This is a genomic window from Bacillus sp. JJ1609, assembly GCF_036967045.1.
Lineage (GTDB): Bacteria > Bacillota > Bacilli > Bacillales > Cytobacillaceae > Mesobacillus.
This window is the reverse complement of sequence record NZ_JBALSS010000037.1, coordinates 1-46075: the sequence shown is the minus strand read 5'-3', so window position 1 is coordinate 46075 and position 46075 is coordinate 1. Positions and strand designations below refer to the sequence as shown.

General features: G+C 38.2%; 50 protein-coding genes and 4 pseudogenes. 44 read left to right on the top strand and 10 right to left on the bottom strand.

Annotation, left to right across the window (positions count from 1 at the left end; genetic code table 11):
• Positions 1 to 219 precede the first annotated feature (219 nt).
• Positions 220 to 447: a hypothetical protein gene (locus tag V7654_RS21920; protein ID WP_335432967.1), complete on the top strand. Its 228-nt coding sequence runs from the start codon at positions 220 to 222 to the stop codon at positions 445 to 447.
• Positions 448 to 548: 101 nt separating this feature from the next.
• Entirely contained in the window at positions 549 to 1115 is a 567-nt protein-coding gene (locus tag V7654_RS21915) for a class I SAM-dependent methyltransferase (RefSeq protein WP_335432969.1), read from the top strand.
• 217 nt (positions 1116 to 1332) lie between these two features.
• Here the strand turns inward: V7654_RS21915 and V7654_RS21910 are convergent, their stop codons facing one another.
• Positions 1333 to 2172 carry a tyrosine-type recombinase/integrase gene (locus V7654_RS21910; protein ID WP_335432966.1) on the bottom strand — a complete coding sequence of 280 codons (840 nt, stop codon included), beginning with the start codon at positions 2170 to 2172 and terminating at the stop codon, positions 1333 to 1335.
• A gap of 133 nt (positions 2173 to 2305) precedes the next feature.
• On the opposite strand from V7654_RS21910, the gene V7654_RS21905 reads away from it, so the two are divergent.
• The 3 genes from V7654_RS21905 to V7654_RS23970 all read left to right on the top strand — a co-directional run bounded on the left by V7654_RS21905 (position 2306) and on the right by V7654_RS23970 (position 3432).
• The gene (locus V7654_RS21905; RefSeq protein WP_335432965.1) at positions 2306 to 2644 is read left to right on the top strand and encodes a hypothetical protein; all 339 of its coding nucleotides are present in this window, start codon (positions 2306 to 2308) and stop codon (positions 2642 to 2644) included.
• Positions 2645 to 2868: 224 nt separating this feature from the next.
• Positions 2869 to 3165, top strand: coding sequence for a zinc dependent phospholipase C family protein (locus V7654_RS23975; protein WP_438825335.1), 297 nt, complete (start codon positions 2869 to 2871; stop codon positions 3163 to 3165).
• Between the two features lie 9 nt (positions 3166 to 3174).
• Positions 3175 to 3432: a hypothetical protein gene (locus V7654_RS23970; protein WP_438825334.1), complete on the top strand. Its 258-nt coding sequence runs from the start codon at positions 3175 to 3177 to the stop codon at positions 3430 to 3432.
• Between the two features lie 229 nt (positions 3433 to 3661).
• Here V7654_RS23970 and V7654_RS21895 read toward each other — a convergent pair whose 3' ends face one another.
• A complete protein-coding gene (locus tag V7654_RS21895) occupies positions 3662 to 4054 on the bottom strand; it encodes a DoxX family protein (protein ID WP_335432964.1) in 393 nt (130 codons plus the stop codon).
• Positions 4055 to 4278: 224 nt separating this feature from the next.
• On the opposite strand from V7654_RS21895, the gene V7654_RS21890 reads away from it, so the two are divergent.
• The 15 genes and pseudogenes from V7654_RS21890 to V7654_RS21820 all read left to right on the top strand — a co-directional run bounded on the left by V7654_RS21890 (position 4279) and on the right by V7654_RS21820 (position 13023).
• Complete coding sequence (locus tag V7654_RS21890; RefSeq protein ID WP_335432963.1) at positions 4279 to 4572, top strand: antibiotic biosynthesis monooxygenase family protein; 294 nt, start codon at positions 4279 to 4281, stop codon at positions 4570 to 4572.
• Between the two features lie 192 nt (positions 4573 to 4764).
• Positions 4765 to 4974 carry a hypothetical protein gene (locus V7654_RS21885; RefSeq protein WP_335432962.1) on the top strand — a complete coding sequence of 70 codons (210 nt, stop codon included), beginning with the start codon at positions 4765 to 4767 and terminating at the stop codon, positions 4972 to 4974.
• 292 nt (positions 4975 to 5266) lie between these two features.
• Entirely contained in the window at positions 5267 to 6046 is a 780-nt protein-coding gene (locus tag V7654_RS21880; RefSeq protein WP_335432961.1) for a PAS domain S-box protein, read from the top strand.
• A 206-nt stretch (positions 6047 to 6252) separates the two neighbouring features.
• Positions 6253 to 6738 (top strand): YjdJ family protein, encoded by a 486-nt coding sequence (locus V7654_RS21875; protein ID WP_335432960.1) that lies wholly within the window; start codon positions 6253 to 6255, stop codon positions 6736 to 6738.
• A gap of 87 nt (positions 6739 to 6825) precedes the next feature.
• A complete protein-coding gene (locus tag V7654_RS21870; RefSeq protein WP_335432959.1) occupies positions 6826 to 7200 on the top strand; it encodes a hypothetical protein in 375 nt (124 codons plus the stop codon).
• 183 nt (positions 7201 to 7383) lie between these two features.
• Positions 7384 to 7629: a hypothetical protein gene (locus tag V7654_RS21865; protein WP_335432958.1), complete on the top strand. Its 246-nt coding sequence runs from the start codon at positions 7384 to 7386 to the stop codon at positions 7627 to 7629.
• An 86-nt stretch (positions 7630 to 7715) separates the two neighbouring features.
• On the top strand, positions 7716 to 8000 hold the full coding sequence (locus V7654_RS21860; protein ID WP_335432957.1) for a hypothetical protein: 285 nt from the start codon (positions 7716 to 7718) through the stop codon (positions 7998 to 8000).
• Between the two features lie 132 nt (positions 8001 to 8132).
• Positions 8133 to 8870 carry a class I SAM-dependent methyltransferase gene (locus tag V7654_RS21855; RefSeq protein ID WP_335432956.1) on the top strand — a complete coding sequence of 246 codons (738 nt, stop codon included), beginning with the start codon at positions 8133 to 8135 and terminating at the stop codon, positions 8868 to 8870.
• 333 nt (positions 8871 to 9203) lie between these two features.
• Positions 9204 to 10184 carry an NADPH:quinone reductase gene (locus V7654_RS21850; protein WP_335432955.1) on the top strand — a complete coding sequence of 327 codons (981 nt, stop codon included), beginning with the start codon at positions 9204 to 9206 and terminating at the stop codon, positions 10182 to 10184.
• A 227-nt stretch (positions 10185 to 10411) separates the two neighbouring features.
• Positions 10412 to 10618 (top strand): hypothetical protein, encoded by a 207-nt coding sequence (locus V7654_RS21845; RefSeq protein ID WP_335432954.1) that lies wholly within the window; start codon positions 10412 to 10414, stop codon positions 10616 to 10618.
• Positions 10619 to 10852: 234 nt separating this feature from the next.
• The gene (locus V7654_RS21840; protein WP_335432953.1) at positions 10853 to 10993 is read left to right on the top strand and encodes a VOC family protein; all 141 of its coding nucleotides are present in this window, start codon (positions 10853 to 10855) and stop codon (positions 10991 to 10993) included.
• Between the two features lie 88 nt (positions 10994 to 11081).
• A complete protein-coding gene (locus tag V7654_RS21835; protein ID WP_335432952.1) occupies positions 11082 to 11693 on the top strand; it encodes a hypothetical protein in 612 nt (203 codons plus the stop codon).
• Positions 11694 to 11810: 117 nt separating this feature from the next.
• A pseudogene (locus tag V7654_RS21830) lies at positions 11811 to 12029 on the top strand (VOC family protein); the annotation flags it as partial.
• A 140-nt stretch (positions 12030 to 12169) separates the two neighbouring features.
• Positions 12170 to 12460: a colicin immunity domain-containing protein gene (locus V7654_RS21825; RefSeq protein WP_335432951.1), complete on the top strand. Its 291-nt coding sequence runs from the start codon at positions 12170 to 12172 to the stop codon at positions 12458 to 12460.
• Between the two features lie 125 nt (positions 12461 to 12585).
• Entirely contained in the window at positions 12586 to 13023 is a 438-nt protein-coding gene (locus V7654_RS21820) for a GNAT family N-acetyltransferase (RefSeq protein ID WP_335432950.1), read from the top strand.
• 156 nt (positions 13024 to 13179) lie between these two features.
• Here V7654_RS21820 and V7654_RS21815 read toward each other — a convergent pair whose 3' ends face one another.
• Entirely contained in the window at positions 13180 to 13416 is a 237-nt protein-coding gene (locus V7654_RS21815) for a hypothetical protein (RefSeq protein WP_335432949.1), read from the bottom strand.
• A gap of 226 nt (positions 13417 to 13642) precedes the next feature.
• Between V7654_RS21815 and V7654_RS21810 the strand changes: the two genes are divergently transcribed.
• From V7654_RS21810 to V7654_RS21800, 3 genes are all read left to right on the top strand, one after another.
• Positions 13643 to 14065, top strand: coding sequence for a hypothetical protein (locus tag V7654_RS21810; protein ID WP_335432948.1), 423 nt, complete (start codon positions 13643 to 13645; stop codon positions 14063 to 14065).
• Positions 14066 to 14551: 486 nt separating this feature from the next.
• Positions 14552 to 16153 (top strand): phosphodiester glycosidase family protein, encoded by a 1602-nt coding sequence (locus V7654_RS21805; protein ID WP_335432947.1) that lies wholly within the window; start codon positions 14552 to 14554, stop codon positions 16151 to 16153.
• Between the two features lie 46 nt (positions 16154 to 16199).
• Entirely contained in the window at positions 16200 to 17078 is an 879-nt protein-coding gene (locus V7654_RS21800; protein WP_335432946.1) for a phosphatidylinositol-specific phospholipase C/glycerophosphodiester phosphodiesterase family protein, read from the top strand.
• 361 nt (positions 17079 to 17439) lie between these two features.
• Here the strand turns inward: V7654_RS21800 and V7654_RS21795 are convergent.
• Positions 17440 to 17911 (bottom strand): annotated as a pseudogene (locus tag V7654_RS21795) (transposase); the annotation flags it as partial.
• Positions 17912 to 18223: 312 nt separating this feature from the next.
• On the bottom strand, positions 18224 to 19435 hold the full coding sequence (locus V7654_RS21790) for an ElyC/SanA/YdcF family protein (RefSeq protein WP_335432945.1): 1212 nt from the start codon (positions 19433 to 19435) through the stop codon (positions 18224 to 18226).
• A gap of 246 nt (positions 19436 to 19681) precedes the next feature.
• On the opposite strand from V7654_RS21790, the gene V7654_RS21785 reads away from it, so the two are divergent.
• On the top strand, positions 19682 to 20455 hold the full coding sequence (locus V7654_RS21785) for a Cof-type HAD-IIB family hydrolase (protein WP_335432944.1): 774 nt from the start codon (positions 19682 to 19684) through the stop codon (positions 20453 to 20455).
• Positions 20456 to 20588: 133 nt separating this feature from the next.
• Here the strand turns inward: V7654_RS21785 and V7654_RS23965 are convergent.
• Positions 20589 to 21085: pseudogene (locus tag V7654_RS23965) on the bottom strand (PCYCGC motif-containing (lipo)protein).
• A gap of 196 nt (positions 21086 to 21281) precedes the next feature.
• On the opposite strand from V7654_RS23965, the gene V7654_RS21775 reads away from it, so the two are divergent.
• The 9 genes and pseudogenes from V7654_RS21775 to V7654_RS21735 all read left to right on the top strand — a co-directional run bounded on the left by V7654_RS21775 (position 21282) and on the right by V7654_RS21735 (position 30227).
• Positions 21282 to 21671: a FixH family protein gene (locus V7654_RS21775; protein WP_335432943.1), complete on the top strand. Its 390-nt coding sequence runs from the start codon at positions 21282 to 21284 to the stop codon at positions 21669 to 21671.
• Positions 21672 to 21836: 165 nt separating this feature from the next.
• Positions 21837 to 22205: an ArsR/SmtB family transcription factor gene (locus V7654_RS21770; RefSeq protein ID WP_335432942.1), complete on the top strand. Its 369-nt coding sequence runs from the start codon at positions 21837 to 21839 to the stop codon at positions 22203 to 22205.
• Entirely contained in the window at positions 22198 to 24333 is a 2136-nt protein-coding gene (locus V7654_RS21765; protein ID WP_335432941.1) for a heavy metal translocating P-type ATPase, read from the top strand. Before V7654_RS21770 ends, V7654_RS21765 begins: the two co-directional genes overlap by 8 nt.
• A gap of 52 nt (positions 24334 to 24385) precedes the next feature.
• Positions 24386 to 25417: pseudogene (locus V7654_RS21760) on the top strand (flavin-containing monooxygenase).
• A 31-nt stretch (positions 25418 to 25448) separates the two neighbouring features.
• Complete coding sequence (locus tag V7654_RS21755; protein ID WP_335432940.1) at positions 25449 to 25997, top strand: copper resistance CopC family protein; 549 nt, start codon at positions 25449 to 25451, stop codon at positions 25995 to 25997.
• 48 nt (positions 25998 to 26045) lie between these two features.
• Positions 26046 to 27122, top strand: coding sequence for a copper resistance D family protein (locus tag V7654_RS21750; RefSeq protein ID WP_335432939.1), 1077 nt, complete (start codon positions 26046 to 26048; stop codon positions 27120 to 27122).
• A gap of 306 nt (positions 27123 to 27428) precedes the next feature.
• On the top strand, positions 27429 to 28433 hold the full coding sequence (locus V7654_RS21745) for a DUF3231 family protein (protein WP_335432938.1): 1005 nt from the start codon (positions 27429 to 27431) through the stop codon (positions 28431 to 28433).
• Positions 28434 to 28688: 255 nt separating this feature from the next.
• Entirely contained in the window at positions 28689 to 29033 is a 345-nt protein-coding gene (locus tag V7654_RS21740) for a DUF3291 domain-containing protein (protein ID WP_335432937.1), read from the top strand.
• A gap of 507 nt (positions 29034 to 29540) precedes the next feature.
• Positions 29541 to 30227, top strand: a complete 687-nt coding sequence (locus tag V7654_RS21735) for a type 1 glutamine amidotransferase domain-containing protein (RefSeq protein WP_335432936.1) — start codon at positions 29541 to 29543, stop codon at positions 30225 to 30227.
• Between the two features lie 123 nt (positions 30228 to 30350).
• Here the strand turns inward: V7654_RS21735 and V7654_RS21730 are convergent, their stop codons facing one another.
• Positions 30351 to 30908 carry an MEDS domain-containing protein gene (locus tag V7654_RS21730; RefSeq protein WP_335432935.1) on the bottom strand — a complete coding sequence of 186 codons (558 nt, stop codon included), beginning with the start codon at positions 30906 to 30908 and terminating at the stop codon, positions 30351 to 30353.
• A gap of 467 nt (positions 30909 to 31375) precedes the next feature.
• Positions 31376 to 31501: a hypothetical protein gene (locus V7654_RS21725; RefSeq protein WP_335432934.1), complete on the bottom strand. Its 126-nt coding sequence runs from the start codon at positions 31499 to 31501 to the stop codon at positions 31376 to 31378.
• 169 nt (positions 31502 to 31670) lie between these two features.
• Between V7654_RS21725 and V7654_RS21720 the strand changes: the two genes are divergently transcribed.
• Positions 31671 to 32396: a sulfite exporter TauE/SafE family protein gene (locus tag V7654_RS21720; RefSeq protein WP_335432933.1), complete on the top strand. Its 726-nt coding sequence runs from the start codon at positions 31671 to 31673 to the stop codon at positions 32394 to 32396.
• A 128-nt stretch (positions 32397 to 32524) separates the two neighbouring features.
• Here V7654_RS21720 and V7654_RS21715 read toward each other — a convergent pair whose 3' ends face one another.
• Positions 32525 to 33010, bottom strand: coding sequence for a hypothetical protein (locus tag V7654_RS21715; RefSeq protein ID WP_335432932.1), 486 nt, complete (start codon positions 33008 to 33010; stop codon positions 32525 to 32527).
• 527 nt (positions 33011 to 33537) lie between these two features.
• Here V7654_RS21715 and V7654_RS21710 point away from each other — a divergent pair.
• The 7 genes from V7654_RS21710 to V7654_RS21680 all read left to right on the top strand — a co-directional run bounded on the left by V7654_RS21710 (position 33538) and on the right by V7654_RS21680 (position 41097).
• Positions 33538 to 34428, top strand: coding sequence for a nitrilase-related carbon-nitrogen hydrolase (locus V7654_RS21710; protein ID WP_335432931.1), 891 nt, complete (start codon positions 33538 to 33540; stop codon positions 34426 to 34428).
• 81 nt (positions 34429 to 34509) lie between these two features.
• On the top strand, positions 34510 to 35871 hold the full coding sequence (locus V7654_RS21705; RefSeq protein WP_335432930.1) for an NAD(P)-dependent oxidoreductase: 1362 nt from the start codon (positions 34510 to 34512) through the stop codon (positions 35869 to 35871).
• A gap of 21 nt (positions 35872 to 35892) precedes the next feature.
• Positions 35893 to 37179, top strand: coding sequence for an NAD-dependent dihydropyrimidine dehydrogenase subunit PreA (gene preA, locus V7654_RS21700; protein WP_335432929.1), 1287 nt, complete (start codon positions 35893 to 35895; stop codon positions 37177 to 37179).
• 247 nt (positions 37180 to 37426) lie between these two features.
• On the top strand, positions 37427 to 38845 hold the full coding sequence (hydA, locus tag V7654_RS21695) for a dihydropyrimidinase (protein WP_335432928.1): 1419 nt from the start codon (positions 37427 to 37429) through the stop codon (positions 38843 to 38845).
• A gap of 286 nt (positions 38846 to 39131) precedes the next feature.
• Entirely contained in the window at positions 39132 to 40607 is a 1476-nt protein-coding gene (locus V7654_RS21690; protein ID WP_335432927.1) for an NCS1 family transporter, read from the top strand.
• Between the two features lie 22 nt (positions 40608 to 40629).
• A complete protein-coding gene (locus tag V7654_RS21685; RefSeq protein ID WP_335432926.1) occupies positions 40630 to 40845 on the top strand; it encodes a hypothetical protein in 216 nt (71 codons plus the stop codon).
• A gap of 21 nt (positions 40846 to 40866) precedes the next feature.
• Positions 40867 to 41097, top strand: a complete 231-nt coding sequence (locus V7654_RS21680; RefSeq protein WP_335432925.1) for a hypothetical protein — start codon at positions 40867 to 40869, stop codon at positions 41095 to 41097.
• A 126-nt stretch (positions 41098 to 41223) separates the two neighbouring features.
• Here V7654_RS21680 and V7654_RS21675 read toward each other — a convergent pair whose 3' ends face one another.
• Positions 41224 to 41718: a hypothetical protein gene (locus V7654_RS21675; protein ID WP_335432924.1), complete on the bottom strand. Its 495-nt coding sequence runs from the start codon at positions 41716 to 41718 to the stop codon at positions 41224 to 41226.
• Positions 41719 to 42528: 810 nt separating this feature from the next.
• On the opposite strand from V7654_RS21675, the gene V7654_RS21670 reads away from it, so the two are divergent.
• The 3 genes from V7654_RS21670 to V7654_RS21660 all read left to right on the top strand — a co-directional run bounded on the left by V7654_RS21670 (position 42529) and on the right by V7654_RS21660 (position 45994).
• Complete coding sequence (locus V7654_RS21670; protein ID WP_335432923.1) at positions 42529 to 42807, top strand: stage V sporulation protein S; 279 nt, start codon at positions 42529 to 42531, stop codon at positions 42805 to 42807.
• Positions 42808 to 43169: 362 nt separating this feature from the next.
• Positions 43170 to 44033: an aminoglycoside phosphotransferase family protein gene (locus V7654_RS21665; RefSeq protein WP_335432922.1), complete on the top strand. Its 864-nt coding sequence runs from the start codon at positions 43170 to 43172 to the stop codon at positions 44031 to 44033.
• Positions 44034 to 44374: 341 nt separating this feature from the next.
• Positions 44375 to 45994: a PucR family transcriptional regulator gene (locus V7654_RS21660; RefSeq protein WP_335432921.1), complete on the top strand. Its 1620-nt coding sequence runs from the start codon at positions 44375 to 44377 to the stop codon at positions 45992 to 45994.
• The last annotated feature ends 81 nt before the right edge of the window (positions 45995 to 46075 follow it).

Genomic DNA, 46075 nt, shown 5'->3' with positions numbered 1-46075 from the left:
ATGGGATTGAAAGTTATTTTAAAAAAGAAAATAAGAAGCGTTTTTTATTAGATTTTGGTAGTGCACTTATATGGATTGTTACGTTTTTCTTATTTCTAGACTCAAAATGTTTTAGTCCTTATGATAACTTAAGGTTGCGTTAATCCAAGATGGATTAACGCCCTTTTTTTTGAAATTCTTATCGAACGGGGCAGGTTAGCTTAAAAAGGGGGAAATAACATGAATAGAAAAATAGGAGTATTTTTGTTCACATTTTTATCTTTTTTAACTTGGCTCTTCTTTGCTATATACTTTTCCACTGAGGAAGATTGGTGGACAGTCATTAAAGTCGAACAAATAAGTGATGATACCTTCCAAGGCAACGTATCTTTAATTAGAGTTTTAGCTGGTCTAATAATATTTTTACTAATTGGAGTTATTCTATATTGCTTAACTAGAAAAAAGTAAATGATTTAATGTCTTATTGAACAAACGGGGCAGTTTAGCTGAAGAAGGAAAAATAATGGTATAGAACGAAAATAGTAATGAATAACTCCTAAGAGGTGAAACTGTTGGGCATAAAACAGAATGATATTAAGTTGGTTATTGGTGCAGGAGAATATAATAATAATCCAGGTTGGCTACATACACAGGAAGAAGAATTAGATTTATTAGACGAAACTACGTGGCAAAACAGCTTCGATAAAAGTTCAATAACTGCTATACTTGCTGAACACGTTTGGGAACATCTTACCTATGAAGAAGGTATACAGTCAGCGAAAATGTGTTTTAAATATTTAAAGCCTTCTGGCTACATTCGTTGTGCAGTTCCTGATGGTTATTTTCCAGATGAGTCTTACCAAAACATTGTACAGGTTGGAGGACCTGGACCAAAAGAACACCCTGCAGCTAGTCATAAAATAGTTCACAATTATAAGACTTTAAAAAAAATGTTTGAAATTGCTGGATTTGAAGTTAAATTCCTTGAATACTTCGATGAGGAAGGGAATTTTCATCAGAATTATTGGGATGGAAAGGATGGGGTGATTTTTCGTTCCAAGAAATACGATCCTCGAAACCAAGGAGATAACCTGGTTTTTCCTTCTCTGATTATTGATGCTTATCGTGTAAAATAATCAAAAAAAGAGCAAAAACAATTTAGGTTTTATAGGTCACTTCTTTCAGGTATCAGATGGACAATAAACAATTCCATGATAAAAAAAGCCGCCTTCATTGGCAGCAAACTGAAACCAGGACAATCAATTAAAGAACTTTATCCGTGAACTAATGTACTTAAACTAACGGGTGAAAAGTACAAAAGCAACGCTTGATTTGCGTTGCTCCTTCAGCTTGTTAGAAATATTTCTTGTAAAATTCCTGTCTGAGCCTTCCACTTAATTGAGCGTATATTCGAGTGGTTTCGCTTTTCTCGTGACCCAAAAGGCTTTGAATGACTTCTACTGGTGCACCATTGTTTAATAAGTGGGTGGCATAGCTGTGTCTTAGTTGGTGTGGGTGTATTTCCTTATTTATGCCGGCACGAGCGGAGATTTTCTTTATGTAACACCTTATTTGGGCAATGCTCATTCTGTGTGGCTTCCTCTCAGTTACAAAAATGGCTGGATCCTTATCCAGGCGGCTATCAATGTATCTCTTAACCCATAATTCAGCTCGGATATTAAAATAGACTTCACGTTCCTTATCACCCTTTCCCCTGACAATGGCAGAACGGTTAGACCAATTAATGCTATTGCAATCCAGTGAGGCAATCTCCCCGATCCTGCAGCCAGTCGAGAACATAAATTCAAATAATGCCTTTTCCATAGGACTGATACAAGCTTCGCGTAAGAGTTCAATCTCCCTTTCGGATAAAAACTTTGGGATTCTCTTGCCGGCTTTAGGTACTTTGATCTTTGCCGCTGGATTAAAGGGGATATGCCCTTCTTCGTGACACCAGCGAAACAATGACTTCATAAAACGAATCCTATGGGCCATACTAGAGGGTTTTAAGTTCTTACCTTTAGTAGCAAGATATTCCTTTAATCCTTCTGTGTCCAAACTATCGATATTGGGATCCTTAAAATAACTAATGAGCAACTTTGCCTGAATCCCATATGCTTTTAAGGTATAGGGTGAAAAGCCTTCAATACGTTTATCAGCTTCGTAGGATTTCCAAGCACTAGATAATAACATATACATTCCTCCCATTTAATTGGATAATAAGAGGAATTATTGACTGTTTTATAGAAATTAAGACTTAATGTACAACCCAATTTAATTTTCAGGATCAGGTTTGTTAACGTTAATAAAAACAGGAGGGGATATTTTGAAAAAGTTTAGATTTACTCTAATACTGCTTTTATTAGTTATAACAATAATTGGTTTTTATGTATTAGATTCAAATAAAGAGGTTCCTATGGAACTTGTGGCACTCGAAAGTCTTACTAATAAAGAAAAGCTATTAGTTCCAGCAAGCCCCAAAGATTCTATAATAAAAAAGGTAGAAGTGAATAAGGACATAAAAACGAAACTTAATAAAAAGTACGACAAAGATGAGATTTACCAAATTATGTTTAGAAATACGCAAACTGACTCTTCAGGAAATCTAGTGGTTTATATTGCCCTGGATAAAAAGACTGTTGTAGGTAAGGGTTTTGATTGGTAAAACACTTAATGCATTGGATATACCGGGAAGAGAAATAAATACTAGTGGCTCTATAGAGGTGCAATTCTCTATCGAATTAATTTAACGGGTAGTTGATGTAGAACGTATTAACGCATTTTTGAACAAACGGGGCAGATTAGTTAAAGAAGAGTTGGGGAGTAAAGAAATTTTTAACACCATTCTTGAACTAAAATAGATGATTAATAAAAAAAGGGGAGAGTAATTTGGGTTCAAGAATAATGCATTCGATTATTGGTAAAAAAATTGCAGAGGCTTTATCAATCGAAAGCTTAACATCATTTTTGCTTGGCAGCATTGCTCCAGACGCTGTTTTTTCACACGAAGAAAAAAACTTATCACATTTCTTTATAGGTGAAGTGCAAGATTATTCAAGAAGTGTTGATTATAAAGGATTTTTACATAAATATGGTTCACAAGTAGAAAACCCTTATATATTGGGGTACTTTGCACATTTAATTGCTGATGAAATATGGTTAAGAGGATTTTACCTTTCTTGGTAAAGGAACAGAATGGATGCTGATGAAGGGTTATATAAGTTATACCATAATGATTTCCGATTACTAAATGGAAAGTTATTAGAACACTATGGTTTTACAGATGAATTGAGAAAATCATTTAGTCATTTTCCTACAATCTTAGATTTGGATGAGGTAACTTTCAAAGATGTTGAAAAATTTGTTCCTTATGTATTAGGAGATATGGAGTACGATAAAGAAGTTCTAAATGAAAAACTTAATGTTTTTAATATTAATCAAATAATTGGTTAAATAGAGACATCAGTTGATCTTGGGAAACAGAATATAAAACCAATTCTTAGAAAACAAATCTTTAACTAATTGGTGTGTTAACCCAAGAAAGGATGGGCTGCCTGTTTTGTTGAATCCTTCCTTATTGAACAACGGGGCAGTTTAGTAGAATAATACCTAAAATTTATAAAGGTACCTGCTAATATTAACAGGTACCCGATGCCTACATAGGAACATCATTTTTAGATTGTTAAAATCCGCCTAATGAATAATCTCCTGGTCCAATCATCGCTAAACCGACCGAGACTACTATTAAGAATAGGTTATATTCAAATCCTCCAGCTGTGACAGAAAAACCTTTTGGACCGTGAACCCTAACAATAGATCCTAACATTACTACAACAATCAGGACAGCCCCCAAGGGTAGAAATATTCCCAATATAAATAAAATTCCTGCAAGTAACTCTGCAATCCCACTAAACGTAGCAATGGCAACCCCTGGTTTTATCCCAATTGATTCAAACCATCCTCCAGTCCCTTTAATACCGTGACCACCAAACCAGCCGAAAAGTTTTTGCGAACCATAAAAAAGAAATACAAACCCAACCATTAACCGTATTAGTAACAATCCTAAGTCCGCCATATATTTTCACTCCTAAAAAATAATGATCTATTTATTTTAATTCCCAAATATTTTTATTTAATACTAACTTTATCTATCGGATGCAAATTGCTCCTTTAAAGATGCAAGGGTAAAAGGTTGGATCGCCGTGGTGAAACTTTTTTTGTTAAACTAAAGAAGCAGGTTAGTTCAATAAAGTAACTGGAAAAGTCGTAATGTTATACTGTTGGAAAGGGGGGGGATTAATGATATTGGAAGCTGTTATGCTCCAAGTTAAGGTAGGTATGGAAGCAGAATATGAAGAAGCATTTCGTGGGGCTTCCAAAATTATTTCTTCAATGAAAGGCTACATATCACACAATCTTCAACGATGTATGGAAGTTGAGGGGAAATATTTACTACTGGTTCAGTGGGGATCATTAGAAGACCATACAGTTGGATTTAGACAATCCAATGAGTATCAACAATGGAAAAAGCAATTACATCATTTTTATGACCCATTTCCAATAGTTGAACATTTTGAGAAGGTTCAACTTTAATTATTGTTTTTAAACTATCAGAGGCATTGATCCAAGAAGGATTGATGCTCTTTTTGTGGAATTTCTTATGGAACTAAAGGGGCAGGTTAGTTGAAGTATGAGCTTAGAAAACTAGAGATAAAAAGTTTATTTAGAACATAGAAACATATTAGAGGGAATATTGGAACCGAGTAAAAATAAAGGAGGGTTGTAATGAATGGTGACCCCATAGAATTTATATTAACTTGGGTGGCTTACATTAGCCTTGCATTTCTTGTTTGTAGAGTGCTGTGGGAACTATTCGCTTTTATTTGGATAGTCATCTTGCAAAAAAAAGATTATGACCGCTTTCTTTTCTGGATAAAGCCAAAGTTAAAAAGAAAACTCAAGAAAAAGAAAAAAAGAAAAAAGCTCAAAGGATGAGTACAAACTATATTGTATATACCAGAAAGATATCCCTTTAAATTAAGAATTTTCTTAGATAATTTAACTGGAAAAGTAAAATCCTTATTCAATTAACGGGTGCGTTGATCAAGGCAGGATTAGCCGCCTTTTTTGTTGAATCCCTTATTAGACAAACGGGGCAGGTTAGTTGAACAAGGATTTTTAAACTAATAAGCACAGATAAGGGGCATAAAATACAATAATTATTCACTTATTGTATAATGTTCTTAGTTGAAAACATATAGCTTTTGCTAAGGAGTGATGGATTTTCATGGGAAATAATACTGATGAAAAATTGTATCGTCAAATCGTGGAATCGACCACGGAGGCAATTATTATTCAACAAGATGGGAAATTTAAGTATATAAACCCTTCAGGAGTAGACTTTTTACGGGCCGCTTCCAGTGAGGAAGTTATAGGTAAATCTGTATTCGATATCGTACCCGAGGAGTATAGAGAGCTGACAGTAAGGCACACAAAATCGATCCTTGATGAAAATAAACCAACAGGAACTATCGAAAAACAATTAAGACGGTTTGATGGTTCACTAGTTGATGTAGAAACAAACTGTACTCCTGTTTTGTATGAGGATAAAAAAGCGATTCAATCTGTCGTCAGAGATATAACAAAGCGTAAAGAAATCGAAAGATCACTCGAAAAAGTGTCCAAAGAAATTAACACACTATCAGCTCCAGTCGTCCCTATATTGGAAGGGGTCGCTGTGTTACCCCTAGTAGGTTCTATCAATTATGAAAGAGCGAATTATATCTTAGAACATGTGCCTTTAAAAGTAAAGGAACAAAGTGTCCATACTTTGATTAGCGATTTTTCAGGCATCTATGAACTTGATGCAATGGTAATCCAATGTCTGTTTGAAACTAGTGCCGTACTTGGTTTGCTTGGTGTTCGTTCTATTGTAACGGGAATAAGACCCGAAATTGCCCAAAGTGTTGTTCAGCTCGGAGCCGATTTATCCCTAATTCAGATATTTGGAACTTTACAGCAGGCAGTACTTGATTTGGTGTTAAAGGATAGCTTCGTAAGTGTTTGAATAGGATATCAACTATATTCCGTGATATATTGTTATCCATATTCATTACAGGTTCGTTCTCTGGAGTCAGAGCCGTCATAAGACGGCTTTTTCATATTGTGCTATTGGGGGCAGGTTAGTTTAACAAGTAAATGGAAAATTAGCCCAAATACAACCTATAATATGTTAGTATTTAAGAAACAATGGAATATTGGAGGTCATTTAATATGATTAAGATTATAATTCAATTCGGTGTTTCCTCTATTTTACTTTTGTTTTCTACTGCTGTTGCTTGGTATGAAGGTAGTGCGATTTTGGATAATCCTTGGGAATGGAGCTATTCTACACCATTTACACAGCTACTGTATGGTGGAGTAGGTAATTCAGCCGACATATCACAATTGGATTACTTTGTTTATTCTGCTAAATTTCAACCCACCTTCCCCATTATTATGGTTTTGAGTAGTTTATATTTATTAGTTCTTATTGGATACTATATCTTAAAGAAAGAGAAGAATTGGTTTGCTTATTACCTGTTCTTTTTAGGTGGAGGATTATTTTTGTTTAGTTATTTTACTTCTAATTCTCCGACAGTCGGTGGTCGTATAATGTTCCCTTTGTTCTTAATTTGTGGTTTAGCAAGTATAGCAACTGCCCTAATAATTTATTATCAAATTTTAAATCGAATTAGAATGAAGAAAATTATCAACTAATTTATTTAGGGAAATGGTGCGTATCTACAATGGGCAGATACGCTTTTTTACTTACTGCACCGTGGCAGGTTACTTGAAGAAGGAATTATGAAAAAGGTTATATTTATTTGTATTTTAATGTTATTAACTGCTTGTAGTTCTAATAGCGAAAAAGAAAGGGACATAATACAACAAATAGAACAAGACCTAAGTTCAATTGTAAACTCAAATATCGTTAATAAAACATCTTCAAATCCAAATGACTACATAACAGCTAACTTGGAAGATTTTAATAACATAGTTTCAGGTAAACAAATTGCATTAAATCACTTTTTAGATAAGTTTAAAGAGGGTAAGGAAAACGGATTAAAAGAGTATATAATGGCTGCTGCGTGTGTCGAAATATTAGGAGATAAGAACCCCGTCAAAGAGTGGTCATCAGGTCTTGAATGGTATAAAAAATACACTGCTAAAAATGAGTAAATTATTAAGCTAACGGGTGCTTGAGCTTAAGAAGGAGCTGCTGCGGCAGCCCTTTTTTTGCTTGTTCCACTAACGGAGCAGGTTAGTTCAACAAGAAAATAGGTTAAAGGATGGTGATTTACTTGATAGATATTTTTCAAATGATTAATGAAGGTAGAGTAAGTGAAGATCATGCTAAATATTTTGGATGAAGTAATTGAAGAATTCCATGAAGGTAAATTGATAAGGCAACCGAAGGATGAACTCAACATGGACAACTATGAATGGACTGCATATTGTAATAGAGCAAGTTTAAGTATATTAGCAAAGTGGAGAAAAGAAGGTTGGCAAGATGAATGTAACCTTTGTAGAAGTAGGATTAATTATAAAGAATATGGTTGTACAATCCGTGATGACAAATTGATTGGAGTAAACTGCTGTAACAGATAGTCATAAATTCTTCCTTTACTAAAGGGGCAGGTTAGTTGAAGAAGGATTTCTATTAGCAAGTATAGAAAAATATATGGATAATAATGATGTTTTCGCAACGGAATCGAACAGTTAAAGAATGGAAGGATTATATGAATTATATCGAGAGATATGTTGTCGAACTTGAAGATGAAACTTTTGCGTTATGGGGTCAATTTGTAGATGGAGAAGAACTGAGCTTACTAGCAATGGATAATTTTTGTGACGCAACTTTATTTCGTAAAGAAATTGCTGAAAGAAAAATTAAACAAATAAATAATGGCGTTTGGAAATTCCTTAGTGAGACAAAAAAGGCAAAAGGTATACGAAAAGTCGAAATGAAAATGATTTAATAAATCTTTAATGAAGGCGGCTAAAAATCAGCTGCCTTTTTTCTTCTTCAACTAACGGGGCAGGTTACTTGAAGAAGAGGGAATAGTGATATAGGGTCGAATATTTGATTAATTGAATGAGGGGTAACTTTGATGGCTGATGAAATATTTGAGAATCCAAGACTGGCTTTTATCTATGACCCATTTGACCCTGACCGTTCTGATTTAGATGCTTACGAGTCTATGGTTAATGAGTTTGGAGCAAGTTCTGTACTAGACATTGGTTGTGGAACTGGAACTTTTGCTTGTGGTTTAGCAGCCAAAGGCATAGAGGTTATTGGACTAGAGCCAGCCGAAGCATCACTAAAGGTAGCTAAAACAAAACATTGGTCTGAGGGTGTTAAATGGATTCACGGTAATGCACATGACCTTCCACCATTGAAGGTTGACCTTGTAACGATGACTGCTAATGTTGCTCAGGTTTTTCTGACAGATGAAGAGTGGAAAGACACACTGCAAGCAATTCGGGGGGTATTACGTCCAGGTGGAAGATTGGTGTTTGAAACACGGAAACCTGAGTCACAGGCGTGGCTAGAATGGAATAAGGAGAATACTTATCAGCGGATGGATGTACCCAAATGCGGTATTGTCGAGGGATGGGTAGATGTTATTGATGTTCGAGACTCCTTGGTGTCTTTTCGATGGACTTATGTTTTCGAGAATGATGGTGCCGTTATCACGTCTGACTCCACTTTGCGGTTTAGGAGCCTTGAGGAAATTACCAAATCTCTTAGAGAAGTAGAACTGTCTGTGGAAGATGTAAGAGAAGCCCCTGATCGTCAAGGACGAGAGTACGTTTTTATTGCTCGTCGCCCGACTAATATATATTAATAAGTAAACAAAATCAATCATTTTACATAAGGCTAGAAAGTATGAGATTGAGATTCAGGCATTATCTGAGGAGAATGCACAGGGTGAAAGATGGGGAAGTATGAGACTTATCATTTTTACTGTTAAAGGTGGTACATTCAATATTGAATATGAAGACAATGTTTGAAAGGAATCTTAATAATACTCAATTACTTTACTAAAGGTGCGTTGATCCAGGAAGGATTAACGCCTTTTTTGTAGAAGTCCTTATTGAACAAACGGGGCAGGTTAGTTGAGGAACTTTTTGAATACTGGAAGTTGACTTTTAATATAACTAACGAGGAGGTTTGGAACATGAAAACAATTCAAGTTAAACAATTTGGTGGACCTGAGAAATTAGAATTTACAGACGTTGAGGATGTAGTAGCAGGAAATGGAGAGGTATGTGTTCGGTTATATGCGGCGGGCGTCAATCCGAGTGATACTTACACATTATCAGGTACATATGCGTTTTGTATACCTCAGTTGCCTTTTACCCCAGGCATAGACGGTGCAGGGATTGTGGAGGCTATTGGAGAAGAAGTCACAAATGTCCGTGTTGGTGATCGTGTATTTATTGCGTCCTTAATGAGAAGTAAAAATACAGGTACATTTGCAGAAAAAGTAGTATGTGATGCAACTTTGGTTCATCCATTACCAGACCATGTATCTTTTGAACAAGGTGCGGCATTAGGGGTCCCTGCATTAACCGCATATCGTGCACTATTTCAACGTGCCTGTCTTAAGCCTGGTCAAACCGTGTTTATTCATGGGGCTAGTGGTGGGGTTGGATTACAGATTGTGCAAATGGCCAAATTTCACGGTGCTAAAGTGATTGGAACAGCAAGTAAGCCAGAGGGTAAAAAAATGGTTCAGCAAGCTGGTGCAGATTTTGTCATTGATCATGTGACAGAAGCAACGATTGAAGATGTAATATCCTTGACAGATGGCAGAGGACCAGATGTAATTATTGAGTTTTTAGCAAATAAGAATTTAGAAACCGATTTAAAGCTGATTGCTTCATTTGGTAAAATTGTAATTATTGGAAATCGCGGTTCCGTAGAAATAAATCCACGTCTTGCAATGCAAAAGGAATGTGATATTTTAGCAACAGCACTTTGGAACGCACCAAAAGATGAATATGAACGAAGCATTCATGGTGTAATTGGCATGCTAACAAGTGGTGCACTTCGTCCGATTATTGGCACAACTTTGCCGCTCCAGCAAGCGTCGCAGGGCTTTGAACAACTAACAAAAGGTATAGGAAATGGTAAACTTGTGTTGATAATTGACTAATTATTAAACATAATTAATGGCACTCAAAAACTTTTTAATAAAAGGAAACTATTTGAAACATTATGAATAAATGTATTTAGAGTAAAGGGCGCGATGATCCAGGAAGGATTGTCGCATTTTTTTTGAACTTATGTACAAACGGGGCAGGTTAGCTTAAGATGAAGAACCTGAAGTAAGCAATCTCTATAAATAAACCAGGTATTTTTTCAACAATTGGAGGTGTCTGATTGAAGGCAAATGAAAAAAGATGGTTTTGGATATTAATTATTATCCTAGCAATACTCACACCAATTATGAATCACTTTTTTAATACTGTGTATTTCGATTTCATTTCATTTTTAATTGTCATTATCGCTTTAAATTCAACAAAGGAGTTAAGGATAGACTTAAAAAATATTGGAACAGATACAGGATTTTCAATATTATTTGTTTAGCAATTATTTTAATATGTTTTTTAGTGAATATTTTTCTTATTAAATAAATACTTAGCACAAAGGCTTTTTAAGCTAACGGCTGCGTTGAACCAGTCAGGATTGAGGCATCTTTTTGTTGAATTCCTTATTGAACAAACGGGGTAGGATAATTTAATAAATATCCTGTCTTTCTGGATAAATTCGGTTTATCATATCAAGGAACGTAAGTTCCTGTTTTAAAGGAGGTAAATGATGATGTGGAAAAGAATAGAATGTGTCGCAATTCATACAGAAGACATTGAAAAGTCGGTAAAGTTCTATCAATCATTAGGTTTAACAAAAGCCTGGGAAGCGTTTCAAGACGAAGAAAAACAATGGAAACTTATTGGTATGTAATAAATATTGGCAGTAATTGAATGAAAAGAATAAACTGACATGTAAAGATTTTCGACTATAATGAAAAAAAGAAGAGGTGAGAGAGAAAATGGTATCCATTTTTGGACTTCTGTTCGTTTTAGTCGGGGTTATTTTTCTATATATTAGCTTTTTGAATAAAATCAATGGGCATCTTGTGTTGGGAGTTGTATCTCTTGTTGTAGGGATGGTTTTCATGTTCATTGGTTTTCAGGAAACTAATCAAAAACAGGAAGCCTTTAAAGAATTCGTAAAAATTTACTCTGATGAAGAAGTGACAGCTTCCTTAGAAGAATACCGAAGAATTGACACACTAACTTACAATGGCGAAGCAACTGTTAAAGAAGCCTATGATGCAGCGGACAATGCACAAGCCGCTCTCAGTGAAGCCATCTCCTTATTATGGGAATTCGACACCTCTGACTATCCGAAAGAAATTAGAGGCGAATTGCATGAGGCTTTATCGGCCATCAAAGAATCATACCATTACAGAAGGTTCGAATTGCAAACAGCCAAAAACATCATTGATAATCCAAAGGAGAAATCCCTTCAAACCGATCTTGATTATTACAGATACAAAGCGGACAGCAATGCATCAAAATCGCTTTCAGCACTTAAGGATGCAGGTGAGAAACTGAACATGACAGCAGACGAAATTGACAACTTGATGTTCCAAGAATAAAATCCCGTCATAGACGGGATTTATTAATTGCACTCCAGTTCAGAAAAGCAGCGGCTTTCCGCTCTATACTCCCAGTATTTAATTATTTCAGTATTAACTTCTCGTATGCTGGGGTAATTTCCTGATGGTAATTCTGAGTTGGTGTTAAAAAATAACCCCAATTTGAATTTTGCTGAGACCGAGATTGTTTGTGAAGACGTTCGGCGGACTTACAAAGCATTAAAATCTAATCCTGAGGTTCAATGGATTCGCACTCCTTTCCCTAATTCTTTAGGTGGTTATGTTGCTGTAATGCGAGCACCAGATGGGAATGTCTTTGTTTTAGTAGGAAAATAAAGAAGAACGAACCTGTTGAATTAGCGGGTTCTTATTCAGCTAACGGGTGCGTTGATCCAGGGAGGATTAGCGGCCTTTTTTGTTGAATTCCTTATTGAACAAACGGGGCAGGTAAGTGAAACAAGAATACTCCTATATTAATGGAGGTTGAAATGTTAGAAAAATATATATTACTAATGGACAGTTTCCTTAGTGGAGAGATGTCAGCCGATCAATTTCAGACAGAATATCTACGCAATTATAAAAAATGGAATGACCGATTAGATAAGAAACAGTTTGAAATCTTAAATGGAGTATTTGAGGCGGCGGATAGTTACTGGCACGAGTGTCTTCCAGGGCAAGAAACAGCCTTTGAAATTTCAGAACAACAATTAAGAAAAGAAGTAAATGAAGCATTGATTAAACTTAATAATAGGACGGAGAATAATTAGTTTTCTTCGACTAACGGGGCAGGTTAGTTGAATAAGTAAATAGAAAGTATAGATTTAAAAGAATTACAGAGGGACATTATAAACCATTATAAAAGGGGATTTAAAGAAAGGATTGTACTTAATAAATGGATATTAGAAAGCCAGATGATTTGGAGCTCAAGAAGATTTTTTCAATTTCTCCACAAGCTATATATGATGGGACATTGGGTGAAGTAAAACCCACGAGCGAAAAAATTAGACGTCTTATTGAACCACTATTGGAAAAGGGAAGCTATTATTTAATCGCAACCGAGAACGGTAATTTAATGGGCTGGATTCTTATAGGGTCGAGTAAAGACCAATTTACTGAAAAGAAGAATGGATTTATTTATGAACTATTTGTTGTAGAAGAATTTAGAGGAAATGGAGTATCTAAACAATTAATGAAATCTGGCATTGAGCAACTAAGACGAAATGGATATTCTGAGATTCTTCTTAGTGCATTTGCAGGGAATCAAGCCATTAAATTTTACGAAAAAATGGGCTTTAGCATAAGAACAGTTTCTATGAGTTTGCCTTTATAAAAACTTGGCTTCCTGAGCTAACGGGTGTGTTGATCCAGGAAGGATTAACGCCTTTTTTGTTGAATTTCTTCTTATTTAACAAACGGGGCAGGTTAGTCGAACAAGAAAAGTGTATTTCAATGTTTAACTGTAGTATAGACAAATAAAAAAACCCACTTAATTAGTGGATTCTTCTAAAGTTTTGTTTAATACATTGTGAAGCGCTAATACTGTATCTTCTATATTATGGTAAATTTCTGCGGATTGGTTTTCAATGAATGTTAACTTAAATGTATTCTTAAAGCAATTAACTGAGACTATTGGTTTTTTATTTTTCGAAATCGTATGAGTAATTTCTACTTCACTGTACTGGCAGAGGTCTTTTAGCATCTTTTCTATATAATCTTTTGACATTTACTTCGTCTCCCTTCCTCATACGGAGGGAAAGGACTAATAAAAGTCAGATAACACCCTAGGTATTTAATTTTATGTTCACATACAAGTGTAACATATAAAGACTTGTAAAAAAATTCTGAAGTCTTTTCGGCTAATTCTTTCTTTCTTGTTGAACTAACGGGGCAGTATAGTTTAAGAAGAAATTAGAGATTAAATATATTAAAATAACGAAATGAGGTATTAAGTGAAATACCAACTGTATTTTAGTTTATTTGTTTATGAAAAAATTGATTACTGGGTTCCCTTGATGAAGTATTTTCTATTACAATCAGATACTATAGAAATCCATTGTTGGAATGAAGAGAATGTGATTGTGGAGGAAACGAAATCAATGCTTAAAGGATCATTTGATATAATTTCGGAAAACAATCTTACTATTTTCAAGGGGAATAAAGCACCTTATGTTGTAGATTATTTATTATGGAACAATCTAGATTTAGAGGGGAAGATAAAATGGTTCTCTATTTTTTTGAGTAAAAATGCCACCACCATTTTTCATTCAGAACATTGGGGTATGGAGTTTTTTGCACCAAACGTTAACGAAAAAGATATCGCATTCATTAAATCGGTAATGCCAATTGACACGAATTTTAATCAATATACGTAGCCATATACTACTAACTACTTCACTAAAGGGTGTGTTGATCCAGGAAGGATTGAGGCACCTTTTTGTTGAAATCCTTATTTAACAAACGGGGCAGGTTACTTCCAGAAGGATTAGGCGGGGTTTTATATATACCTAATAACTTAATTACTCCTTTGTTGTTATGTATGCTTAACCTATAATGTATATGCTGACAGTCCCCAATTTCCCGTCCCTATTTCCCAGCTCACATAGGAAAGTTATTTACTGCCAACAATCATCTGGTTCCTCTAAATGGTAATTTTCACTCTCCTCATGTTCGTCACCCTTCCTCAGATATGTCCCAAAACAATGTACAAGAAATTATTCACTTTATAGTATATTTACTAATTCAACACACTTTTGAAATCGTTCTTTTACTTTACCTTAATAACCTTGTCCTATAATTCGATTTAGAGGAGCCGCTGGCTGCCCATATAGGCAGCTTAAGAATTTACAGGAGGGATAGTTTTGAAGCAATCAATTCATAAAGTACTAATACCAGTTTTTACAGCGTTTAGTTTGTCAATATCAGGTCTGCCTTCGATCCATGCAGCTGAAATGAATGCTGAACCTTCGCAGTACAAACAGCAGGGTATCGATCAAATGCCTTTGGAGCTTGGTTATCCTTATTTACATGAAACAAGGCAGACAAGCACACTGGCAAAAGGTGTAACTTATACAAAAATTGTCCGAGGGGAATCTTCACAGAATGACTTCTTTACAGTAGATGTCGATTTTGTAGAGACGGAAAGAGAAGCCATGTCTCTTTCAGAAAAACTTTCTAATCAAGGGTATCATCCTTTTGTTGAGCGAATAACAAAACGTGCTGCTGATGACAAAGAAAACGGTGAACTTGGTTTTGTTGTAAGAGTGGGGAAATTTAAGAGTGAACAAGAAGCTAAAGAGTTACAGCAGAAATTGACTGCTGCGGGTTATACAGGACTTAGAGTTGTATTTAGTGGTGAAGATGGCCAAATGACTTCCGGTCCATGGGTTGTGAATGTTTTAGAAGTAAATCCGAGAATTTATAAGGGAAGTATTGTTCCTGAACTAAGTAATGACGAGATTTCTGGCAAAGAAAAACTGACTGCAATGGCAGCCCGCAATCAAGCAGCAGCCGGGATAAACGGTGGCTATTTTGTTGTTGGGGAAAATGATGGAACACCGGGAGATCTGGCAGGGATTTCCCTTGTAGGTGGAAAACTGCTAAGTGAGGCGGTTAACGGACGTTCCAGTTTTATCTTTTCTTCTGATGGAAATAAAGCAGACATTGCAGCTGTTTCGACAACTCAAAAGGCTGCTTCATCGGACGGTTCAGTCCGGGAAGTTGATGGATTCAATCGCAAGCCCGGATTAATCCGGGGCTGTGGTGGAACCGGTGGAGACAGTCCAACAGAAGAACCGAAACATGACTATACCTGCACGGACTCAAGCGAACTGGTTGTTTTTACAACGGAATTTGGTAAAAACACGGAAGCTGGTGAAGGAGTAGAAGCGGTCTTAAACAAGTCCGGGAAAGTTATGGAGATTAGAACTACTCGGGGAGGCGCTATTCCTAAGGATGGTATGGTGCTCAGTGGTACAGATGAGGCTGCTGACTGGCTCCTTGAACATGCCCGGCTTGGTATGAAGGTTGCGGTTTCCAATGAAATTACGGCGGATGGAAAACCGCTGAAGGTAAAGAAAACAACTAATATCATCAACGGCGGGCCGCGACTGCTGAAAGATGGAAAGATATCTATAAACACCGTGGCAGAGGGCTTCCATTGGAAAGAAAATCCGGAGTTTTACTACCGTTTCGGTGAACGAAGAAATCCAAGGACTCTAGTGGGAATTAAGGCAGACGGCAATCTCCTTTTTGTGACGGTCAACGGGCGTGCTCCTGGGTTTAGTGTGGGTGCGAACTTTGAAGAGAGTGCAGCAATCATGAATTCACTTGGCGCAGTCGATGCCTTGAATCTAGATGGTGGCGGTTCAACAGGAATGACTGTAGGGCATGAACTGGTTACCAGACCTTCCGATTTATCAGGTGAACGTGAGATTGGAGATGCAATCCTGCTTTTACCTTAAAAAAAGTTCTATTAGTATACCTGTAAACGATTAGGAGGATATGAACATGAAAAAATGGTGGTTAACAATGTCTTTAGCGGTGGCTGTAACGATGCCTTTTTCATCATCAATAACGGCTGCTGCAAAAATAGCAGAAAATGAATCGGAAACAATCGTTCCACTTTCAAAAGCGCATGCACATAATGACTACGAGCACACACGCCCTCTAAATGACGCACTGGATCATGGATATACGAGTGTGGAAGCGGATGTTTGGCTTAAAGATGGCGAGCTGCTCGTAGCCCATGATGTGATTGACGTAAAACCAGAACGAACGTTACAGTCGCTTTATCTAGATCCACTTAAGAAGAAAGTAAAGGAAAACAAAGGTTCTGTTTATCAAGGGGGCCAAGATTTTTTACTATGGATTGATGTTAAATCGGAAGGTAAAGTAACATATGAAGAAATCCATAAACAACTTACCGAGTATAAAGAAATACTGACAAAATTTTCAAAGTCAAAGGTAAAGCAGGGATCTATTACAGTTATTATTTCCGGAAACCGTGAACGTGAGTTGATGGAAAACCAGAAAATCCGGTACGCCGCATATGATGGCCGCATGAGTGACTTGGGAACGGGTACCCGTAATGAATTTATGCCGGTAATCAGTGACAAATGGACAAAACACTTCACTTGGCAGGGTATTGGCGAGATGCCAAAAGCTGAACGTGATAAGCTTGAAGAAATAGTTGAAACGGCACATGCAAACGGACAAATGGTTCGTTTCTGGGCAACCCCTGATATGCCGCTGCCAAACCGTATGGGGGTCTGGAATGAGTTATTAAAAGCCGGGGTAGATTTGATCAATACAGATGACCTTCCTGCTCTTCAGGAGTACTTGATTAAAAACGATCCAATTCCTTCGAAGCAGCATATCAAGTGGTAATTTTTATTATATTGGGCAATAACCAGACAAAGCCTTTCTAAAGGAAGTGCTTGTCTGGTTTTTTGTAAATAAAAATGGAATAGACAGGGAGTTATTGGTGGGTTTTTGGAATGAATTGTTTTGTTAAGCCTTAAATAAGATGTCTAGAATTACGGTATCATTTACATGAGTAATAAAGCACGACGCAGTAATTACAAAATAAAAAAGCATGCATTCCTTATTGAACAAAACCAGCTAATAGTTTGTCAATATTTTTCATTAAAATCTAAAATTCACTCGTGATATACTAAAAGGGTATACCAAATAACCTTCCTACTTCTCAGGACTGGAAGGTTTTTCGTTATTTAGTTAGATGTATATTCTAATCTATATCTTGGAAAGTTCTTCTGTTTTTTAATAGGGCAAAAATCCAATGTAAGTGTTTATTCACACAAGCGATAACCAGCTGCTTTAAGGCTTTCCCTCTTCACGTTTCTTGTTGTAAAACTCCAGCATTCTCTTATTTCGGGGGAGTATTTCGTCCGACGTTTTCTTTTACGACAATCGCGTATGGCACAACGAACTGCCATATATAAGGCGTGACGGAGCCTGCTGGAACCTCGTTTCGTAATCCGATTCTGGGTGGCCGTAAACTTATCAGATTCGTATACACTAGGGTCTACCCCAGCGAAAGCCACGAGCTTTTTAGGATCAGTAAATCGATCTATCTCCCCAATTTCAGAAATTATCGTGGCAGCGATCTTTTCTCCGATACCAGGGATAAATTTGATAATATTATTTTCTTCAACTTCTTTAGCAAGGGCATCTATCTCCAACTCCAACTTGGATAGGTGCAATTGTCCCAAAACAACTCCTTCCGATTTAGAAATATAGATTCTAGACGGATGAAATCCTGCGAATAAGCGAGTATTCGTGAGATAATCGTATTAAACTGAGGGAGTTGAAGAAGATAAAGAAAAATAATTAATACTCAAATGAACTTTCAAAGTAGTCCTTATTGAAAAAACAGGGCAGGATTGCTATTAACTTATTTTAGCTTACAAATAAATAATCCCTCCCGTGTGACAGCAGACACAGGAGGGAGAATATCATTTAATTCAAGAACTTTTCCTAAATACAATAATGTTTAGTATGTGAATTTTGGTTTATCTTTGAAGCCCAGGATATTGCCAGATTCCAGAAGCTCTAAACAGGTCACGGTAGATAACAAAAATCTCGTCTTTAGATACTTTTTGTGCTTCTTCTACGGACGGATAATCTAAATAAACAACATTTGTAAAGTTACGGTCAGTGTTTTTGTTATTCATCCTCCCAAAAAATTTACTGGTCTCATTAAACACTGTTAACGCTCTTCGAATGTGGCTTGCACTTGTCACAATCGTAACGTCTTTTAATCCCTGTTTTTCCAGGATTGCTGTTGAAAAAAGGGCGTTTTCCACTGTATCTGTTGATTTATTTTCAAGTAATATTCTTTCTTGGGCAACCCCCTGTTCAGTGAGCCACTTATTCATCGCATCTGCTTCAGTAACCCCTTGCTTCGGTACTCCGCCTGTTACAATGATTTTTGAATTAGGATATTTTTTAGCAATGGCAAGCCCTGCCTTTAAGCGTTCGATTAGCGGTTCTTTCATGGTTCCATCATCTGCAAGAGCATATCCAAGGATGACAATGGCATGGTTCTGTTGCGGCAAATCAGCAGGAGGTGACGTGTTTATTTTCACCTTCATCAGTGAATCAGCAGATGCTAATTTTTGTTCATAAACACGTGACCTGGCTGAATCAATCTGCCTTAATTTAGACATAGATCTTTTATATGAATTCTGATCCCCATTAACTTTTGAGTATGCCCCATAAAGTAGATTTGCCTTGAAATTATTTGGATCCAAGTTCAATATCTGGGTAAAGGTTTGCAGCGTTTCTGGGTATTTTTTTTGAATCAGTTGTGTGGATGCAAGCGAGAATTTTAAATCCAGATCATATGGATCCAAAAGTGTTGCCTCTCTAAAAGCATTTTCGACCACATCATATTTTCCTTTTAGGGTAATTCCTTTAAAAATATCTTTTTCTGCCTGTTTAATGTCCCCGCCATGCCAGTAATAGTACATGGCAATATCTTTAAAGTGGTTAATTCTACGAGATGTTGGTTCATCATTTTTTACAGGGGTTGCAATATTATCCGTTTCTTCGACTGTGCTCACTCTTGCTTTGTTTTTTTCATAATTACTGATTTCTTTGTTATCACCTATATTTTGAGTCTTCGGTCCGTTAGCCCGCTCCCCATTATCCTTATCTACGGTACAACCTGTCATAACTGAAAGTGTAAATAAACACGCCAAAAATATTTTGCTAAATTTCACCCTGGTTTCCTCCTTCGATAATATGGTGTTTTTAATTTCTCCATATATTGAAAGGGTATTCTGAAACTTGATGATTCTTTTTTTGCTGTAAGAAGTATGTACTGTGTACATTTTTGATTAACGATCTTATTAGTGAAATCCTTATTATGCTTACGGGGCAGTTTAGTTGAAGAAGGATTCTCTGTTTGGAGGTCGAATATTAGAAAGGTATTTACTTTTATTGGAACTATATTTAGGGAGATTTTTATGAGTTATAAAATTGTTTTTTTCGATGTTGATGGGACTATTACACATCACATAGATGGCAGCATTCATTATTCTACTATTGAAGCTATAAAAACTTTGAAGAACAAAGGGATAAAGGTGGTAGCTGCAACAGGAAGACCGTTATCAATGTGTAAGGAATTACAGGAATTAGGTATAGAAACATTTATAACAGCAAATGGTGGATACGTTAAGCACATTCAAGAAGTTATACATAAAGTACCACTGAATAAAAGTATTATTCAAGAAGTTATGGAATTTGCCAAATTAGAGAATAACGGTTTGTCATTCTATACAGAAGAATTTAGTATGAATGGTGTAACAGAGAAGGAAATATTAACGGCCTTAAAGGAAACTTTGTCTCTGAATGAGTATCCTGAAACTAATGGCTCAATTCATAAAGAAGACGTATTTTTATTGTGTTTGTTTGCAAATGATGAAACAGTTGAGAAGTATAAAGAAAAGTTTCCGCATCTAACATTTAAAAGATGGCATCCTTATGTGTTAAATGTTATGCAGGAGGATGTTTCAAAGTCTCTTGCTATAGTGAAAACTTTAGATTTCTTTGGTATCAATAAATCGGAAGCTATCGCTTTTGGTGACGGTGAAAATGATATTGATATGTTGGAATTGGTAGGGCTAGGTATAGCAATGGGGAATGGAAACGAAAAATTGAAAAATGTTGCGGATTTTGTTACTAAACCATCAAGTGAAGATGGAATTGATTACGCATTAAAAAAGTATGGAATTATTTAAATTATTAAAACATGGTTCGGACAGCGATCGTTCAATTAAGAATATCGCTGTTTTTCTTATTGAACAAACTGGGCAGGTTAGTTGAATAAGAGAATTCTTTATGATTAAAAAACACGCTAATAATTAGCGTGTTTTATACTTCTTCAGGCATAGGTGTTGGTGTAGAATCGGTCCCCATACCTTCGTATTTTTTATCGATCATATTACGAATATCTTTTAAGCTTTTGCCCTTTTCAAATTCTGATTTAGCCTCACGGGCTATGTCCACACAAACCCCTCAGCCAAAGCCCATGGTATCAAGTGTTACGGTGCTTCCTTTTACGTTATCAACAAAGCAATTCGTATTGCTTGTATGTCCATCTTCTTCAAAACAGCCGCAATAACATGGCATATAATTCAAAACCTCTGGATGTTCCACAGCAAACTGATAGGCTTCTAGAACCTTAGTACTGTCGCTATATGTTGTGACGGCGGACCAATCATTGCTTTGCCGATTTCATACGTCAAGACAGGAGCAGACTGTTCTTGATGACCACTACTTGTATGCCTATCCTGAGTTGCCTGTTCTTCTGAGGAACAGCCAGAAACTAACGTAATCGCTGTTAGTATAGGAAAAATATACTTCTTCATTGAACCTTCCTTTCTTTCAACATGCTTTTTTAATGTAAGAATACCTAAATCTCAATTCAGATTCAATGATTCTATTCTTAATAAAAATTCCCATGATAGCGAGAGTTCAAAAAAAAGACACAAATCAAACACTTCGGGTTGATATAATATTTACATGCAATTTTTGTATAAATCACTAAGAGGAGAAATGATATACATGCGGAAAGCCATTATTCTTTTAGTCTGTATTTTACTTTTACTGATAGGCTGTTCAAAGGAGAATGATGATGCCGAAGATATTCCTGAATTATTGGAGGTTACGCTTAGCATTCCAGAAGCGATTCAAGTAAATCAAGAGGTTGCCATCGAGGCAGCAGTCACACAGGGGCAAGAAAAGGTTGAAGACGCGGATGATGTCAAATTTGAAGTGAAAAAAGCCGGGCATGATACGTCGGAGGAAATCATAGGGAAACATCAAGGAAACGGAATTTATGCCATAACGAAAACCTTTCAAGAAGCAGGAAGCTATACTGTTACTGCTCATGTGACAGCAAGAAGTATGCACAATATGCCAACAAAGGAATTTAAGGTGGAAAGCGAAAAATAATAAACTTCACATTAATGGTTCTTCCTTTAATTGGGATGAACCATTTTTTTGCACCTGGATATTAGGTTTTAAATATTCTTATATAAACAAATGATTGTTTGACTATTTAAGAAAAGGTGCATATACTAATAGTCAAATGATCGTTTGATTAAGGAGGTGGCTTTTTTGAAGCACGATGATTTTTGTGAAGTAACCTGCGTCGATGATGAGAAAGTAAGACGTGTGAAAGAATCTGTCTCCCATCAGAACACCTCTGATGTTGCCCAGATATTCAAAGCGTTATCTGATGACACCAGGATAAAGATTGCATTTTCCCTTTGTGAAGAAGAAGAATTATGTGTCTGCGATGTAGCGAATATTGTTGGATGTACAACAGCCACAGCTTCTCACCATTTAAGACTCCTTCGAAATATGGGATTGGCGAAATATCGTAAGGAAGGCAAATTGGTCTTTTATTCGCTCGATGATGATCATGTAAAACAACTGATAAAAATTGCCTTTACACATCAAAAGGAGGTGGAGCACCATGAGTGAGGCGTTAGAGAAATCAGACCAAAAAAATGTCTATCGTGTACAAGGATTTACCTGAGCTGGCTGTGCGACTAAGTTCGAAAAGAACTTAAAACACCTGGAGGGTGTTTCTGATGCAAGTGTTAACTTCGGTGCTTCGAAAGTTACAATTTATGGTGAAGCAACCATTGAAGAGATAGAAAAAGCTGGTGCCTTCGAAAACTTGAAAGTAATTCCTGAGAAACAAAAGTTTGAAGAGAAAAAAGAGCCGTTTATACAAAAACATTCTAATATCATTGCATCTCTTGTATTCTTACTCATGGGTTGGCTATCAGGTGAGTTGTATGGTGAAGCAAGTATGTATGCGATATTAGCATACGGGGCTTCAATACTTGTTGGTGGTTACCGACTCTTTACAACAGGATTAAAGAATTTAGTGCATTTACAATTTGATATGAAAACGTTGATGACGATTGCTGTCATTGGTGCCGCCATCATAGGTGAATGGGGTGAAGGAGCTACCGTCGTCATTCTGTTTGCGATAAGCGAAGCACTTGAAACCTACTCAATGGATAAAGCGAGACAATCGATTCGTTCCTTAATGGATATTGCTCCTAATGAAGCGTTGATACGAAGAGGAACACAAGAGTTCATGGTTGAAGTAGATGACATTCAAATAGGCGACATCATGATTGTTAAACCAGGACAAAAAATTGCAATGGATGGTGTTGTGGTAAAAGGTCTATCAGCCGTAAATCAAGCGGCCATTACGGGAGAATCCGTTCCAGTATCTAAATCAGTAGACGATGAGGTGTTCGCTGGAACGTTAAACGAGGAAGGACTCCTGGAAGTAAGGGTTACGAAACGAGTGGACGATACGACCATTGCGAAAATAATTCATCTCGTCGAGGAAGCCCAGGCGGAGCGTGCTCCTTCACAGGCATTCGTAGATCGGTTTGCAAAATACTACACGCCAGCCATTATGTTGATTGCACTTGGTGTGGCTGTCCTGCCTCCATTAGTAGTTGGAGCTGATTGGAATGCATGGGTTTACCAAGGGTTGGCAGTCCTGGTGATTGGTTGTCCTTGTGCTCTTGTCATTTCGACTCCAGTTTCGATTGTCACTGCAATCGGTAATGCTGCAAGAAATGGTGTTCTGATCAAAGGTGGTATTCATTTAGAGGAAATGGGTGCAATAAAAGCGATCGCCTTTGACAAAACAGGGACGTTAACAAAAGGCATTCCTGTTGTAACAGATTATGTGCCTCAGCCAGGTACCAATTCAAATGAACTGCTTACTTTTATTGCGGCTTTGGAAAATGGATCTCAGCATCCGCTAGCTTCCGCTATTATGAAAAAGGCAGAAATAGAAAAATTGTCCTACCAAAGTGTTTCAATCGAAGACTTTTCATCGATTACTGGGAAAGGGATAAAAGGAGTTATTGGCGGTAAGGTGTATTATGTTGGTAGTCCAAATTTATTCGAGGAAATCTTAAAATCTGGGATACCAACAGAATCTAAAGCCAAAATTTCCGAACTTCAACTACAAGGAAAAACAGTCATGGTCGCTGGGACAGACGCTCAAATTTTGGGGCTGATTGCCGTTGCCGATGAATTAAGGGAAAACAGTAAGGATGTTATTGAAAAGCTCCACTCATTGGGCATCGAAAAAACCATTATGTTAACGGGAGATAATTCTGGGACAGCAATTGCTATCGGAAGGCAGGCTGGTGTCTCTGATATTAAAGCGGATTTGCTCCCGCAGGACAAATTAACATTCATTAAGGATTTACGTAGCAAATACGAACGTGTAGCGATGGTTGGAGATGGCGTGAATGATGCACCTGCATTGGCTGCATCTACCGTCGGGATTGCCATGGGGGGAGCTGGAACCGATACAGCTCTTGAAACAGCAGATATTGCATTGATGGCAGATGACCTAGGTAAACTTCCATTTACGGTAAGACTAAGCAGAAAAGCATTGACCATCATTAAGCAAAATATCTCGTTTTCGTTAGGTATTAAATTGGTTGCCCTACTACTAGTCATTCCTGGTTGGCTGACATTGTGGATCGCAATCTTTGCGGATATGGGTGCTACTCTACTTGTCACATTGAACGGCTTACGGCTTCTCAAGATAAAAGACAAATAAGAGGAGGCTTCCCTATTAGGGAAGCCTCTTTATTATAATGGGGGGATGGTAAATGATTTATGATGTTCTTGTTATTGGCGGAGGCCAGGCAGGATTGGCTATGGGGTATCATCTTAAGCAGAAAAAAGTAAAATTCCTCATTCTCGATAAGGGAAATAGTATTGGGGAGTCTTGGAGAAGTAGATATGATTCATTGACTTTATTCACTCCTCGTTCGTATAGTTCCCTTCCTGGACTGCCTTTAAAGGGCGATGAGAAACGGTATCCAACTAAAGACGAAATTAGTGAGTACCTTTTAAACTATGTAGATACATTCGCGCTACCTGTTCAACTAGGGACATACATAACAAGATTAGAAAAAGGTGCTAATTATTTTATTGTCACCACTAATAAAGGTGAATTAATGAGTTAGAATGTGATTGTCGCCACAGGTCCATTTCAAAAGCCTAATGTGCCCGTAATGGCCCGACATTTATCAAAAGAAGTCCTTCAGCTACATTCCTCTGAATACAAAAACCCTAACCAATTGGCTGATGGAAACACCTTGGTTGTGGGGGCTGGAAATTCTGGGGCTCAAATTGCAGCCGAAATTTCCAAGGAAAGAGACGTTCACCTATCTGTTGGGCACAAAATGAAGTTTTTCCCGCAGGATATTGGTAACAAAAGTATATTTTGGTGGTTTGATAAATTAGGAGTATATCGGGCCAATAAAGATAGCAAAGTGGGCCAATTTATCCAAACTAGGCCAGATCCCATTTTTGGATTTGAACTTAAAGAACAGATAAAAAACAAAAAAGTTATTTTAAGGCCGAGGACTATTTCGTCAGAGGGTACTAGGGTGCAGTTTGAAGATGGTAGCATTTTTGAAGCAAGGAGTGTCATCTGGTCGACGGGATTCAAATGGGATTATAGCTGGATTCATATTCCGTCAATATTACACTCAAATGGACTTCCTATCCATCAAAGGGGGATTACATCCACAAAGGGGTTATTCTTTTTGGGATTACCTTGGCTTTATTGCAGGGGATCTGCATTATTGCAAGGGGTCGGAAGTGACGCAAAGTTTATATCCGAACAATTATAAAACACTGGTAAACAACAATAGGGGGAGCACTATGAAAAAATGTATCTTTTTAATATTCATTATCTTTTTGATGGTACCTTCGATTGTGAGCGCACACACTGGCCTTACTTCTTCCACCCCATCAGAGGGACAGATGTTGAAAGAGGATCTACAAGAAATCACTCTGAATTTTAACACCGACATTGAGGTATTAAGTACGATGATGCTGCTCAAGGATGGAATGGAAATTCCGATTGATGATATCAAAGTCGAAGGACAGCAAATGAAAGGGACTCTATCTCGCCCTCTTGAGAATGGATTTTACATCACAAAATGGAAAATCGTTGGAACAGACGGGCATATGATCGAGGGGGAATTTCCTTTCACTGTCCAAAATGCACAATTAGAAGGAAAATTAGAAAAACCAACTTTGTCTGAGGAAAACCAAGAAGGGAAGACGGAAGAACCGCACGCAGAAGAGCCTAAAAATATTGGAGTAAACTCACCATCTAAATCACTAACCATTACTGTTCTTGTTGCTTCTGTTACAGTTTTGGTGTTAGGTATGTATATGTTAATGAGAAAAAAAGCTAATCATTAAACTCAATCCCTTTTACTCAGCGTGATGGTTTTAGGAAGGAAGAATAAAATGAATGTTTTTATTTCTATTGCAGAATTTTGCAGTTATTTATTGTTTTCTCTATTAGCAGGGCATGTTGCTTTACAATTTGTTTCTGATGAAAACAAACCCAAAATCACTATTTCGAAACAAATCTTACTCTTATGCACATTGGGTATATACATCTGTTCTTTTGCCCCTGTTGCACAAACGATCTCTTATTTTAAAGATTCAGTCGGCCTTACTTTGACAGCCTTCTCTGTTATAACGGATTTTCAAGTTGGACGAGCGTGGTTAATTATTGGATTTGTTTCCGTACTCTTTTGGATAACTCTCATGCTGAATGGTTCTAAATATCTCCAAGCACTTTGGCTGTTTTTGATGGTATTAGCGGTCGGATATTCTAGTCACGTCGCATCGTTATCTTTTTGGAATGGCCTTGTTGCTCACTCTTTACACTACTTATTGGTTATCCTTTGGACGGGGATTTTGATTCATGTTGCCTGGTTTTCGAATGAGCAACAAAAATGGGCAAAGTTTTTACACTGGTTTACACCATTTGGGGTTATGAGCATATTGGTAATTATTTTAAGTGGTGCAACTCTTATGATCTATGTGGTTGAGCTTAAAGACTATGTTAAGTCATGGGTGTTACCATATGGACAAATGCTGTTACTGAAACATATAAGTGTTATACCTTTATTAGTATTTGCATTTATAAATGGAGTCCTCGCTAAAAAGTCTCTTGCCATGCCAGACTTTAATCCGCGTTTCTGGGTTAAAGCAGAAAGTGTAATAATATTTATTATTTTCTACTTCACAAGTGTATTAGGAACTTTATCACCACCGCATGAGGTGGAGTTTACCGTTAAATCGGAGGGAGCTTCAAAATGGGTAGAATGGATGTTTGGAAAGGATATTCTTACAACATCAAATATTGAATTTGCTTCAAATTTCTCAACAATATTTTTAAGCCTGATTTCATTCTTACTTTTATCCCTGATTTTGTTGAGTTTCAAGAAAGTGAAACCAATGGTTGGAGTCTATTTCGGAATAGGGTTTATTTTTACCATGTATTTTGGGTTAATGATTTCGTTATTGGTATGACCCACGCGTAAAGTACCAATCGGAAACTATCCTTTTTTATGTTTTTGAACAAAAAGTGCTGAAATCACATAATGAATTAAGCAACTTAAATTTATTTACCCCAAATGCCTCCCGTCAATAAAAGTCGAGTTACATTTCTTTTTCAAGTAATGGGTGCGTTGATCCAGAAGGACAAGCACTTTTTTTGTTGAATTTCTTCTTATTGAACAAACGATGCAGTTTAGTTCAATAAGGGTTTATGATTTTAATTTCAATTTTAATTAATCCTTTTGGTAATAATAAAAAATAAAAGGAGTTTTCATTAAAATGGAACATAACCCAAAGCTTGTTTCTTCGGAAGTTGCAGCCTTGTGGGGTGCTTATATGCAGAACTCAATGGCTTATTGTATCGTTCAGCATTTTCACAACGTAAATGAAGATGCAGATAGTACAGATATTATTCAAACTGCTTTAACAAATTGTAATTATGTCGTAAATGAGGTCAAACGAATCTTTGAAAAAGAAAATCATGCAATACCTATTGGATTTACACAGGAAGATGTAAACTTAAAAGCTGATAGAATCTATTCAGACCTTTTTACCTTGCGATATATAAAATATATGGCTGCTGCTGGAACGGCAGCTGCGGCAGCTTTACTTGAGGTTTTGGCACGAAACGATGTAAGGGAATTCTTTTCTACCACTTCCCAATTGTTTATGCGACTTTACAATAATACGTGCGACTTACTCCTTAAGAAGGGTGCTTTTATCCGTTCACCAACCATAGCTCCAATGGAAAAAGCAGAATACCTTCAAAGTGAATCATTCCTATCAGGTTTAATAGGAAAACATCGTCCTTTAACAGCTATTGAATTAGCACATATCTCTAAAAATTCAGAAACCAACTCAATTGGTAGAACTTTTGTATCTGGATTTTCCCAAACAGCTAACTCACCTGAAGTTAGAAAGTTTATGGAAAGAGGTACGGAAATAGCAGCAAAGCATGAAACTGTGTTTAGAGATATATTGGTAAAAGATGGAGTACCGTTACCAAGCACATGGGATTCAACCATTTCTCAATCAATTGATGCACCATTTTCAGATAAGCTAATGATGTTTCATACTTTAAGTTTAAATGAAATTAGTGTCGCTGGATACGGAGCTGGAATTGGCGCGAGCCTTAGAAAGGATTTAGGGGGACATTATACAAGGTTAGTGGCTGAAATAATTCAATATGGGAATGATGGTGTTAAATTGATGATTGAAAACAGGTGGTTGGAACAACCACCACAAAATGTAGATAGGGATGCACTTAGGAGCAGAAGTGTTTAAATGTAAACGATAGTGACTAAAACAGCGATGCTTTTAGCAATCGCTGTTTAATTTTGTTATGTAGCTAAAAAGTTAATCTAAAGTACCATATACTGTGAATACTTTCACTTAAAACGGGTGCGTTGATCCAGCAGGATTAACGGCCTTTTTTATTGAATATCTAATTGCACTAACGGGGCAGGTTAGTTCAAGAAGGAATTTCAAGCCCAAAATTAGAATAATATATAAAAAATACTTTATTGAAGGGAGTAAAATATGTTTGTCTCAGTTACAAGGCTTCGATTAAAAGGCAAGAGAAAGTTACCTCTCTTTATTTGGCATACTCTGAAATCGAATAGTCAAGCTAGGAAATCGGAAGGTCTTTTGTATTCTTCGTTGAATAATGAAGGTTGGGATACGTACTGGACACTAACAATATGGGAGAACAAAAATTCTATGAAAGAGTACAGAAATAAAGGGAGCCATATAAATGCAATGAAAGTATCAAGAAAAATTGCAGACGAATTAGAATTTATCAATTGGGAAGCAGGTAATAATCCTACTTGGGATGAATGCAAGGAGCGATTGCATCATAAGTATGGCAGAAAATTAGTTAAGTAGGACTAGTTCTTCTTCAACTAATGGGTGCTTTAGTTGAATAAGCCATAAAATAAAAACGCTCTGAGCCTTTCATGCTCGGAGCATTTTTCTATGCTAATTATAATGCGATTTTCTGTTCAATTGAATTGTTAAATCTATTGTAATTTTATCTGCTAATTGTAATTTTGTATTTCAAAAACGAACTCGTTAGATTTTGATCTGTGCGCTTTTTTTGTGCTTTGGATCATGGGAAGTACTTTATGCTTCCGTTAATTAAGAGGATCTTTAACCGGATCTCAATATTTTTTGTGCCGAACACCACTCATAAATAGATGCAAAATGTAAGTTCCTTTGATCTTTGAGGTGCGAAGAATGTGGCATTTTGGTTGTCGATAAAAGGGGCAGTTTCTAGATGAAGGAAAATAGAAGCTTACAGGAAATTATATATCATTGAAAATTAAACTTAAGTGTAATTCGCATTGTTAAAGGGAAGATAAACACAGTGTAGAAAAAGAGGAGGTTATTTAAATGGCAAAAGTGTTAGCAGTACTATCAAGTGGACATAAAGATGAGAAAAATAATTACGAAACTGGCTGGTGGGGCGAGGAATTATTTGCTCCGATGCTGCTTTTAGAAAAGGCAGGGCACCAGGTTGAGTTAGCTTCGCCACTTGAGGGCAAGCCAGTGATTGATCAGATGAGTATTAGTGAGGATTATGATCCGAATGGTACTTATAAGGAGTTATATGAATCTGGTAGAGCTGATCACACACTGAAGCTTACAGACGTGACTCCAGCTGATTACGATGTTGTTCTAGTCGTTGGTGGCCATGGTGCGATGTACGACCTGGCAAAGGATAAGAATTTGCATCAGATTATGAATCGCATTTATGACCAGGGTGGGATTGTTGCAGCGGAATGCCATGGACCAGCTCCGTTAGTTTTTGCAAAGCGTCCTAATGGCGAGAGTTTCGTTGCTGGTAAAAAGGTAACCGGTTATCCTGACGTAATGGAGCCTGCAGGGCTATTGGATATCCTGCCATTTAGCCTTGAGCAGGAGCTGCGGAAAATCAGCAATTATGAAACTGGAGACCTTGAAAAAACTGGACATGCTGTATGGGCGGATGATCAAATTGTCACTAGTCGTGACCCATTCTCCTCTGAGCAGATGGGAGAAGAGTTAGTTAAAGCACTGGAAAAGAGAAAAAATAAATAGGATTCTGTTTAGCACCTGGATAGGGTGCTTTTTTGAATATTGATGTAATTGATGAGATGAAAGTGAAAGTCAAAAATGCCAGGAGAGAGTAAACACCTGGTATTTTTGTGTTTTTGTAAAATCCTATTTCTCATACAATGATGATAAAGAGAAATCATCATCCGTCATAATATATTTGTGATCTTCCTCAAGTGTATCATTCAAGCTTGAAGATAAACTAGCAGAAGAATATGCACAAACGGAAACCATTCGTTCCTGAATAGCAAAATCATCTGCCTGGGGGTCAATTTTCGTAAGTAACTGGGCAATGGGTTCAGTCGACACCCATTCTACGTGAGCCCAGGTACGAATCGATGAAGTAATATTTTTACAAAAGGTAAGATCCTTTTGAAAATGAGTAAGAATGGTTTGTGTGTTAAAGTCTCCATTTGAAACGTAATAATCATAATTGTTCACTAAGCGGATTGAGGATTGCTGTTCAACAGTAAAGAGCGAATTCATTTTCGCACTAATCTTTGGGAGATTTCTCATGCTCTCAATAATTAGGATCTGCTCGTTTCGATCTAATCCAGTTTCTATAAAAGAAACCAAATGATCTATATAAGAATCACCATCCTGGAATCGATAGAATACATGACCTTCGGTTACATTTGTGAAATTTGATTGATATACGGTTTCCATGTTTCACCTCCATACAAATTGAGTGAAATTTGATTGCACTTCCTGAAATTGGAACTTGGTATCGACCTCAAGCGTAACATGCATACAAATCGAAGTATATGGGAAAATGAGGAAGAAGCATGGGGACGTATCTCATGCTTCTTTTTTCTTGATAGGTTTTTAAGTAATTCAGCTCTCAGATCTGAAACAAACTAATAATATAAAAAGAAGCAAAGAGTGCGTCTTTTACTTATGAGTGATGGTTCTATATTGGTGAAGAAAAAACAGAGTTTGAAAGCGTCATGGTTGACATATAGGAATTGGCTGATGGTATCATTCAGTTCAATTAATGGACCACATCATTACTGGAGAACTATTTACAAAAATGGGTGAATTGCTTTTTATATCGTTATAATTCATTAAGTCCATTAAAATTAGATATAAATAAGGCAGGAACAAAATCCTGCCAAAAACTTCATTTTATGTGTTTACTTCCTTTTCTGAGCCTTCATTTTATTCAGTTCAAGTTCTGCAGCATATTCTTCTTGGGATTTTCCTTGCTTAAAACTCTCAGATTGGATTTTCTTGAACTTATTATCATTTTGATTAGGCATATAGACACCTCCTTTTGAACATATATATTTTGTACAAAGTTATGAGTATTATTCTTTAAAGGAAGCAACTTGGTGTATTTTTGGAATTTAACATTTCATTTACCTATTCAGTCAAATAAATTCCTCATAATGATAAAATAAAAATAGATCGTAAAATAGGAGGACTGTTTTGGGGAATGAACTAATTTTCATAAGTATTATACTCGTGGCGTCCGTTTTGCAAACTAGTACAGGGTTTGGTTTTTCGATTATGGCGACGCCGTTCTTACTAATGCTCTACCTGCCACACGATGCTATACAAATCAATATTATTTTATCTCTAGTGATTTCATTAGCACTGATTTGGAAAATAAGAAAAGACATTGATAACATTCTGCTAAAAAGATTGACTATAGGAAGTATGGTTGGAGTACCGTTTGGTCTAGTTATTTTTATTAGCATTAACCTTAATGCATTTAAATTAGGAGTCAGCATCCTTTTATTGATTCTGACTTTATTGTTGATATTCAATTTTAAGGTTAAACCAACACAAAAGAAAGATTTTGCAGTTGGCGGTATATCAGGACTGTTAACAACAAGTATTGGTATGCCAGGACCTCCATTATTACTTTATTTTACAGGGACAAATACCGAAAAAAGAAAGTTAAGAGCAACTACATTAGCTTTTTATCTCTTTATCTATATGATTAGTCTAATGACCCAAATAATCTTTACTGGCACTGACAAAATGATTTGGCAATCCAGTCTATATGCAATTCCAATCGTATTTCTAGGTTTGCTGATAGGACAGATTATTTTCAAGTGGATAAATCAGAAGGTTTTTAGAATAGTTACATACATCCTACTGAGTTTTACAGGTCTCTATCTGCTTCTTGAAAGTTTAAGTTCATTATAAGATGGAAGCATGGGGACGTATCTTATGCTTCTATTAATTAAGAATATCTCTAACCAGCTTTCAATTTTTTTGTGCTGAACAGCAGTCATAAAAAAGAGCAAAGGGAACGTCCTTTTGCTTCTTTTAGTTTAATTTCTCAATTCTTCTGATAATCCGCCATCATCTAAGTATTTAATACCAGCTATTTTGCCTTCCTTGTTGAAATTAACTCTGCCTGATACTTCAGCAGACCCTTGATTACTTTCTTCTATATCGTATAAAACTGCCACTTTGAAAGTGTAAGTACCTTCTTTCGAATCAATGCTTTCAACACTAACAGTATCCACGTTTATTTGCTTACCATTATTATGTGCCATAAGGAGATAATCATAAGCATGGGCTGCAATAAAGCGGTTATACATATCTTCAGTAAAATAAGACTTATAGCGTTTTTCATAATATTGTTCAAGCTTTGGGATATTGTCTATTCCCTCAATAAACTCTTCATTTGGCCCTGTGAACTGATGCTTTAAGACAGTTTTTATAACGGTGATGTTTTTATCTTGTGGTGTAGACTTTACGGATGAAGAGCATCCAACGGCAATTATCATAAATCCTAATAAAAGCAGTGACATTGATATTCGTGAAATGTTAATTACACCATTGAACAAATTTTTTTTAATTTTAAACACCTCCATAACCCTTATACGAACAGAATGTAAAAAAGTTCCGATTAAATCTAACAGTTATATATCCTTTTTATTTACTTTGAAAAGCATGGGGACGTATCTCATGCTTCTGTTAATCAAGTGGATCTTACACCGGATTTCAATCTTTTTGTACTGAACACCAGTCATTAAAAGAAGCAAAGGGTACGTCCCTCTGCTTCACAAAAAGAAGGAAAGGAAAGGCCTTTGCTTCTTATCTTACAAAGTGAACAGTACATGCTGTACATTTTTTAACATTATGTATAGTGCAATGGAATTTGGGAAAATGTAAAATGAAAATAAGTTTCTAATTATTCAGAAAACAACCGGAAGGAGAGTAATAGAGTACATACTGTAAAATTACCTTAGAAAAATGTCGTTTATTCAGGAGTATTGTAAGCGCTTACAAATTACGACATATACTTTACTTTTATATAAAAGAGGGGGAACAGAACATGTCGGATACTGTGAAAATTGGTCTAATCCAGGCTTCTAATGATGTCCATGGCAATGAGCCGGTTGAGGTTCATAAGCAGAAAGCGATCGAGAAGCATATCAAGCTTGTTAGGGAAGCGAAGGATAAAGGGGCGCAAATCATCTGTTTGCAAGAAATTTTCTATGGCCCTTACTTCTGCTCTGAGCAGAACTCGAAATGGTATGACGCTGCCGAAGAGATTCCGAACGGCCCGACGACTAAACTGTTTCAGGATCTGGCAAAGGAACTGGGTGTGGTCATTGTTTTACCTATTTATGAAAGAGAAGGGATTGCCACCTACTATAATACTGCCGCAGTGATTGATGCGGATGGTTCGTATCTAGGAAAATACCGAAAGCAGCACATCCCTCATGTCGGTGTCGGTGACCAGGGCTGCGGCTTTTGGGAAAAATACTATTTCAAGCCGGGCAATTTAGGCTATCCGGTATTTGACACGGCGTTTGCCAAGGTAGGAGTCTACATTTGCTATGACCGCCATTTCCCTGAGGGTGCAAGATTACTAGGCTTAAAAGGTGCTGAAGTTGTCCTGAATCCATCTGCTACAGTCGCCGGCCTGTCTGAATACTTATGGAAACTGGAGCAGCCTGCCCATGCGGTAGCAAATGGTTATTATGTCGGCGCGATCAACCGTGTAGGCATGGAAGGTCCTTGGAATATGGGAGAGTTTTACGGACAGTCGTACCTGGTAGACCCAAGAGGCAACTTTGTCGCGATGGGCAGCCGGGACAAAGATGAAGTCATCATTGGTGAAATGAATAAGAAAATGATCAGGGAAGTCCGTGATACCTGGCAGTTCTATCGTGACCGAAGACCGGAAACGTACGAGGAAATGACGGCACTTTTACCATAACAATCATTACTGCAGAGGGGCTTTACAGAAGAAGGACGTAAAGCCCTCTTTCAGTCGATTTTCTAAAAGGGGGTTGCTTCATTGACGACGAAAATTTCGTATGAGGATTTGCAGGTTAATTTTCAGGAAGTGCATCCAGGCTTGACGAATCAGGAAGCGGTTGAGGAATCCAATCGTTGTTTGTATTGTTATGATGCTCCATGCATTCAGGCTTGTCCAACGGGGATTGATATTCCGACTTTTATTAAAAAGATTGCTTCTGGAAATCTGAAGGGATCAGCGAAAACGATAATGACTTACAACCCGATAGGTGCAAGCTGCTCACGTGTCTGCCCGACTGAGGAGCTATGTGAAGGTGCATGTGTACTCAACCATTCAACGAAACCGATCATGATTGGAAACCTGCAGCGCTATGCCACTGACTGGGCGATTAAGAATGATCAGGTGTTATTCCAGGTTGGGCAAAAGAATGGCAAGGCCGTTGCGATTGTTGGCGGCGGACCTGCGGGTTTATCGGCCGCTCGGGAGCTTGCGCTTCTTGGTTATGATGTGACGATTTTTGAGGCTGAGGAGAAGGCTGGCGGATTGAACACATATGGGATCGTATCGTTCCGTTTGCCGCAGAGCATCTCGTTCTGGGAAGTGAAGCAGGTTGAAAGTCTTGATGTAAAAATCCGGACGAATACAAGAGTCGGAGTGGATGTCTCAGTTGAAGAAATCATGGACCAGCATGACATCGTCATTTTAGCTGTGGGGATGTCAAAGGTTCCTGACCTTGGCATTGACGGAGAAGGTTTGGATGGCGTATATGACGCGATCGACTTTGTTAAGGCGACAAAAACGAAACCGATCGACAATCAATTTTTAGGCAAAAAGGTTGTCGTTATTGGAGCAGGAAATACCGCGATTGATGGAGCGACTTGTTCCGTTCGACTTGGTGCAGAGAACGTAAAGATTCTGTATCGCCGGACTGTAGATGAAATGACTGCTTACGATTTTGAATATGAATTTGCCAAGCAGGATGGCGTTGAATTCCGCTGGCTGACTGCTCCGGTGAAGATTATTGGTGATGAAAATGGCAAGGTAAAGGGCATTGAGTGTGTGAAGATGGTGCTGGCCGAGCCGGGAGAAGATGGACGACGTCGTCCTGTTCCTTTAGAAGGGTCGGAGTTTATTTTAGAAGTCGAAGCCGTCATTAAGGCGATTGGCCAATCGAGATATGTCGATCTGCTCGAACAATTTGGTCTAGAGCATCGAGGCGGTGTCGTGAAAATTGACCCGAATACGTATCAGACATCAAATAATAAAATTTTCGCTTGTGGAGATGTTATTTTTGGCAAAGGACAGGGAGAAGCCATGGTCGTTTCAGCAGCCCAGCAGGGTAAAGATACGGCCTATGCGATCCATCAGCTGCTGTCTAAGCCGGTTCCAGAAACAGCCTAAAAAACAAAGGGAGGTAAGAGTATGGCGGATTTACGTATCAATTTGGCAGGAATCAAGTCACCGAACCCGTTCTGGTTAGCTTCTGCTCCTCCAACCAACTCGGGCTATCAGGTCCAGCGTGCCTTTGAAGCTGGCTGGGGCGGGGCGGTTTGGAAGACGCTTGGAGATCCAATCTTGAATGTTTCCTCACGCTTTGCGGCGGTTAGTTTTAACGGCCAAAAAGTAGCTGGGTTCAACAATATTGAATTAATTACCGATCGTCCTCTTGAGGTCAACTTAAAGGAAATATATGAAACGAAGAAGAAGTTTCCGAATCACGCAATCATCGCTTCTCTGATGGTCGAGCCTAAGCAGGAAAAATGGCATGAGATCGTCAAGCGGGTTGAGGATGTTGGTGTCGATGGACTTGAGCTGAACTTCGGCTGTCCGCACGGCATGGCGGAGCGCGGCATGGGAGCGGCTTCCGGGCAGGTGCCTGAGCTTGTTCAGAAACAGACATATTGGGTTAAGGAAGTTGCCCAGACTCCGGTTATCGTCAAACTTACCCCGAATATTACGGATATCACTGTAACGGCTGAAGCTGCTGTCCAAGGCGGAGCAGATGCGATCAGCATGATTAATACGATTAACAGTCTGGCTGCAGTTGATATTCATACATGGGATACGGTGCCGCATGTTGGCGGAAAGGGAGCACACGGCGGTTATTGCGGACCTGCCGTTAAACCGATTGCCCTGCATATGGTTGGTGAGTGTGCGAGAAATCCTCGCATTAACATTCCGATTTCCGGTATCGGCGGGATCTCTAATTGGCAGAATGCGGTTGAGTTTATGCTGATGGGCGCAACAGGTGTTCAGGTTTGTACAGCAGCTATGCACCATGGTTTCCGGATTGTCGAGGATATGATTGAGGGCTTGAGCAATTACCTTGATGAAAAAGGAATTGCTTCGGTGATGGATTTGGTTGGCAAATCTGTTCATAAGTATTCTGACTGGGGTGACCTTGATCTTAACTATAAAATCGTCGCCCGTATTAATAATGATACCTGCATCAACTGCAACAAGTGCCACATTGCCTGTGAGGACACCTCGCACCAGTGTATCGATATGCTGAAGGATTCCAATGGCAACGGCTATCTAAAGGTGCGCGAAGAAGATTGCGTCGGCTGTAATCTATGCTCGATTGTCTGCCCGGTAGATGGCGCTATCGACATGGTCGAGCTGAAGAGCGAGCTGCCTCCGATGACATGGAACGAGCGCCAGGCCGCGCTGGGTGTGCTGGCTTGTGGGGTGGATCCGGTTATTAAGTAGTGTGGAATTAAAGGTTTGGATTTTTTTACCTGACAGGTGGAGTTGTATACGAATCCTGGAATAATGATGGACTCTAATTAAAGAACTGCTGTGCGAGTGATGAAAAAGGAAAATAAGATGCGTTCTAAAAGCCCGAAAAGCTTTGCTCGTAATGAACAAGGTAAATAAGAAGTGTTCTTAAAGCCCGAAAAGCTGTGTTCGTGATGAAAAAGGTATATAAGAAGTTTTCTTTTAAGGAGGAAAAGTTATGAAAAAAGTAATAAAGAACGGAACAATCGTGACAGCAACGGATACGTACGTGGCGGATGTATTAATTGAAAATGGCGTCATCAGCTTAATTGGCGAGAATCTTTCAGCGCACGGTGCAGAGGTTGTCGATGCGAAGGGATGCTACGTGTTCCCTGGCGGTGTCGACCCGCACACTCATTTTGATATGCCGTTCGGCGGGACGGTAACAAGGGATGATTTCGAAACGGGGACGATTGCCGCCGCGTTTGGCGGAACGACGACGGTGATTGATTTTTGCTTAACGAATAAGGGTGTGCCGTTACAGGATGCCATTGATACATGGCACGCCAAGTCGAAGGAGAAGTCGGTGATTGATTACGGTTTCCACTTGATGATTGGCGAAATCAATGATGAGGTTCTGAACCAGCTTCCAGCGGTCATTGATGATGAGGGAATCACCTCGTTCAAGGTGTTCATGGCTTATAAAAATGTCTTGCAGGCTGACGATGAAACCTTGTTCAAAACGTTGCTGGCTGCTAAGGACCTTGGGGCGCTTGTCATGGTTCATGCCGAGAATGGCGATGTCATTGAATACCTCACGAAGCAGGCGCTGGCACAGGGGAACACCGACCCGATTTATCATGCGTTAACTAGACCTGCGGAGATAGAAGGAGAAGCAACAGAACGGGCTGCGACTTTTACCGGACTGGCGAAATCACAGCTATATGTTGTTCACGTTTCCTGTGCTGATGCTGCTAGAAAGATTGCCGAAGCGAGAAATAAGGGAATCGAAGTATGGGGAGAAACCTGCCCGCAGTATTTGGTGCTCGATCAATCCTATCTGGAAAAGCCGGAATTCGAAGGTGCTAAATATGTCTGGTCACCGCCGCTGCGGGAAAAGTGGAATCAGGATGTGTTATGGAACGCCTTGAAGACTGGTCAGCTGCAAACTGTGGGTTCTGACCAATGCTCATTCGATTTTAAAGGGCAGAAGGAGCTTGGCAGAGGTGATTTCTCCAAAATTCCAAATGGAGGGCCAATCGTCGAGGACCGCGTTTCGATTATGTTCTCTGAGGGAGTACTGAAGGGAAGAATTTCACTTAACCAATTCGTTGATGTGACTTCTACAAGAGCGGCTAAATTGTTTGGCTTGTACCCTAAGAAAGGTACGATTGCTGTTGGAGCAGATGCTGATATTGTGATTTTTGACCCGACTGTAGAGAGAACAATTTCTGCTGAGACTCACCATTTGGCCGTTGATTACAGTGCGTTCGAGGGTATGAAGGTGACAGGTGAGCCGGTATCTGTTTTATCTCGAGGAGAGTTTGTTGTCCGCGATAAAACCTTCGTTGGAAAGCCAGGGGCCGGGCAGTATCTGAAACGTGCCAAATATGGTGAAAGCAAGACGACCAATACGACAGAGTCACTAACTTTCTAATCTGCCACACAGTGAAATGTATTATAAAAATTTAATCTGCCAGACACCCTGCAATAGTTTTGACGAATTCGAGGCAGCCATCCTGAAGAAATAAATCATTCCATCGACCAAGGCGAGGGGAATTTCCCCTTGCTGCTGGTTATGTACTGATACGTACCTGCTATTGTTTTTGGATTTTGATTTTAAAAGGAGGTGGAATGAAGGAGTCATCACATACCTGATTGTTCATCATCTTCTGTCTTTTGAATTCAGAAAATTGTGTATATTTTACTTTGGGGGTGTATGAATGAGTAAAAAAGGAAATTACTTAAAGTCGCCTGATTTGCTGCCCATATCGCATGGTGAAAGGAACATCAGTCCGTTTGGTTTTTCCGTCATCTGGATAGGAATGGCAATAGTGTTAGCCGCTTTTGCAATTGGCGGAGCCGGGATTCAAACGCTACCGCTTGGATGGGTAATTGTCGCAACAATTATTGGTTCAGTAGCCATTGGGATTTTTATGACGATCATCGGTGATATCGGGGTTGAGCATGGACTTTCGTTTCCTGTCTATATGAGGGCTCCGTTCGGCACGATTGGCACCCATATTCCATCGCTTGTCCGTGGTGTAGCAGCATCGTGCTGGTTTGGGATTAATACGTATTTTGGTGCAACTGCTATTAATGGAATTTTAAATTTACTTTATGGATACGATAACTGGTTTTTATGCTTCCTATTATTTGCTGTTGTACAGCTAGTGAATACGGCACTGGGAATAAAAGCGATTGAGCGATTCGCTGACCTGGCAGCCCCGATCATTATCATTATTTCCTGCTGGATGTATGTGTCTCTTTCTGATAAAGCAATGGCAGAAGGAAGAGATATTTGGGTGTGGGTGGAAAGCCCAGTAACAGGTGGTGCAGCATTCACTGCATTTATGGTTGTTGTTATGGCGAACATGGGCTTCTGGGCAACGCTTGCTGCTGATATGCCATCCTTGTCAAGGTACTTTAAGGCTCCTAAAAACGAGCGCAACTGGTTCAGGCGCAACAAAGCGCAAATCGCTGGCAGTGTCATTACGATGCCGATTGTGAATACTTTCATGGTCATTATTGGAGCTGTTTCTTATGTGGCTGTCTTGAATTACGACCCAATCGTCGGACTTCAGCAGGCTGCTAGCGGATTCATCTTAGGAATTCTTTTACTAATGATTGTGCTCGCACAATGGTCAACAAATACCTCAGCCAACGTCATTCCAGCGGCAACGATTTTTTCAAATATCGGAGGGCCAAGAGTGCCGTACTGGATAGGTGTCGTCCTGGCAGGAGTTGTCGGTATTATTTCTCAGCCGTGGAGTTTGTTTGGGATTATCATTCCTGCCTTGCTTGTAATTGGCGGAATCTTATCTGCAATCGTAGGAATCTTGTTCACTGATTATTATGTACTGCGTAAAAGACGTGTGAACGTCCAGGAGTTGTATGAAGAGGATGGACAGTTCAGGGGAATGAACGGTATTAACATGGCTGGCATGATTGCATGGGTGATAGGCGGCGTTGCTTCCTACTATTTCCCTTCCTATTCCTTTATCGTAGGATTTGTCGTTGGTGCCATCATTTATTACGTGTTGGCAAAACACTGGTGGTTCGTGAAATACAAGCAGGCAGAAATTGAAGATCCAAGTGATGAGAAGTATTTGGGCATTACGGTCGGTCGTGATTGGATTGTAGAAGAGGGATTGGATCCGGTCGTTGTTCCTGAGGCGACTAATCCAATCAACACGTAAATTTGGAAGGAGAGTGCCATCTTTGTCAGAGTATCAGGAGTTTTTACAGGAGAGAGACCGTCTCGATTTTATGTTACAGAAGGGATATCGAATTAAGAATGTCGTCGAGAATTTAAGCGGGGCGTTTGTGGAATTTGAAAATTCTAAGGGTGAGCATGAAACACTGCAGATTCTCACGCCGGATGCGCGAAAGTATTTTTCAGTTCTTTTATTGAAGCAGCAAAAAGCTGGGGCTTAAAAATTAGGGGAGGGTTGGACAATGGAATATTTTTTGAAGTGTAGAGATAATGTTTTTCCTTGTGAAGTGACGATTGATGATGATAATGGACGATACATGATCAAGAAAGCCGATTCCAGCGGAGAAGTGTTCAACTCTTCCGATGAGCTGATTGAATGGATTTTCAGCAATTGGCAGAGTGACGATTTTTATGATCCAGACCAATTTGAAGGAATGATGAGGGAGATTCTTAGATTTACCCCTGTTCAATAAACAGGACTCTAGAGTAAAGATTTGTATTTTTTGATACGGAAGAACCGTCCCTATGTTTCACCTATGTTTTACCCTTTAAAAAAACAGCTGATCAGCCTAATTGCAGGTTGGTCGGCTGATTTTTGGTTATTGATAAGACACCTCCAACACCTTCTTTTTTACAAAGTGAAAAAACAAAATTAATACAATGGCAGCGACTGGATATACCGGAACGGAATATTGTAACTTCCACCCGGTATAAATTAATGCATTATTCTTCACACAAATCCATTCGTAAAATAAGGAAAAGCCTGTCCAACAGAGTATATACCAAGCCGTTTTTTTGCTGTAAAGTTCGAACTTGTCGTAGATATACTGGAAGATTAAAGAAGCACAGGGATACATAAATAAATGAAATAAGGCCCCAGACAGCTCATAAGTTGGATTATCGCCAAAATAATACAGCTTAAATGGAGTTGCGATTAAAAAGTAGTCGATCGTTGAAACGATTGCGATGTTGTAGATCCATATAAGAAGGACAATGACAGGTGAAAAGTATTTTCGAATCGGAAAAAACAGCAATAATATAACAGATGTAGAGATCAAGAAGAACCATTCATTCCAATCATAGGTTACATTCATTGTCTGTGACCTCCTCGATATAAGATGATTCGGAATATCTTCATGTACCCAATTAATACTAATAGTCCAGCCAACCAAATGGATGGGGACCACCAAAAGCGCCAATTCACGTGAACCAATACACCTAACAAATGATTGAACCATTCTATACTTGTTAAGATCGTGACGAATACAAACATTAAAATGATTTTTTTAATCCAAGTGTAAGTTTTCAGATAATAATCGAGAAATAAAACATGAATCAGGGGATAGAGAATTGTTCGACTCATAAAATGTGAGAATTCATATGATAATTTTTCAGGTATGTAAAGGGTTTTAAAATTCATATAACATAGGGCTGAAAAGTTTTGAGCTATGTAAGAAGCAAGCATCCAATATGTGAGGATCTCGAGAATGTGAAGACTTTTCTTTTTCTTGATAAAAATAAGAAAGACAATCGGGTTCATAAATAAATATATTAGAAACACCATAGTACTGAAACTCCTCTGAATGATACGTTGGTTGTCTTTCTGCTCACCAATTTTATGGGTTTTTATAACACTGATATTAATGTTCCCAAATGCGTGCTCTGTATGTTTTTTCAAAAAGCAATTTAATACTTAGCGGCATTCTTTATTTTTTTATCGACTTCTAGTGATATTCAAGAAGAAATTTAGAGGTATAAGTTCAAAGAATGTTTTTTCATAACTTAGAGAATTCATAAATTCAAATGTTCTGAATGGCTATAATTCGAATATGATGAAAGATACCGTACTTATAAACTTTACAGTAATCGTCTCAAGCGACTAAATAGCAGGGGGAAAAATTCATATGGATCATCTATTAAAAGTTTCATCAAATTCGAATCCGAATTCTGTTGCAGGTGCAATTGCAGGCGCATTAAGGGAAAGAGGTAGTACAGAAATTCAAGTGATTGGTGCTGGAGCTTTAAATCAAGCGATTAAGGCCATTGCGATTGCAAGAGGTTTCGTAGCTCCTAGTGGTGTTAACCTGGTTTTTGTTCCTGCATTTACAGATGTGGTAATCAATAATGAAAATAGAACAGCAATCAAACTAATTATTGGTCCCAGGAAAAACGCTAGATATTAAATGAGACGATTAATCAGCCCTATAATTCAAAATTTGCTTTTTGAGAAAATGGGTGTTTGATTTTACAATCAAGTCGCAGAATATGCGGCTTTTTCTTATTGTGTGATGGTTAGGTAAGTGTACAACCATATTGATTTTGCAATATAGCTCTATAACTAGGAAGGGGAACAAAAAGATAAGAATTAGCAGGTTTTATTAGAATCTTAAAAAAACTAATCATTTTAAATATGAGTGGTGTTAAAATGGATTTTATACTGGTATTTTCCTTTTTCTAACAGGTCAGTAGCAAAAAATTATTGGTAAAAAGGAAGAGTTCTTCGATTGTCGTCTAGTTATCAAGGGGAAATAGGAGGGTAAATTGAATGTTAAATCGTATCATTCAACAATTTGGATTGCAGGTACAATCAATTCATAATGTTGAAGATTCCCATAGTTCAACAGTTTATAAATGTACTTTGTATAATGGAGAAAATGTGTTTTTGAAAATCCCTTATACCAAATTGAAGTGTCAGCGGGAGTTAGAAGCCTATGAAATTTTAAAAGGAAGAGTTTCTATTCCTGAAATGTTGGATTATTGGTCTGGTGATGAGGAGTGTCCGGGTGCTTTTTTATTATCTGAATTAAAAGGAAAACCGTTAACATCTGAGGCTTCACCAACAGTAGCGTTTGAAGTTGGGGTCCTTCATGCCAGGATGCATACTATCCGTCCGCCTGCTGCGCAAGTGTTAACCGGCATACAAAATGAATTTCCGAACTGGTCTAATTTTGTTGAACAGCAATTTTATAGTTTTGCTGAGGATGTAAGGGACGTTTTGGATGAACAATTATACAAACAAGCCATTGAAAAATTTGAGGAAATGAAGCAACACCTTCCTCCACCAGATGGACCATGCTTTATACATATGGATTTTCGTCCAGGAAATATCATTATTGATGGCAATAAAGTTTCAGGCATGATCGATTTTGAAAGCGTACGGTTTGGTTCCACAGAAATGGATTTTACCAAACTGTATCGTGATTTTTTACGCTTCGATTTTTCCCTGTATAAAGCCTATCAAGAAGGCTATAACAGTATCAGACCATTAATTGATCTAGAAATTGTATTACCTTTTTATCGATTTACAGATGCCTTCAATAGTATTGGGTGGTGTAAACGTCGTGGAATAGAAAAAAATGCTTTATTTCTAGAAGAAAATTTAGAGATTTTAAAAAAATCGTTACTATAATAACTGGGCGAATATGCACTATTCGCCTTTTGAAATGAAACCATTTTGTTATCTCTACTGAGGATATGTAATTTTATATAATTTACGGATGCAAGAGCTTCAGAAGTGTGCTGCCAAACCAGTTGGGGCAGGCTATGTGAAGAATTATTGTACATATGGGTAATGCATATTTAAATAAGACCATCGAAATGTGATGGTCTATTTTTCATGTCTTACTATCAATCTATTTTTGCCTGACTGAGTTATTATATTAAATATTTAAAAAATACAGAAAACGACAAAAAGCTCCGCAAGTTTCCGCTAGTATTAAAAGATAACTACTCATTAAAGGAGATTTTGCTTTGAATTCTTACCTCACTGTAAATGATCTTTTACAAAGAAAGCACTTTGAAAACATTGAAGTTGTTGCCGGCCATAATGGGCTGAGCCGGATGGTGAAGTGGGTTCATGTGGTCGATGTAACGAAAATCAGAAACCTGTTGAATGGGAATGAACTGATTTTATCGACGGGGCTTGCCTGGAAGGAGGACAAGGAGTTATTCCTTTCCGTTGTCGAGCAATTAATCGATTCGAATGCCGCAGGGCTTTGCATTGAAATTGGTACATACACGACCTTGCTGCCACCTGAGATTATCGACCTTGCCAATGAGCACCATTTTCCGATCATTCTCTTTAAGCAAGAGGTTCCGTTCGTAGAAATCACCCAGGATATCCATACTCTCCTAATCAATCACCAATATCAAATGATTTCAGACTTAGAAGGCTATTCACAGGCACTGAATAAGAAACTTTTAACGATTGAAGATCATACTGAAATCCTCACTTTTATCCAACAATACTTAAGAATTCAGGTCATCACCATATTCAGCAATCATGAAATACAATTCACCCCCAAAGTAACTGAAAAAGAGCAGGGAGAAATTTTGAATATCATCGAAAGCCACGCAATGGGCTCACCATCCCCGTTGCTAGCAAGTATTCCGATCCAACTGCTTGGTGACAATCATGCAGAGCTGATCATTCTGTCTAGAGACAGGACTTTAACCGATTTTGACCAGCTGATTTTGGACCGGACGGCAACTGCTCTCGCTCAGTTTTTACTAAGGAAGCATTATGTTGAGGAAAAGCGGCGGGCCGAGGAAACGGAATGGCTGATGAGCTGGCTGGAGGGCGAGTATGGCGACGAGTCGATTCACGAATACCTTGCCTATCATTCACCGGCAGTCAAGCCGAAGGGGGCATTCGTCTGCCTGTGCAAGCTTGTTCCATATGAGCAGTATTCAAATGTCGATTTAACCTATTTTAAGCTTTACTTCAGGACGGTATTTGAGCAGCAAGGGTTTACGTTGTTTTCGATTGAAAAAAGAGATTCCCTGATTTTTATTTTTCTGAATAAAAGAAACACAGCTACATGGAAGCAGCGGATGAAGGAAGGAATCCAAAAGGTAGTGCAAAACGATCTTAAGGTAGGCAAGCAAAAGTCCAAGCCTATACTGGGAATTGGCAAATACGTGGATGAGTTAAAGAATATTCATCTCAGTTATCAAACAGCCATCGAAACGATCCGTATACAGAATCGATGCAGCCAGCATGAAAGCAGTTATTTTTACGATGACTTACATATATTCCGACTCATTTCCCATTTGAACCGTCATTTGAACTTGAATGAAATCGTGCTTGAATACTTGGAGCCGGTGATCAACTATGACAAAAAGTACAATGGCAAGCTGATGGAGACGTTGAAAACGTATTTGGCCTGCAATGGGTCGAAGCAAGAGACAGCGAAGCGGCTGTATGTCGTCCGGCAAACTCTTTATCACCGAATTGAGAAGCTTGAGAAGCTGCTTGGGAACGATTTTATGAATCATGAAAAGCGGCTGGCGATTGATTTTATGCTGCATTCTTATGAATTTCTGCTTTCTTCTAAACCGGTTAGTGCGGTTGAACAGGAAACGTTGTAATTTTGGATTGAGTTGTTATGGGAGAGGCGATGAAGACAACTCGAGGGTGGTATTTGTGGTTCGAGTTGTTATGGGAGAGGT

What these genes read in the sequence shown, in the direction of transcription:
- V7654_RS21820 (WP_335432950.1), top strand. Translation starts at nt 12,586, where the DNA reads ATGGATATTAGAAAGCCAGATGATTTGGAGCTCAAGAAGATTTTTTCA.
- V7654_RS21850 (WP_335432955.1), top strand. Translation starts at nt 9,204, where the DNA reads ATGAAAACAATTCAAGTTAAACAATTTGGTGGACCTGAGAAATTAGAA.
- V7654_RS21815 (WP_335432949.1), bottom strand. Translation starts at nt 13,416, where the DNA reads ATGTCAAAAGATTATATAGAAAAGATGCTAAAAGACCTCTGCCAGTAC.
- V7654_RS21750 (WP_335432939.1), top strand. Translation starts at nt 26,046, where the DNA reads ATGAATGTTTTTATTTCTATTGCAGAATTTTGCAGTTATTTATTGTTT.
- V7654_RS21895 (WP_335432964.1), bottom strand. Translation starts at nt 4,054, where the DNA reads ATGGCGGACTTAGGATTGTTACTAATACGGTTAATGGTTGGGTTTGTA.
- V7654_RS21880 (WP_335432961.1), top strand. Translation starts at nt 5,267, where the DNA reads ATGGGAAATAATACTGATGAAAAATTGTATCGTCAAATCGTGGAATCG.
- V7654_RS21785 (WP_335432944.1), top strand. Translation starts at nt 19,682, where the DNA reads ATGAGTTATAAAATTGTTTTTTTCGATGTTGATGGGACTATTACACAT.
- preA (WP_335432929.1), top strand. Translation starts at nt 35,893, where the DNA reads ATGGCGGATTTACGTATCAATTTGGCAGGAATCAAGTCACCGAACCCG.
- V7654_RS21730 (WP_335432935.1), bottom strand. Translation starts at nt 30,908, where the DNA reads ATGGAAACCGTATATCAATCAAATTTCACAAATGTAACCGAAGGTCAT.
- V7654_RS21680 (WP_335432925.1), top strand. Translation starts at nt 40,867, where the DNA reads ATGGAATATTTTTTGAAGTGTAGAGATAATGTTTTTCCTTGTGAAGTG.
- V7654_RS21835 (WP_335432952.1), top strand. Translation starts at nt 11,082, where the DNA reads ATGGTATCCATTTTTGGACTTCTGTTCGTTTTAGTCGGGGTTATTTTT.
- V7654_RS21745 (WP_335432938.1), top strand. Translation starts at nt 27,429, where the DNA reads ATGGAACATAACCCAAAGCTTGTTTCTTCGGAAGTTGCAGCCTTGTGG.
- V7654_RS21825 (WP_335432951.1), top strand. Translation starts at nt 12,170, where the DNA reads ATGGAGGTTGAAATGTTAGAAAAATATATATTACTAATGGACAGTTTC.
- V7654_RS23970 (WP_438825334.1), top strand. Translation starts at nt 3,175, where the DNA reads ATGGATGCTGATGAAGGGTTATATAAGTTATACCATAATGATTTCCGA.
- V7654_RS21735 (WP_335432936.1), top strand. Translation starts at nt 29,541, where the DNA reads ATGGCAAAAGTGTTAGCAGTACTATCAAGTGGACATAAAGATGAGAAA.
- V7654_RS21800 (WP_335432946.1), top strand. Translation starts at nt 16,200, where the DNA reads ATGAAAAAATGGTGGTTAACAATGTCTTTAGCGGTGGCTGTAACGATG.
- V7654_RS21670 (WP_335432923.1), top strand. Translation starts at nt 42,529, where the DNA reads ATGGATCATCTATTAAAAGTTTCATCAAATTCGAATCCGAATTCTGTT.
- V7654_RS21740 (WP_335432937.1), top strand. Translation starts at nt 28,689, where the DNA reads ATGTTTGTCTCAGTTACAAGGCTTCGATTAAAAGGCAAGAGAAAGTTA.
- V7654_RS21715 (WP_335432932.1), bottom strand. Translation starts at nt 33,010, where the DNA reads ATGTCACTGCTTTTATTAGGATTTATGATAATTGCCGTTGGATGCTCT.
- V7654_RS21725 (WP_335432934.1), bottom strand. Translation starts at nt 31,501, where the DNA reads ATGCCTAATCAAAATGATAATAAGTTCAAGAAAATCCAATCTGAGAGT.
- V7654_RS21840 (WP_335432953.1), top strand. Translation starts at nt 10,853, where the DNA reads ATGTGGAAAAGAATAGAATGTGTCGCAATTCATACAGAAGACATTGAA.
- V7654_RS21775 (WP_335432943.1), top strand. Translation starts at nt 21,282, where the DNA reads ATGCGGAAAGCCATTATTCTTTTAGTCTGTATTTTACTTTTACTGATA.
- V7654_RS21710 (WP_335432931.1), top strand. Translation starts at nt 33,538, where the DNA reads ATGTCGGATACTGTGAAAATTGGTCTAATCCAGGCTTCTAATGATGTC.
- V7654_RS21870 (WP_335432959.1), top strand. Translation starts at nt 6,826, where the DNA reads ATGAAAAAGGTTATATTTATTTGTATTTTAATGTTATTAACTGCTTGT.
- V7654_RS21860 (WP_335432957.1), top strand. Translation starts at nt 7,716, where the DNA reads ATGTTTTCGCAACGGAATCGAACAGTTAAAGAATGGAAGGATTATATG.
- V7654_RS21885 (WP_335432962.1), top strand. Translation starts at nt 4,765, where the DNA reads ATGAATGGTGACCCCATAGAATTTATATTAACTTGGGTGGCTTACATT.
- V7654_RS21855 (WP_335432956.1), top strand. Translation starts at nt 8,133, where the DNA reads ATGGCTGATGAAATATTTGAGAATCCAAGACTGGCTTTTATCTATGAC.
- V7654_RS21920 (WP_335432967.1), top strand. Translation starts at nt 220, where the DNA reads ATGAATAGAAAAATAGGAGTATTTTTGTTCACATTTTTATCTTTTTTA.
- V7654_RS21890 (WP_335432963.1), top strand. Translation starts at nt 4,279, where the DNA reads ATGATATTGGAAGCTGTTATGCTCCAAGTTAAGGTAGGTATGGAAGCA.
- V7654_RS21665 (WP_335432922.1), top strand. Translation starts at nt 43,170, where the DNA reads ATGTTAAATCGTATCATTCAACAATTTGGATTGCAGGTACAATCAATT.
- V7654_RS21675 (WP_335432924.1), bottom strand. Translation starts at nt 41,718, where the DNA reads ATGAATGTAACCTATGATTGGAATGAATGGTTCTTCTTGATCTCTACA.
- V7654_RS21690 (WP_335432927.1), top strand. Translation starts at nt 39,132, where the DNA reads ATGAGTAAAAAAGGAAATTACTTAAAGTCGCCTGATTTGCTGCCCATA.
- V7654_RS21755 (WP_335432940.1), top strand. Translation starts at nt 25,449, where the DNA reads ATGAAAAAATGTATCTTTTTAATATTCATTATCTTTTTGATGGTACCT.
- V7654_RS21910 (WP_335432966.1), bottom strand. Translation starts at nt 2,172, where the DNA reads ATGTTATTATCTAGTGCTTGGAAATCCTACGAAGCTGATAAACGTATT.
- hydA (WP_335432928.1), top strand. Translation starts at nt 37,427, where the DNA reads ATGAAAAAAGTAATAAAGAACGGAACAATCGTGACAGCAACGGATACG.
- V7654_RS21875 (WP_335432960.1), top strand. Translation starts at nt 6,253, where the DNA reads ATGATTAAGATTATAATTCAATTCGGTGTTTCCTCTATTTTACTTTTG.